This is a genomic window from Stenotrophomonas sp. PvP093 (assembly GCF_017876915.1).
Lineage (GTDB): Bacteria > Pseudomonadota > Gammaproteobacteria > Xanthomonadales > Xanthomonadaceae > Stenotrophomonas > Stenotrophomonas muris.
Map to the genome: position 1 here is coordinate 848,109 of NZ_JAGIOX010000004.1, position 56,152 is coordinate 904,260.

Sequence of the window (56,152 nt, forward strand, 5' to 3'; positions counted from 1 at the left end):
ATTCCGCAGGTGACGATGTTCGCCGCGCAGCTGCAGATGGAAGGCAAGGCCTGCAATTGAGATGATGCGTGCGCTGCGCCCACGCAGTCGTCCACGGGTGGTAGTGCCGGCCGCTGGCCGGCATCGGGCTGATCTCACTCCGCCAGCGTCGCCCCGCGCGCCACCAGCAGCTCGCGCAACGCCCTGCGATGGCAATGCGCTTCGTCCTCGCAGTAGCAGCCCACGCTGAGGTCGCTGTGCTGCGACATCGCGGCCAGCAGGTCCAGCGCGTGCGCGGCATTGGGCGCTTTCATCTCGGCCTTGTAGTGGCGGAAGAACGCAGTCCAGTCGGCGGCGGTCTTCGCCTCATGGGCCTGTTTCACCAGCTCCGCGCTGGGTGACAGAGTCGGGAACCAGACGTCGTACCAGTCCCGTTTCGCGAATTCGCTGCGGGGCACGCCGCGCGGTGGTCGCCGCACGGTGCCGATGCGCAGGCCCTCACCGGGTTGGCGCGGGCTGCCGAGACGAACAACACGCAGTGCCATGATGACCTCCAGGCGGGGCGTCCATCATCCTGCGATGCACGTGCGCCAGGCGTGAACCGCTGGGGAAACGAAAAGGCCCGGGCGCCTGCGCACCCGGGCCTTTTCCCATGCCGGCAGCGGTCAGTTGCCGCGGCAGTCCTTCAGCCACAACACCCGACCGATCTGGTCGTAGCTGTCGACCACGCCGGTCAGCGTGACTTTCTCGCGCGGGCGCAGGGCCAGCGCATACGCGGCCTGGTTGGCTGCGAACGAGCAGGAAATGGCCACACGCTCAAAATCGATGCTGCCATCGCTGGGCAGGTCGAAGCTGGTGTTGTAGGTGCCGCCACTGCGCAGCACGGTGGTGATGCGACCGGTGATGGCGTAGGTCTTGCCCTTGTAGCGCGGCTCGACCGCGGCCGGGTTGTCCTTGTTCTGGTTGCGTAGCTGGAAGCCGAAGCGGTCGGCGGCAATGGTCACCACCGAGGCCTGCGGAGTGGCCTTGGCCGCCTGTTCGCCCGCCTTGCCTGGCTTGATCTGGTTGAGCAGCTTGCACATTTCTTCGCGCACGCCGTCGGCCGGGGCGATGGCGCCCTTGTTGACCTTCACCACCATGCCGACGGTGCCCTGGCCGCCTTCGGAGGTGGCACTGATGATCATCGGAATCGGCTTGTGGGCCATGGATTCCGGCTCTTCGATCAGCATCGAGCCGCCTTCCACGTCCTCGCTGAGGACGTCCATGTTGGCGTTCTTGGCGATTACCCGCATCTGGCCGATGGCGCTGGCCACGGTCAGGTCAGGATGGGTGACCGATGAAGTGAAGGTAGTGCCGACGAAGGGATTGCCCTTCTTCTGGAAGTTGCTTTCGCAGGTCGCAGCGAAGGCCGGCGCGGCAGCACCGCACAGCAGCGCGGCGATCAGGATCGGGTGCTTCATGGTTACAGTCCTTGTGAAATGGCAGCACGGGCCCGGGCCTTGAGGGCCGGGCAGCGTCGAATCTGGCTTGCAGCGGCCCCTTTGCCCCGGGCCGGAGCCCGATTGTGGGGCGCTTCGGCGGCCGCCGCAATGCGCCCTGTGCGCCGCACAGGACGCAGGCACACTTCAGCCCTCGAAGGCCGGCAGCTTCTGCTTCACCGCCACGTTCTTCAGTGTCACGTACTTCGGCAGGCCGTCGGTGCCATAGGGAAGCGGCGCTTCGCCCTTGATCAGCGGCGACAGGTAGGCGCGCGCCTTGGCGGTGATGCCGAAGCCATCGCGGCGGATGAAGCCGGCCGGCATCTTCTTTTCGTGGTTGGCGATCTTCGACAGCGGGGCCGCTTCGATCTTCCAGCGATAGGGCGCATCGCTGCTGCGCACGATCACCGGCATCACGCCGTTCTGGCCCTTCAGTGCCAGCTGCACGGCGGCCTTGCCGACCGCCTGTGCCTGCTCCCAGTCGGTCCTGCTGGCCAGGTGGCGGGCCGAGCGCTGCAGGTAGTCGGGCAGCGCCCAGTGCACCTTCAGGCCCAGCTGATCCTTGACCCGGCCGGCCAGGTGCGCGGCCACGCCGCCCAGCTGCGCGTGCCCGAACGAGTCCTTGCCACCGCCGGCATCGGCAACGAAGCGGCCGTCGGCCGTGGCAATGCCCTCCGAGGCCACCACCACGCAATAGCCGACGCGCTCGACCACCGCCTTGACCCTGGCCAGGAATGCGGCCTCGTCGTAGGCGCGCTCGGGCAGCAGGATGATGTGCGGTGCTTCGTCATCACCGTTGCCGGCCAGGCCGGCGGCGGCGGCCAGCCAGCCGGCATGTCGGCCCATCGCCTCGTAGATGAAGACACGGGTCGAGGTCTCGGCCATCGCCGCGACGTCCAGCGCCGCTTCGCGCACCGAGACGGCGGTGTACTTGGCGGCGGAGCCGAAGCCGGGGCAGGTGTCGGTCACCGCCAGATCGTTGTCGATGGTCTTGGGCACGCCAATGCAGGTCAGGTCGTAGCCGGAGGCCTTGGCCAGCTGCGAGACCTTCAGCGCGGTATCGGCCGAGTCGTTGCCGCCGTTGTAGAGGAACCAGCGCACGTCGTGCGCGCGCAGCACCTCCAGCAGGCGGTCGTAGCGGGCGCGGTCGGCGTCCAGCGATTTCAGCTTGACCCGGCACGAGCCGAAGGCACCGCCCGGGGTATGGGCCAGCGCGCGGATGGCCGCGGCACTCTCCTTGCTGGTGTCGATCAGCTCCTCGCGCAGGGCGCCGAGGATGCCGTTGCGGGCGGCCAGGACCTTGATGCCCTTGGCCCGCGCCTGCTCGATCACCGCCGCCGCCGTGGCGTTGATGACGGCGGTGACACCGCCGGACTGGGCATAAAGGAGAGTACCGTTGCGCATGCTTCTACCTGCTCGGGGGAGGGGACATTGCAGGGACATTACCCGGATGCGGTAAAGTGGCGCTATTGCGGTGCAGCGATACCGGGCCGTCCGGGACGCGAACCTTCTTTGTTTTCAACACGTTGGAGTCAGGTCAATGCGATTGGTTCTGTTGGGACCGCCCGGTTCGGGCAAGGGGACACAGGCGACGCGCCTGAAGGAAAAGCTGGGCATCGCCCACATTTCGACCGGTGACATGCTGCGCGCGGAAATCGCCGCCGGCACCGAGCTGGGCAAGCAGGCCAAGACGGTGATGGATGCCGGCAACCTGGTGTCGGACGACATCCTGCTGGGCATGCTCGAGTCGCGCCTGACCCAGGCTGATGTCGCCAAGGGCTTCATCCTCGATGGCTACCCGCGCAACGTGGCCCAGGCCAATGCGATGGACGGCCTGCTGGCCAAGATCGGCCAGCCGCTGGACGCCGTGGTGCAGCTGGACGTGGCCACCGAGCTGCTGGTGGATCGCATCGCCGGTCGTGCCAAGGAGCAGGGCCGCGCCGATGACAATCCGGAAGCGGTGCGCCAGCGCCTGCAGGTCTACAACGAGCAGACCGCCCCGGTGGTCGATTTCTACGCCGGCCGTGGCACCCTGGCCCGCGTCGATGGCGTCGGTGAGCTGGACGAGATCGAAGCCCGCATCCTGGCGGCGATCAAGGCCTGATCCGGCCGGGCCGGCGCGAATTGCCGGCTCCCCGGGCGCAAAAAAACACAGGCCTGGTCCGCGAGGATCAGGCCTGTGTCGTTTGACAGGCGCCAGCGAAGGGCTTGCTCAGGGCCCCGCAGCATGAGCTCCCTTGGGGATGGCCTCTTGGGGAGTAGGACCGGTTCGGGTACTGCGGCTGGCAGTTCGAATTGTGTCCGGGTTCACAGAACATCGCTATCGGGAATTCCCTGATAGCTGATTGGAGTTTTCTCACATCCCGTGTAGGGGTTGTCTTACCCGATAGCGGACATTGGCCCTATACAGCCGTCATCGGTCACAATCCTCGGTCATGAGCAGCGTACATATCCTTGCAATTGCCGGCACCTTCATGGGCGGCGTGGCCGCCCTGGCGCGGGAACTCGGGCATTCCGTCAGCGGCAGCGACCAGGCCATCTACCCGCCGATGTCGACCCAGCTCGAACAGCTGGGCATCACCCTGGACCAGGGCTACCGTGCCGACAGCGTGCCGGCCGGCACCGACGAGGTAGTGATCGGCAACGCGCTGTCGCGCGGCAATGCCGCCGTGGAAGCCGTGCTCGATGCCGGCCAGCGCTATATATCCGGCGCGCAGTGGCTGTCCGAGCAGGTGCTGCCGGGCCGCGACACGCTGGCCGTGGCCGGTACCCATGGCAAGACCACCACCACCACCATCCTGACCTGGCTGCTGGAAAGTGCAGGGCGCTCGCCGGGCTTCCTGATCGGCGGTGTCGCCGAGGATTTCGGAGTCTCCGCGCGCCTGGGCCAGGGCCGCGAGTTCGTGGTCGAAGCCGATGAGTACGACACGGCCTTCTTCGACAAGCGCAGCAAGTTCGTGCACTACCGGCCGCTGGTGGCCATCCTCAACAATCTTGAATACGACCACGCCGACATCTTCCCGGACGTGGCGGCGATCCAGCGCCAGTTCCATCACCTGGTGCGCACGGTGCCGGCGCGTGGCCGCCTGATCGTCAACGGCGAGGATCAGCACCTGGCCGAAGTGCTGGCGATGGGCTGCTGGACCCCGGTCGAGCGGTTTGGTTTCGATCCGTCGTTGGAGTGGCATGCCGAGCTGCTGGCCGCCGATGGCAGCGCGTTCCGCGTGCACCATCGTGGGCAGGCGCTGGGCGACGTGCAGTGGTCGCTGCTGGGCCGCCACAACGTGCTCAACGGGCTGGCCGCGCTGGCCGCTGCGCATGCAGTGGGCGTGGCGCCGGCCACGGTGATCCCGGCGCTGGCGCGCTTCCGCAGCGTCAAGCGCCGCATGGAAGTGATCGGCAGCCATGGCGGCATCACCGTCTACGATGATTTCGCCCATCACCCCACCGCGATCGCCACCACGCTGGAAGGCCTGCGTGCCAGGGTCGGCGATGCGCGCATCGTGGTTGCGATGGAACCGCGCAGCAACTCGATGCGGTTGGGCGCACATGCGCAGGCACTGGCACCGTCGCTGGCGCTGGCTGATGAAGTGGTGTTCCTGCATCGCCCGGAACTGGCCTGGGATGCCGCTGCGGTGATCGCTGCGGTACGTGGTGACGCCCACGCGGTGCCGGATACCGACGCATTGCTGGCGCAGCTGCAGTCCAGCGTGCGCAGTGGCGACCACGTGGTGTTCATGTCCAACGGTGGCTTCGACGGCGCCCCGCGCCGCTTCCTCGCCGCGTTGCAGGCCCGATGAGCGTCGACAGCCCGCTGCCGCTGTTTCCGCTGCACACCACGCTGGTGCCGGGTGCGGCGGTGGGCCTGCGTGTTTTCGAGCGCCGCTATCTGGACCTGGTCCGCGACAGCGGCCGCAGTGGTGAGGGGTTCGGTGTCTGCCTGATCCTCGATGGCGAGGAAGTCGGTGCACCGGCGACGCCGGCGGCCTATGGTGTGCAGGTGCGCATCGAAGACTTCGATGTCGGTGCCGATGGCGTGCTGCAGCTTCGCCTGCGCGGCACCCGCCGTTTCCATGTGGAGCGTACCCGCGTGCGCGACAACGGCCTGGTGGTGGCCGACGTGCGCTGGTGCGAGGAAGACCCGGACGACGAACTGCGACCACAGCACGCGCTGCTGGCCACGGTGCTGGGGCACATCATCGAACAGGCCGGCGAGGCCTATGCGCCGTCCAACCCGGCGTTGCTGGACCAGGCCAGCTGGGTCGGCTGGCGGCTGGCCGAGCTGTTGCCGCTGAGCGAGCAGCAGCGCCTGCAGCTGCTGCAGATGGACGACCCGCACCAGCGATTGCAGCAGTTGCTGGGCTGGATGCCGTAGCAGCCTGCCTTGGGTGGGTGTGCACCTTGGTGCACACGCTGGGGCATGCGTGGAATGCCATCCACGCACGGCGTGGACCTACTGTAGAGCCGAGCCTTTGCTCGGCTTGATGGTTCCCGCGAAGAGCAGCCGAGCATGGGCTCGGCTCTACAGTGGGTGATCGCGCACCGGTGCCGGTCAGGGCGTTGTGGTCTTCAACCGCAGCACCGGCAACCCGGTTTCGCTGTGCACATCCTCGCGCTGCGGCAGGTCCTGCACGGCGTCCTTCACTGCGTTGAGCGCCGGGTCGACGCCACGCAGCGGGTGCCACATGCCGATCCACTCGAAATGACGCTCGTAGCGCAGGGTCTGCGCACTGCCCAGCCATAGCGGCGTATTGCCCGGTTGCAACTGCGCAGGGGCTGGCCACAGGCGCAGTACGTAGCGCTCATCGCGGCGTGTACCCGGGCGCACCATCAACAGCGCTTCCACGCGCGTGTCCAGCGTGGCTGGCAGCACCGGCAGTTCGTCGGCACCCGTGTTCTTGTCCAGCATCAGCAGCGCCTCCTGCCAGCCGGCCTGTTCCTGCCGCTTCCAGCCGCGTGCTTCCAGCTGCGCCTGCAGCGGGGCCAGCGGGCCCGCCACCTGCACGTCCAGCGGCCAGCGCTGGTCGTCGTCGAACTCGTTGCGGCGCGCCGGCAGTGTCGCCCAGTCGTGCTGCCACCAGGCCTGCATGTCCATCGCCTGCGCCGCCGGCAGGGTCGGCTCGAAGCGTTCCAGCTTCACCGGAATGTGGCGCGGCGCGTACCACATCGCCGCCACGGCGAAGACACCGTAGAACAGCCACGCCACCGGCTTCACCCAGAACGAGCGGTTGAAGCGGCGGCGGTAGGCGATGCCCAGCACCAGCAGCCAGAACGTACCGAACAGCATGCCGCCGATCACATCGCTCAGCCAGTGCGCGCCCAGGTACAGGCGCGAGAAGCCGATCAGGCTGACCACGATGCCCGACACCAGGTACGGCCAGACACGGGTGCGGCCAGGCATCTCGCGGGCGATCAGCACCGCGAAGAAGCCGAAGGTGATGGTGGCCATGGTCACCGACACCGACGGGAAGCCAAAGCCACTGCTGGCATCGACCGGTCGCACCACATCCACCGTTGCGCCGAGCAGCATGGTCAACGCCAGGCCGAAGGCAAGCGCGGCCAGCCAGTGCGCGGCTGCCATCCAGCGGCGGCGCCAGATCAGGTAGCCCATCGCTGCAGCGGTGGCCGGCAACAACACCTGCCAAGCGCCCAGCGATGCCAGCGCGGCCATCGGGTAATCGGCCAGCGGATTGCGCAGCGCCAGCATGGCCTGGTGCACCAGCAGGTCGATCGCCAGTGGCTCGCCATGGGCGACCACCACGGTCAGCAGCGCGAACCAGCCCCAGCCCAGCACCAGCAGCATCAGCGCCAGCATCGCCAGCGGCACCGACTCGCGGCGCTTCGGGTCCAGCACACCAACGGTGTAGCGGCCCAGCGTCGGGTGCCGGTTGGACCAGTCCAGCAGCCGCGCCAGCCAGTTGTCCATGCGCGCGGCCGACCAGCGGTAGCCGTACAGCACGATGGCCCAGACCAGGCCGAGGATCACTGCCAGCAGGCCGACCACCACCACCAGTCGCCCTGCGACGGCGGCCACCGCGTCGTAGGCCTCGCCGAGCACCCAGCCCGGTGCCAGGAACAGCACCGCCCACGAAATGCTGGCGATGCCACTGGCCTGCATGTAGCGGCTGGCCGGCATTTTCATCATGCCCGCGATGGCCGGCACGAACGGCCGGATCGCGCCCACGTAGCGTGCTACCAGGATGCTCTTGAAGGCATTGCGGCGGAACAGGTTTTCGCCGCGGTCGAGCAGCTGCGGGTAACGGCTGAAGGGCCACACGCCACGCAGGCGGTCACCCCAGCGGCGGCCGATCCAATAACTGATGCCATCACCGGCGAATGCGCCCAGTGCGGCTGCGGCCACCGCGTACGGCCCGGAGATCTGGCCCAGCCCGATGAACACGCCCACCGCGAACAGCAGCGGCAGGGCCGGCACGATGGCACCGAGAATGATCACCGCATCGCAGAAGGCGATGAGGAAGATAACGGCACCCGCCAGCACGGGGTGAGCGGCAATCCACGCGAGGGTGGCGTCGATCCATGAAGAGTCCATTGCCCGATTATAGGGGCGTGAAGGTGACTGGTTCCCAGCCGCTTGGTGACCGTTTGCAACGGGCGCCATCGCCTAGAATGGGCACATGCCGCATTCGCCAGACACGCCCTCGCACGCCCTGAAGGCCGACAGCTTCGGTCGCATCCTCCTTGTGGAAGGGCCGGCCGGCCCCTTTGTACGCCGTGATCTGGGCGCCACACCACTGTGGTTGCGGCTGCCAGCCTGGTGGCTGGCCCGCCGTGAAGCACGCGCACTGCGCCACATCCACGGCATGGCCGATGTGCCGCAGCTGCTGGCGTGGGATGGACGTCATCTCGACCGCAGCTTCATGGCCGGCGACGCCATGTACCAGCGTCCGCCTCGCGGTGACCTGGCCTGGTTCCGCGCCGCGCGTCGCCTGCTGCAGCAGCTGCATCGCAATGGCGTGGCCCACAACGATCTGGCCAAGGAAGCCAACTGGCTGGTCACCGACGATGGCCGCCCGGCGCTGATCGACTTCCAGCTGGCGGTGATCGGCAACCCGCGCTCGCGCTGGATGCGCCTGCTGGCCCGTGAGGACCTGCGCCACCTGCTCAAGCACAAGCGCATGTACTGCCGCGAGTCGCTCACCCCGGTGGAAAAGCGGGTGCTCAAGCGCACCTCCTGGGTGCGCGAGCTGTGGTTCGCCACCGGCAAGCCGGTCTACCGCTTCGTCACCCGCCGCATCCTGCATTGGGAAGACAACGAGGGGCAGGGGCCGAAGCCGTGAGCCGTACGCAGGTGGTGACCGGCCCGCCGAGTGCAGGCAGCATCCTGCGCCCACAGCTGGCTGGCGCCGACTTCGTGCACGCCTGCCAGGCGACGACCCGTCGTGATGGGCGCTCGGCCTTGCAGGCCTATCGCGACATGGCGGCGACCATTCCCGGCTGGTTCGATGGGCTGGTGGCACTGCGCAATCGCGGCATGCGCCTGCTCGGCATGAAGCACCTGGGCTCGTTGCGTGCGGTACAGGACATCGCGCAGCCGCGTCCGGGGCAACGGCTGGGCATCTTCACCCTGCAGTCGCTGGATGACGATGCCATCGTGCTGGAAGACGACGACCGCCACCTGCGTGTGCAGCTGGCCCTGCAGTGGCAGGGCGATGTGCTGGAAGTGGCGACGGTGGTGCATACGCACAACGCGTTCGGGCGTGTGTACATGCTGCCGGTCGCACCGGTGCATCGGCTGATCGTGCCGCATCTGCTGAGGAAGCAGGTGCAGGCGTACCGGTAGATCCACGCCATGCGTGGATGCATTAAGCAATTCAATGGTCGCGTGCAAGTGCCAGATGATTGCCGTTGACGACCCCTTCCATCTGTTCGCAGCGCTCGCCTAGAATCAGGAACGAGAGAGTCGCATGGAAGCAACGTCGCGCCGTCCTGGCGCGGCTACGCATGCGGACGCGAGGGGAAAATTGTGAAGCGAGTTGCTGCTTGGCAGTGCCGTGTTGCTACGGCACTGACGCTGTGCGTGGTCGCAGGTTCGGTCTCGGCAGTCGAGCCCTACCAGGAATACCGCAAGCTCATTGAGTCCGCCCAGAACCTGACGGCGCTGAAGGATGATCTTTTCGGCGAGAGCGTCAGCCTCTACAACGGCAAGACTGAATTTGCCGTCACCGACGTCAGCCTGCCAGGCAACAACGCCCTGCCGGTGCAGATGCGGCGCCGGTTCAGTGTCGAGATGGACCTGGTCGGGAGTGGCAGCTTCAACGCCAGTCTCGATGGTGTGGGCGGCTGGGAGGTCGACACGCCGTACATCACCGGCATGTTCCCCGGCGCGAGCGCCTGGCTGAACAATCGTTGCAGTGGCGACATGGTGCCTCAGTGGCCCATTTCCTTCCGGCTCAACGAAGTCTGGCAGGGCAACATGATCCATGTCCCGGGTGGTGGTGATCGCACCATGTTGGGGGCCTGGAACAACACGCCGATGCCGACAGACGGCGTTGCACGCAAGTGGAGCACCTCGCATCGCGATGCCATCGACTGTATTCCAATGAAGTCGGGTCTGGCTGGCGAGGGCTATCGGGTCAGGACCACCTCGGGCGAGTCGTACTTCTTCGATACCGCGTTCACGCGCTTTGGCGGCACGCTGGAGCGCTCGGGCGGCGAAGGAGACAGGACCAAGATCGCTCGCACGCGCATCTACCTCATGGCCAGCCGTGTAGAGGACCGGTCGGGCAACTGGGTACAGTACGAGTACAACGGCAACGGTCACCCGACCCGGATCTGGTCCAGCGATGGCCGCGAGATCACGCTGGCCTACAGCGGCACGCTTCTGGTGTCGGTGACTGCCGCGGGCCGTACCTGGAACTATGGGTACGGTCAGGTCGAAGGCCAGAACCGCCTCACCGCAGTTACCCAGCCCGATGGAAGCACTTGGTCCTACGCCTACTCCAGCGCGCTGCGCGCCTGGGAGAAGGTGAACTGGGACGGCAACAGCAACGAGACCTGTCAGGAGCAGCCGCCGGAGCGTGACGGTACGCTGGTCATGACCATCAAGCATCCGTCCGGTGCGATGGGTGAGTTCCAGTTTTCGAATGGTCGCCAGTACCGCAGTGGCGTCCATGCCAGCGAGTGCATCCGCCGGATCGCACAGTCGGCGTACTACTACGAAATCGTCACCCCGTTTTTCTACGACGTAGTCTCGCTGAGAGCCAAGAAGATCTGGGGACCGGGCCTGCCGAAGGTGCTGCAGTGGAGCTATGACTATGGCAGCGGCTACGAGCCGCTCTGGGGCGGCGTGGGCGGTGCAGCCATCTACCCCTGCACGACCTGCAAGAAGGAAAAGCAGGTCACGATCTCAAATCCCGACGGAACCCGCACGGCCTACCGCTATGGCTCGCAGTACGCGCTGAATGAAGGGCGGCTGCTGGGTAGCAGCGTCATTGACGCGGCCGGGAATGTGGTCAAGAGCAGCACCTCGGTCTACATGACCGAAGACGAAGTGAAATCACAGCCATTCGCCCCGCTTCACGGGATGATCTACAGTGGCGACGAGCCGAGCACAGCTCAGGTGCGGCCGGTCGTGGCCGAGGCCATCCAGCAGGATGGCGTGACCTACCAGACCAGCATATTGTTGTTCGATGATCTGGCTCGCCCGTTGCGTGTCAATAGCGCCAGTCCTTTGGGCAGCCGCACCGATGCCACTCAGTATGCGGACGACCGAAGCAGATGGATTCTGGGCGCGATCGCGAAGGTCACCAACGAGAATACCGGCGTGGTGGTCGAGCAGACGACGTTCGATGGCCTGATGCGGCCCACGGAAGTGCGTTCGTATGGGTTGTTGAAGCAGGTACTGGGCTACAACCCTGACGGAACCGTGGCCATGGTGGATGACGGTCGTGGCAATCGCACTACGCTTTCCGGCTGGAAGCGCGGCACGCCACAGCAGATCCAGTTTGCCGACGGCGCTGTGCAGTCGGCGGTGGTGGACGACAATGGCTGGGTCAGCAGCGTTACCGATGAGAACGGTGCAACCACCCAGTACGGCTATGACGCAATGGGACGCATGGCCACCATCGACTGGCCGGCGGGCGACAGTGTGGCTTGGGCACGTACGACACAGAGTTTCACCGCCATCAACGGCGACGAGTACGGTATCGGAGCGGGTCATTGGCGGCAGACCGTCGCAACCGGAAACGCGCGGCGCAACGTCTATTTCGATGCCTTCTGGCGTCCGCTGCTGACTGAGGAATATGACGAGTCCTCGCGTGGCGTGACCCAGCGCTACCAGAGGTTTGCCTACGACGAAGCGGGTCGGCAGGTGTTCGCCTCGCACCCTGGCGAGTCTGCTGTGCTGAGTACAGGTACATGGACCGGCTACGACGCGCTGGGGCGACAGACCTCGGTGTCCGTCGACAGCGAGGCCGGTCTGCTGACATCGCTGACCAGTTATCTGGCGGGTGGCGGCTTGAAAGTGGTCGACCCCAAGGGCAATACGACGCTGACCACTTTCCAGGCGTTCGGTGCGCCGTCGACGGAATCCCCGGTGTCGATCATTCACCCGGCGGGCGCGTTCACCGATATCGATCGCGACATCTTCGGCAAGCCGCGCTCGATCGTGCGCCGCAACCAGGACGGCAGCGCCCGGATTGCCCGCAATTATGTGTATGACGGTCATCAGCAGCTCTGCAAGAGTGTGGAGCCGGAGACCGGCGCAACGCTGATGGGTTACGACGCAGCGGGCAATCTTGCCTGGAGCGCAGCTGGCCTGGACCTTTCCAGCACCACGGCATGCGACGCTGATGCTGGACCGGTTGCGGCCCGCAGGATCGTTCGTGGCTACGATGCGCGCAATCGGCTGTCGACACTTGCGTTCCCGGATGGGAATGGCAACCAGGGCTGGACGTATACAAGGGACGGCAAGCCGGCCACGGTGACCACGGCAAACGATGCGGGGACGACGCAGGCGATCAACACCTATACCTACAACAAGCGTGGGTTGTTGACGGCCGAAACCTCCAGTGACAGTACCCTCGGCATCCAGTCGCTGGGATATGCCTACAACGCCAATGGCGCACTTTCAGGCCTGACCTATCCGAGTGGGCGCTTCGTTGACTATGCGCCCAACGCGCTGGGCCAGCCGACCAAGGCGGGAGGCTACGCCTCAGGGGTGACTTACTACGCCAATGGGGGCATGAAGCAATTCACCTATGGCAATGGCATCGTGCACACGATGGCGCAGAACCAGCGCCAGTTGCCTACCCGGGTGGTCGACAGTGCCGGAGCGCTGGACACGACCTATGAGTACGACGCCAATGGCAACGTCGCGCGTATCGTCGACAATCTGGACGGGCAGCGCACGCGCACCATGGCCTACGACGGACTGGATCGTCTGATTCAGGCCACCTCGCCTTCGTTTGGCGGAGATGGCGTGTACCGCTACACCTACGATGCTGTGGACAACCTGCGTTCGGCCGCGCTGACCGGTGTCAAGGATCACGTCTATTGGTACGACACCCATAACCGGCTTACCAACGTACAGAACAGTGGAGGCGCCACCACTCTGGGCTTGAGCTACGACGCACAGGGCAACCTCTCCAGCCGCAACGGCGTCGGCTACAGCTTCGACTTCGGCAATCGCCTGCGCAGTGTGGCCAGCGCGGAGCGATACCGATACGACGCACATGGCCGGCGCATCCTGTCGGCGGGCGCCAATGACGGTGCCACCATTCGATCGCTGTACGGCAACGACGGTGTGCTGCGCCGGCAGGAAAATGCCCGGGAGGGCCGCAATACCGAGTACATCCACCTCAATGGCAGCCTGGTGGCGCAGGCCATTCAGGTCGTCGCGCCGGTTACGCCGGTCCTGACCGCGCCCGCGTTCAGCAACAACGGTGCCTATGCACTGCAGTGGACGGCGGTGTCTTACGCCAGCCGTTATGAACTGCGAGAGCAGGCAGCTGGCGGAGCTTGGGCCACGATCTACAACGGCGCCGAACGTAGCTGGAACACGTCCGCGAAGGCGGAAGGAACGTTTGGCTACGCTGTCCGCGCTTGCCAACAGGACAGCTGCAGTGGCTGGTCGGCGACGGCCAGTGTCGTGGTGCAGCGTCCTCCTGCGGCAAAGGCTGCTGTAAGCGCGCCCGCAACGGCATTCAATGGCAGCTACAGCATTACTTGGACGGAAGCGGCGGGCGCGGCAACCTATCGCCTGCAGGAGCAGGTGGGAGCGGGCGCCTGGCAGACGGTGCAGGAGAGCGCGGCGCGCAGTCTCGCGGTCTCCGGCAAGCCGGCCGGGACGTATGGGTACCGGGTCTTTGGCTGTAACCCAGCGGGCTGTGGTCCTGAATCAGATGTTGCCCGGACCCAGGTGATCTATCCGCCTGCAGCGGCACCTTCGCTCAACGTGCCGGGGCAGAGTCTCGATGGCAACTATACGATTGCGTGGAGCAGCGTCGACGGCGCATTGCGCTATGCACTGGAGGAGAGCTTCAACAATGGTGCATGGGCACAGGTTGCCTCACTGGCCAGCACCAGTCAGGCATTCGGTGGCAAGGGGACCGGCAACTATGCCTACCGCGTCCGGGCCGGCAACGATGCGGGGTGGGGCGTGTACTCGGCGACGAGTGTTGTTTCAGTGATCCGGCCACCGGCACCGCCCAGCCTGAGTGCGCCCGCAGGAACCTCGTCGGGCAGTGTCACGTTGAATTGGACGGGCGTTGCCATGGCGGCCAGCTACCTGCTGGATGAGAGTGTCAATGGCGGAACCTGGACGGCGGTCCAGAACGACGGTTCGACCCAGTCGCAGCGCAATGGTCTGGTGTTCGGCAACTACGCCTATCGCGTAAGGGCATGCAACATCTCTGGCTGCAGTGACTTCTCCAACACGGTGGTCGTCGCTTCCAATCCGCCCCCGGGTACGCCGCAGTTCATTCATTCCATCAAGTCGCAATGGAAGGAAGGGCGCGCCACCAAAATCTCCTGCGAGGTGAAGTGGACCAGCATGCCGGGTGCAACCAACTACGAGATGATGGCCTACGGCGGAAGGCTCGAGTATTCCGGTCCGGAGAGCTCAATCGAAGCTCAGGGCGCGGTCTACTGCGCGGAAGTACAGATTGTGCGCGCCTGCAATGCCAGCGGTTGTTCAGCCTGGTCCAACCCGTATCCGCAGAGCGTTGTGGATTACGGCGACCTGACCAACCCTCGGTGACCTGAAAATGAAGATCAAGAAAATTCTGGTTGGTGTCGCTGTTCTGTTGGGACTGTTGCTGGGCACAGTGAGTGTTTCGGCGCAGGAGATCGTCCAGTATGTGCATACCGACGCGCTGGGTTCCCCGGTTGCCATCTCTGATGCCAACGGCGCGATCGTCGAGCGCACCGTTTATGAGCCCTATGGTGCGACCGTAGGTGATGCGAAGGGGGATCACCCGGGATTCACCGGGCATGTGTCGGACTCGGCGACGGGTCTGACGTACATGCAGCAGCGGTACTACGATCCGTTGGTCGGGATATTCCTATCGACAGATCCGGTCGACGTGGGCTTGGACAACGGAGCCCTATTTAATCGATACATGTATTCGGCACTGAACCCCTATACTTTCGTTGATCCAGATGGCCGCTGCACTGGCTCTAGAATCACGAATAGTGACGGTACTTGTAAGAGTACCGGTGGGAACACGACGGCCACTGGGCCGACATCATCTGACTCCGCGATTCCGAGGGCGCCATCCTCTGGCTCATCTCCGAGCGTGGCATCTGGCGGAGAATCAAACTCCAACTGGCAAGAGATAAAGTCGCGTCTTGGCTTGTCGGGAGATTTGACAAAGAATGGAAACATCTTTGACGTCGGTGCCCTTTTTCATGATATCGCGATACCCGCAATGTACTCGCGGGGCGGCGGAGGGCTGGCTTCTGTTCCTGCTGCAATTCCAATGCTTGCTCGATTCAATTTTGCGGTACGAGCAGAGCATGTATTTAGAAGCGCCGCAGGGCATGTGAATCCCACTACGGTTGCTTCACAAATGAGATTTGTTGGTCTTTTCCAGCGTGTCAGCTCAAACCCGGCGAACCTAAGGGTGGATGCGGTTGCCGCGCGGCTAATGACGCAAGATGCAGCCTCTGCCGGTGTCAGTACGTACACTCAGACGATGAGGGGAGGGGCGCAGGTTTGGGTTCATGTGCGGAATGGTGAGATAGTCAACGCAGGCGTTAATGCCGCCGGAAAGGTAAGATGATGATTGATTCTGATGAATTGACTGATGTGGCGAAAACTCTTGCCTGGTACAAGAGTAATTTCTTCGAGGGCTGTGAAGAGAGCTTTGTTGCGGATTTTATGGTTTTTTGTTGGCAGGCGGTTGATCCCGGTCGCGTTGCTTCGCTGGATTTAGATGATGAAACTGTAGATGCATGCGCCGACATGCTCTCTGAGTTGAAGCTCTTTGTTGATGAGAGATGCGGGGAATGGGGGGCGCCTGCTTTCTGGAGGCGCTATATCGATTGGGCGGACTACGCCGCAGATTTTCCGCTTGATGAGTGCAAGCGGTTTATGCGAGAGACTGTTGGTTATCTTGAGCCTTCATTTTTCGTATTTACGACCACCGGCGGCACTGAGATGAGGTCCGAAGCAATGACGATTTTTGCCGAATACTCGCAGTCCCGCAAGGCGCGGGCTGCCTATGTTCGATCGGTAATTGAAAGTCGGCTGACGACTGACTCCTTCTATCAGCGATCCCGTTGATTCTCTCTGTCGCGAGATGCGAGAAACTGCTGCTGCGGTCGTCGTTCGGCTTTGTGGTCAGGGCAAAGCCGATATGTATGCTTTGCGCGGTCGATGTCGCCGGGCATGGCCCGGTCCACAGAGCATCTCGGCGCTTAACGCTAACGCTTAATGCCTTACGGCGTCGCCGGCACCACCTGCTGGCCAATGAAGTTGCGCTTGGCGTCGAAGTCGTACGCGATCTGCAGCTGGCCCACATCCGGGCAGGCGTGGCAGTCGCGCAGCGGCGTGCGGTACAGCAGGCGGACGCCACCGTTCTCCAGCGGCGTGGCCCCGGCCGACTGCGCCGGTGCGAACGGCGTGGCCTGTGGGTGGTCCTTCAGCAGGGCCTGCACGGCGGGGTCGGCACGCAGGGTGTCGTCCAGCTGCACGGCATCCACATCGATGCGCTTGCCGGTGGCGTCGACCAGGCGGGTGCCCTCGTTGGTGTTGGCGCGGAACGGATACTCGACCGTCGCAATGCCCAGGCCTTCGTTCTCGTGCCAGGCCGTCACGTAGGCCAGCTCGCCCCCGGTGGACAGCTGTTCGGCGGCGGTGATCGCATCGGCGCTGGCGCCGCCGGCGCGCATCGCATCGCGCAGGCAATCACGCGTGGCGGCGTTCTCGCCCTGGCGGCAGGCGTTGAGGTCGCCATCCCACACCACGGCCTCGCTCCAGCGCAGCTTGCCGTCGGCGGCGGCCTTCTCCGCGCTGGGCGTGTCACCGGCAGGTGGCTCCTTGCCCGGTTCCGGCGAACGGCCCTGGCAGGCGGTCAGCAGGGCAAGCCCCAGGGCAGGCAGCAACAGGCGGGAACGGCGCATGGCGTGGACCTCGTGCGTTGTCTGGAGGCCCAAGTATCGTCAAGGCCGGGTGAACTCCACGTCGGCGCGGCATACTAGCGGCTCATTGCATACGCTGGAGTGTGGGACGTGGGCAGCCTGCAGGGCAAAACGCTTTTCATCACCGGTGCCTCGCGTGGCATCGGCCTGGCCATCGCACTGCGCGCTGCGCGCGACGGCGCCAACGTGGCCATCGCGGCCAAGTCGTCGGTGCCGAATCCGAAGCTGCCGGGCACCATCCATACCGCGGCCGAAGCGGTGACGGCGGCAGGCGGGCAGGGCCTGGCCCTGAAGTGCGACATCCGCGAGGAGGAGCAGGTACACGCCGCAGTTGCGGCCACGGTCGATACCTTCGGTGGCATCGACATCCTGGTCAACAATGCCAGCGCGATCTGGCTGCGTGGCACGCTGGATACGCCGATGAAGCGCTTCGACCTGATGCAGCAGGTCAATTCGCGCGGCAGCTTCCTGTGCGCGCAGGCCTGCCTGCCGTACCTGCTGCAGGCGCCGAACCCGCACATCCTCACTCTCGCGCCGCCGCCGAGCCTGGAACCGAAGTGGTGGGGCGCGCATACCGGCTACACGCTGGCGAAGATGGGCATGAGCTTCGTCACGCTCGGCCTGGCCGCGGAATTCGGCCCGCAGGGTGTGGCGGTGAACGCGCTGTGGCCGCGCACGGTGATCGCCACCGATGCGATCAACATGATTCCGGGCGTCGATGCGGCCGGCTGCCGCACGCCGCAGATCATGGCCGATGCTGCGCACGCGGTACTGGTGCGCGAGGCGGCGGGTTTCCACGGCCAGTTCCTGATCGACGATGACGTGCTGGCACAGGCGGGTATCACCGATCTGTCCGGCTATGCGGTGGATCCATCGCGTCCGTTGTTGCCGGATCTGTTCCTGGAGTGATCGCGCGTCGCCGGCAGAGGCCGAGGGCTGCGACCTTCGGCCTGCTGCGCTAGAATGCGCGGCTGTAATCGTTTTCAACAAGGACGTGAACCCATGTCACGCACTCTTTCCGTCGCGGCGCTGGCCGCTTCGCTGTCGATTGTCCTGGCTGCCTGCGGCGGCAAGGCACCCGCAACCACTGGCGACGCCGGCCCTTCCAGCACGCCCGACGCCAGCGCGGCGCCGTCCGACGCACAGCAGCAGTTGACCGCCAAGCTCAACGCCTACATCGGCTGCTTCAACACGCTTGATTCGAAGACCCACGGCAGCATCGAGTCCTATACGCGCTGGATCAAGGACGTCGAGGCCGGCCCGAGCGGGCGCGAGACCCAGGTGTACGGTCCGTTCGAGATCAGCGATTACGACATGAAGCAGTGCGATGGCCCCGTGACCGAGGCGATGGCTGCCAAGCCGGCGCTGGCTGAGCTCGATGCCGCTGCTGGCCATTACCAGCAGGCGCTGAAGGCACTGGTGCCGCTCAGCAAGGACGCGCACGACTATTACGATCGCCAGGACTACGAAGACGACCAGTTCGCCAAGGGAAAGCAGCTGCACGCGCCCTTGATGGCCGCCTTCAAGGAGTTCGTGACTGCCAGCGAAACGTTCAACGCCGAGCTGGAGCGCCAGAACGACGCCGCCCAGCGCGAGCAGCTCAAGGTATTGGAACAGGCCGAGGGACGCACGCGCGAGTACTACCGTCTGGCAATGATGCTGGAAGCCAAGGCCATCATGGATCTGATGAGTGAGGATGACTTCGATCAGGCCAAGGCGCGCGAGCGCCTGGATGCGTTCAACCGCATTTCCGACGAAGCGCATGCGAAGGTGGCTGATCAGGAGCCGGGCAAGCTGGACTGGAACAGCTTCGAGCGTGAAGCCGAGAACTTCCGTCGCGAAGGCAAGGAGCGGCTGCAGCGCGTCGGCGAGAAAAAGCCTTACAGCGATTTCGAACGACGCATGCTGGATTCGCCCTCGATGGCGCCGCGTGGCTCCGCCAACAAGCTGATGCAGGAATACAACTCGCTGGTTTTCCAGAGCAACCGCCAGTAGCGAAGCTCAACGTTATTTTTGTCGCGATCGAGCAGGATGATTGCGACATGACGCGCCCCGCAGCCCCGAATGCCAGCACCTTCCCGAGGTGCTGGAGCGCGCGCCCGCGCCATGCATGAAGATGCCTGCAGTTTTCACTGGTGCAAGGAACTGATTTGAACGCATCCACACGCCTGATTCCCGTTCTCCTGCTTGGCGCGCTGGCCGGCTGCAACAACCCGGCGGGGCTGGCGGTCGCCGACCCCGGGCTGGGGAAGGTGAACGCCTACATCGAGTGTTACAACGGCGTCGAACAGCCCATCCGCGAGGGTTTCCAGACCTATACGGGCTGGATGAAGGATCCCGAGGCCGGCCCGACCGGCAAGGAAGCGCAGCCGCGTTCACCCGGCAAGCTGTTGTCGCACCGGGTCGACTATTGCGGCCAGCCGCTGACCGATGCGCTGGCAAAGACCCCTGCCACGCCGCTGGATGCACCCGCGCGACAGTACCAGCGGGCATTCCAGGCACTGAACACCCTGATCGAGCGTGCCGATGGGTACTTCACCCGCGAGGGCTATCGTCGCGATGGTGGCGAAGGGATGCGCAGCCAGCATACCCCGCTGATGCAGGCCTATGCTGATTTCTTCAAGGCCAGCGAAGCGATGGATGCTGCGCTGGAAAAGAACGAGAACGATCGCCGCGCCGCCCAGCTGAAGCAGATCGAGGAAAGCGAAGGCCGCTCGCTGGCCTATTACCACCTGCGCCTTGTCGGCGATGGCAAGCAGCTGGCGATGGCGTTCCAGAGCGACGCACCGGACGTTGCGGCGTTGCGCGGCCAGCTGGCCGACTATCAGGCGCTGGTGACGGAAATCCAGAACAGTGGTGTCGGCAAGGACGACCCGATGTGGGGTCATGTGCAGCGTTCGGCCGACAAGCTGGTGCGTACCGCCGGTCGCGGTGTCGAGCGTCTGGAGCAGGGCAAGCCGATCACCGCCGATGCGTTGGCCGCCGAGCGCAAGGCGTCGGGCAGCTGGCTCACCACCGATCCTGAGGGCGCGCAGTCGACGATCCTGGATGCCTACAACGACCTGGTGACCACCAGCAACCGCATGCGTTGAGGAGGATCCACGCATGGCGTGGAGCTACCGAGGGTAGTGCCGGGTCACGCCCGGCACGCACCCTGCGGGTTTGGTAGTGCCGGCCGCTGGCCGGCATGTGCCTCAATGGCTGAAAGCATCCGGTAGTTCACCCCCGCACTTGCGGCAATGCCGTGCATCCGGCTCGTGGCCTTCCAGCCCGCAGTGCGGGCAGCCACGCGCATCGCGGCGCGCGGCCAGCTCGGCTTCACGCATGGTGCTGGCCAGCTCCGCGGTGTAGATGCCGGTGGGCACGGCGATGATGCTGTAGCCGATCAGGATCAGCACCGACGTGACGAAGCGGCCAAGCACGGTCTGCGGCACGATGTCGCCGAAGCCGACCGTGGCCATGGTCACCACCGCCCAGTACATGCTGGCCGGGATGTTGGTGAAGCCGTGTTCGGGGCCCTCGATCACGTACATCAGCGCGCCGGCGATGATGGTGATGGTGATCACCGTGAACAGGAACACCAGCACCTTGCGCCTGCTGCGCCACAGCGACGTCATCAGCACGCCGCTTTCCTCGATGTAGCGGGTCAGCTTGAGGATGCGGAACACGCGCAGGATGCGCAGCGCGCGTACCACCAGCAGGCTCTGCGCGCCAGGAATGAACATCGACAGGTAGGCGGGCAGGATCGACAGCAGGTCGATGATGCCCCAGATGCTCACCGCGTAACGCAGCGGGCGCTTGACCACGGCCAGCCGCAGCAGGTACTCGGCGGTGAAGATGATCGTGAAGGCCCATTCCAGGATGTACAGGCCGGTGGACCATTCGGCATGCAGGTGCTGCACGCTGTCGATCATCACCACCAGGATGCTGGCGACGATCGCCACTACCAGGATCAGGTCGAAATTGCGCGAGGGCCGCGAGTCGTGGCGGTAGATGATGTCGAACCACCGGCGGCGCCAGCCGGTCTCGGTGGCGGGGTTCAGCTGGGGGGCAGAAAACGGTCGCATGGGCGCATTGTGCCGCAGGGGTTCCGGCGCGAGAATGGGGATTCCTGAACCCTGCCGACTGCCATGACCGCCGCTACCGATCCGCTGATCTCCCTTTCGCACTATTACCTGCCGGTCTACAAGCCCCGTCAGGTGGTACTGGAGCGAGGCCAGGGCGCCCGCGTGTGGGACAGCCAGGGCCGTGAGTTCATCGACCTGGCCGCCGGCATCGCCGTGTGCGGGCTGGGCCACAACGATCCGGACCTGGTGGCCGCACTGGTCGAGCAGGCCGGCAAGCTCTGGCACACCAGCAACGTGTTCTACAGTGCGCCGCCGCTGCACCTGGCCGAGGAGCTGGTGAAGGCCAGCCGCTTCGCCGAGCGCGTGTTCCTGTGCAACTCCGGCGCCGAAGCCAACGAAGTGGCGATCAAGATGGTCCGCAAGTGGGCCTCCAGCCAGGGCCGCCCGGCCGACAAGCGGGTGATCATCACCTTCCGTGGCAGTTTCCACGGCCGCACCCTGGGCGCGGTGACCGCCACTGCCCAGCCGAAGTACCAGGAAGGCTACGAGCCGCTGCCCGGCGGCTTCCGCTACATCGATTTCAACGATGAAGTACAGCTGGAAACCGCGATGGCCGCCGGCGACGTGGCGGCGGTGATGCTGGAGCCGATCCAGGGCGAGGGCGGCGTGATGCCGGCCAAGTCCGGTTTCCTCAAGCGCGTGCGCGAACTGTGCGACCAGCACAATGCACTGCTGGTGCTGGACGAGATCCAGGCCGGCATGGGCCGCACCGGCACGCTGTTCGCGCACTGGCAGGACGACGTGGTGCCGGACATGGTCACCCTGGCCAAGGCACTGGGTGGCGGCTTCCCGATCGGCGCGATGCTGGCCGGCCCGAAGGTGGCCGAGACCATGCAGTTCGGCGCGCACGGCACCACCTTTGGTGGCAACCCGCTGGCTGCTGCGGTGGCCCGCGTGGCGCTGCGCAAGCTGGCCTCGGCGGAGATCGCCGCCAACGTCAGCCGCCAGTCCAAGGCGCTGCGCGATGGCTTCGCCCGCATCAACGACGAGTTCGGTGTGTTCAGCGACGTGCGTGGTCGTGGCCTGATGCTGGGCGCGGTGCTGAGCAAGGACTTCGCCGGCCAGGCCGGTGCGATCCTCGACCACGCCGCCGAGCACGGCCTGCTGACCCTGCAGGCCGGCCCGGACGTGCTGCGCTTCGTGCCGTCGCTGAACATCACCGACGAAGAAGTGGCCGAAGGCCTGAAGCGCCTGCGCGCGGCGATTGCCGCGTTCATCGCCGCGCGCTGAGGCCATCATGCCGGGGTCGGACCCCTCTCCTGCGGAGAGGGCTCTGACCCCGTTGCTGAGGAATGCCCGTAGAGCCGAGCCCATGCTCGGTTCATCGCGATGCCAGGCCACAGCAGCCGAGCATGGGCTCGGCTCTACAGTAGTTCACGCAATCCGGTAGCGCTTCAACACCTTGCCCAATCCCCGGCCATCGCGCACGGTTTCCGCGTGCAGGCCGGCAGCGCGCGCGCCACGCACATTGGCGAACAGGTCATCGACGAACAGCGTGCGCGAAGGTGCCACGCCCAGCGCTTCCAGCGTGCGCAGAAACACCGCCGGCGCCGGTTTGCGCAGGCCGAAATCCGCACTGCAGAACACGCGCGCCTGCAGGGCAGGAAACAGTTCCGGCAGCAGGGTGGGCAATGCCTGCTGCATCAGCGCGCCGTTGTTGGTCAGCACCGCGATTGGCAGTTGCAGGGCCTGCAGTCGTTGCAAGACGGCCGCCTGAGGATGGCTGGCGGCCCGTCGCGCCGCGGTCCATGCAGCCACATCGACAGTCGTGCCCAGAAGCTCTCCCAGCTGCGCCAGATAGGCCGGGCCATCCAGCGTGCCATTGTCATGCGCTGCTTCCAGACCGCTGTCGTACAGCACGGCCTGTACGGCGTGCGTCGGAACCTGCAGTGTCCGGGCCAGATGCAGCACGCGTTGCCCGCGCTGGTACTGCACCAGCACGCCATCCACATCCAGCAGCAACAGGTCGATCCGCATCGGCTGAGCATGCCATTGCGATGAGTGCGCGGGAAACCCTGGAGCTGGCATGCGACAGACGGTCGCAGACGGCGCCGCAGGGGGCTGCCTAGAATGGCGCTTGAATCCGCAGGAGATGCAATGATGAAGGCTTGGAGGGTGGCAGTGGGACTGGGTGCGCTGATGCTGGCGCCGTCGGCGATGGCGCGGGTGTGTGCGGTGAGCATCGACAGCACCGACCAGATGAGCTTCAGCAGCCGCGAGATCAAGGTTGCCGCTGATTGCACCGCCGTGGACCTGACCCTGCGCCATACCGGCAAGCTGGCGGTCACCGCGATGGGCCACAACTGGGTGCTGACCCGCAGCGCTGATTACCAGCCGGTGGCGATGGCGGGCATGCGCATGACCCTGGCTGACAGCTACCTGCCGAAGGCCGACAAGCGCGTGCTGGCGCACACCAAGGTGATCGGCGGCGGCGAGACCACGCGCGTGCGTTTCTCTACCCAGGGCCTGCAGAAAGGTGGCGACTACACCTTCTTCTGTTCGTTCCCCGGCCACTTCGCGATGATGAAGGGCAAGTTCCTCTTCGGTTAGAAAAAAAGGGGACGGAGGGGATTAAGTCGTTTGTGCACAAACGACTTAATCCCCTCCGTCCCCTTTTTGCGATCAGCCCTTGGTGGCCTTGAACGCCACGCGTGCAGCGGCGAGGGTGGCCTCGATCACCGCATCGTCGTGCGCGCTGGACAGGAAACCGGCTTCGTACGCCGACGGCGCCAGGAACACGCCCTGGTCCAGCATCGCATGGAAGAAGCGGTTGAACGCCGGGATGTCACAGGCAGTGGCCTGCGCATAGGTCTCCACCTTCTCGCTGGTGAAGAACAGCCCGAACATCGCGCCCACGCGGGTGGTGGTCACGGCCACGCCGGCTTCGGCGGCGGCCGCTTCCAGGCCGGCACACAGGCGCGCGGTGCGCTCGGCCAGGTCGGCGTGGAAGCCCGGCTGCTGGATCAGTTCCAGCATCGCCAGGCCGGCGGCCATCGCCACCGGGTTGCCGCTCAGCGTACCTGCCTGGTAGATCGGGCCGGCCGGGGCGATCTGCTGCATCAGCTCGCGGCGGCCACCGTAGGCCCCGACCGGCATGCCGCCGCCAATGATCTTGCCGAAGGTGGTCAGGTCCGGGGTGATGCCGTAGTGCGCCTGCGCACCGCCGAGGGCGACGCGGAAGCCGGTCATCACCTCGTCGAAGATCAGCAGTGCGCCATGCTTCGTGCACAGTTCGCGCAGGTGCTGCAGGTAGCCCTCGCGCGGCGGGATGCAGTTGGCGTTGCCGACCACCGGCTCGATGATCAGGCCGGCAATGTCGTCACCCTGCTGCGCGAACAGCGCAGTGGCCGCTTCGAAATCGTTGTAGGGCAGGGTCAGGGTCAGTTCGCTCAGCCCGGCCGGGACGCCCGGCGAGGTCGGCACGCCCAGGGTCAGCATGCCGCTGCCGGCCTTGACCAGGAACGAGTCGCCATGGCCGTGATAGCAGCCTTCGAACTTCACGATGCGGTTGCGGCCGGTCGCACCACGCGCCAGGCGGATCGCCGACAGCGTGGCCTCGGTGCCGGAGTTGACCATGCGCACCATCTCGCACGACGGCACCAGGCGGGTGATGGTCTCGGCCATGGTCACTTCGGCTGCGCACGGCGCGCCGAAGGACAGGCCGTTGTCGATCGCCTTCTTCACCGCCTGGCGCACGGCCGGGTGGTTGTGGCCGACGATCATCGGGCCCCAGGAACCGACGTAGTCGATGTAGCGGTTGCCGTCGACGTCGTACAGGTAGGCGCCGTCGGCGCGCTCGACGAAGAACGGTTCGCCACCGACCGATTTGAACGCGCGTACCGGCGAATTGACGCCGCCCGGCAGCAGTTGCTGGGCGCGGGAGAACAGGGCGTGGGACTGGTCGTGGTTCATGGGGCTTTCCTGGGCGTTACGCGAACTGGGCGAGGTAGGCGCGCTGGGTCGCGACCGGGTCTTCGGCGGCGAACACGCTGCTGACCACGGCGACCAGATCGGCGCCGGCGTCGATGATGGGACCGACATTGTCCGGCGTCAGGCCGCCGATCGCCACCCGCGGCACGCCCAGTGCGGCGCTTTGCCGCAGCAGGTCGGTATGCGCGCGGCTGCTGGTGACCTTGGTCGTGGTCGGGAAGAACGCGCCGAAGGCCACGTAGCTGGCGCCGGCGGCCACGGCCTTCTCTGCATTGGCAAGCTGGTCGTAGCAGGAGGCGCCGATGATGGCCTCGGCACCGAGCAGGGCGCGTGCGCTGGGGATGTCACCGTCGGTGCCGCCGAGGTGCACCCCCGCCGCGCCAACGGCTTTGGCCAGCGCCGGGTCGTCGTTGACGATCAGCGGCACGCCGTGTTCCGCGCACAGCGCCTGCAGGGCGGTGGCCTGCTCCCGCCGCAGCGCGTCACTGGCGGTCTTGTTGCGGTACTGCAGCCAGGTGGCGCCAGCGGCCAGCAGCGGCGCGGTACGGGCCAGCAGGCGTGCGGTATCGGGCTCGTCCGGGGTGATCAGGTAGACGCCGCGGGGCGCCGGGGAAGCAGAAGTCATCGATGGCTACCGGTGAGTGGACCGCGATGGGACAATGGCGGCCCGTGAATCCAGCCCTGATTATCCGATGAGCGATGCCACCCCCACCACCTTGCGCACCTGGATGTGCGTGGTCTGCGGCTTCCTGTACAACGAAGCGGAGGGCCTGCCGGAGGAGGGCATCGCGCCGGGGACGCGCTGGGAGGACATTCCGGAGACCTGGACCTGCCCGGACTGCGGGGTCACCAAGGCCGATTTCGAGATGGTCGAGGTCGATTGATGAGGGTAGGTGTGGACCGTTGGTCCACACCCCGGCACCCTCAATGCAGCCGCGGCATCGGTCCGCCGAGGTCGATCAGCTTCTCGCGCAGCCACTGCGCATCACTGGCTTCCGGGTTGCGCTTCAGGTACTGCCCCAGGTCGTGGCGGGCACCGGCCAGGTACTCCAGTTGCAGGTAGGCCAGGCCGCGGTCACGCAGCGCATCGTCCTGCTCCGGGGCGAGCTTCAGCAGGCGGTCGGCACTGCGCGCGGCGCGGTCCCATTCGCCGGCTTCGGCATACACGCCGTGCAGGTTGCGCAGCATGCGCATCAGGATCGCGCGCGCCGGCGCCGGGTCCAGAATCTGCGCCAGCACCTGGTCGTCGGGCATCTGCCCGCCCAGGTGTGACTTGGCGCGTTCGCGCAGTTCGTCCACGTCCAGCGGGCGACCACCATTGAACGGGTCCATCACCAGCACGCCGTCGTCCACCGGCAGGCGCACCAGAAAGTGGCCGGGGAAGGACACGCCGTCGAGCGGAATGCCCAGCCGCCGCGCGACTTCCATCTGCACCAGCGCCAGCGAGATCGGGTTGCCCAGCCGGCGCTCGAATACCTGGTTGAGGTAGCTGTTGCGCGGGTCGTAATACTCGTCGTGGTCGCCGCTGTAGCCCAGCTCGTCGAACAGGTGGCGGTTGATCGCCGCCATCTTCAATGGACTGTTGTCGATGCTCTCCACTTCCGAGCGGAGGTGGTCGACGTGGCTCTGGATCAGCGCATCGTAGGTCGACGGCTGCAGATCGGGGTATTCATCGCGCGCGATCAGCAGCGCGGTCGGCAACAGTGGCAGCGCCTCGTCTTCGAGGTCGGCCAGTGCATCCCAGTCGGGGAGTGTGATCCGGTCCTGCATGGCCACAGACTGGCGTCATTCGCAGGCCGTTTCAAGCGGTGCCGCGTGAAAAATGCAGGGGTCAGATCCCTTTCGCACGCGAAAGGGATCTGACCCCTGCAGGGTTGCCGGCCAGCGGCCGGCACTACTGCGGGTGCCGGGCGCAGCCCGGCCGTACCTTACTTTTCGATGCCCGGGCCGAATTTCAGCTCCGTGCCGTCCTTCAACTGCAGCTTCTCGGCCTGGCCGGCGTTGAGTTCCAGCACGTAGCGCGCCGGGCCACCGCTGGGGTAGGGCGGGCACATGTCGCCGGCCGAGCACGGCGGTACGTCGCGCTGCTGGCTGACCAGCCTGCGCTGGCTGTCGAAGTACAGGATGTCCAGCGCGATCCTGGTGTTCTTCATCCAGTACGCCTGCATTTCTTCGCGGTCGTGGATGAACAGCATGCCGTGGTCGGCCGCCATCTGGTCGCGGAACATCAGCCCGCGCGCGCGGGTTTCGTCATTGGTGGCCAGCTCCACCTGGTAGCGGGCGCCATCCAGCTCGACCCAATGGCGGGCCGCGTCGGTGGCACAGCCGGCCAGGGCCAGCAGCGGAAGCATCAGCAGCGAACGCAACAGCGACATCGTCAGGATCCTTCGGAAGGGTCAGAGCACGACCGGCGGCTCGCCGCCGACGATCACCACGTCGGCGCGACGGCGCGCGAACAGGCCCACGCAGACCACGCCCGGCAGTTGGTTGAGCTCGCGCTCCAGCTTTTCCGGATCGGTGATCTGCAGGTTGTGGATGTCCAGGATCTGGTTGCCATTGTCGGTGACCACGCCTTCGCGCCAGGTCGGCTGGCCGCCGGTCATGTCGCGGATCTGCCGGGCGACCAGGCTGCGCGCCATCGGGATCACTTCCACCGGCAGCGGGAACCTGCCCAGCACCGGCACCTGCTTGCTCGGGTCGACGATGCAGATGAAGCGCTCGCTGGCCTCGGCGATGATCTTCTCGCGGGTCAGTGCGGCGCCGCCGCCCTTGATCAGGCACTTGTTCGGATCGCACTCATCGGCGCCGTCCACGTACAGCGACAGGTTGCCGCTGTGGTTCAGCTCGATCACTTCGATGCCGTGCTGCTTCAGGCGCGCGGTGCTCTGCTCGGAGCTGGACACGGCGCCCTTGATGCGGTGCTGGATGCGGGCCAGGGCATCGATGAAATAGGCCACGGTGGAACCGGTGCCGACACCGACGATCATGCCGTCTTCGACGTATTCGATGGCTTTCTCGGCGGCCAGGCGCTTGGCTTCGGACATGGGAGAACTCTCAGGCAGGGAATCAGGATTTCTTTTCCAGCGACAGCAGCAGCTTCCACTGCGCGGCGGTCACCGGGAACACCGACAGGCGGTTGCCCTTGGCAACCAGCGGGAAGCCTTCGCCCAGTTCCTCGGCGTGCAGCTTGATCTCGTCCAGCGCGATCACCTGCTTCAGCTTGCGGTCGAAGGCCACGTCCACCAGCATCCAGCGCGGGTTCTCGCGCGTGCTCTTGGGGTCGTAGTAGTCGGATTTTGGATCGAACTGGGTGTCGTCCGGATAGGCGGTGCTGGCCACCGTGGCCAGGCCGACGATGCCCGGCACCTTGGTATTGGAGTGGTAGAACAGGATGCCGTCGCCCACCTGCATGCCATCGCGCATGAAGTTGCGCGCCTGGTAGTTGCGCACCCCGTTCCAGGGTTCGACCTTGACCTTGGCCAGGTCATCGATGGAGAAGGCGTCCGGTTCGGACTTCATCAGCCAGTAGCGCTTGCGGGCGGTCATGCGTTCACGGGGGCAGCGGAGGGGAACAGGGTGCCGTCTTCGGTGCAGATCGCATCCACCGGCACGTCCCACGACGCCACCGGCAAGGACTCGACCTGCTGCACCGCGAACGCAGCACCGACCAGCCAGGGCGGCGCCGGCCGGTCATGGCGGAAGGCGAAGCTGCGATCATACCAGCCGCCCCCCATGCCCAGCCGCCGGCACTGTGCGTCGAAGCCCACCAGCGGGGCCACCACCAGCGCCATCTGCGCCGGTTCCAGCGTATCGTCCAGCGCTACGTCCGGTTCGGGAATGCCGTAGCGGTTGCTGGTCAGCGCCTGTCCCGGCCGCCACGGCGCGAAGCGCAGCACGTCGCCGGCCAGCACCGGCAGGCAGTAGGTGAGCCCTTCGGGCAGTTGCAGCTGCCAGCGGTGCAGGGCGATTTCGCCATCCAGCGCCCAGTAGCCGGCCACGGCGCCTTCGCGTGGGGTGAACGGCAGGGCGAGCAGGGCATCGGCAAGGGATTCGGCGGCAGCAATGCGCTCACCGGCGGAAAGGTCGCGGCGGCGTTGCCGCAGGTCGTGGCGCAGGGCCTGGCGCGGGTCGGTCATGGCAGCGTGCGGCAAGGATCAGCCGCCATTGTGCCGGAAAGAACAAGGGCGACGCCCGAAGACGCCGCCCTTGCTGGAATATTGCATTCTCCGCAATGTCGATGCATGCGAAACGACCTTGAACCCGGGGGCTCAAGTGGGAACGCTGGAGAACCATCGGGCTTCCCGCTACAAGGCGGACCTGCACTCCCGGCGCTGTCGCGCTCCCGGTGTCGTTCTTAAGGGACAAGGCGAATGTTTGCACATGCCGTCGAGTACCGCAGAGAACGCGTGGCCATTATAGCCAGCGTGCAGGATCTGGATAGGCCGTTCGTCGGCAACAGTCCGTGCCAATTCAGATATGCGAAAAGGGGACGGAGGGGATTAAGACGTTTCCGGCACGGATGGGGCGAATGCGCCTTAATCCCCTCCGTCCCCTTTTTCTAGGGGGTGCCGTCGATCGCGCGGTCCAGGCGCCTGTTCAGGTCGGCCAGCGTCTGCTGCAGGGCCACGGCCTGGCGGGCGTTCTCGTCGCGCAGCAGCTGCAGTTCGTGGGCCAGGTTCAGTGCGGCCAGCACGGCGACGCGGTCGACGGCGGCCATGCGGTTGCTGCCGCGGATTTCGCGCATGCGCGCATCGAGCAGGCGCGCGGCGGCCATCAGGCTGTCGCGTTCATCGCCGCCGACACCCACCGTGTATTCACGATCGAGGATGCGGACACTGACCGGTTCGGCGCTCATGTGTGCTGCTCCAGGGATTTGAGCCGGCTGATCATTGCTTCCACCCGCGAGCGTGCCTGCTCGTTCTTGGCCAGCAGCGTGGAACGCTCGGCCACCAGCTGTTCCTGCTGGTGGCGCAGGCTGCGGTTCTCCTCGGCCAGGCGCTGGTTGCGTTCGAGCAACGCTTCCACGCGGGCGGCGAAGTCCTGCAGCTGGGCAAGGGGATCGGCGGGTTCCATGCGGGCACGATAGGCAAGCCGGGCAAGGGCGGTCAAGCGTTGTCGCAGCAAGGCCCGGCGGCCGCAGAGAGGACGCCGCCGGGTTGCTACACTACGGGGTCTCACGGGCGCGCGCGTGCGCGCCCCGGGTTTCCTTTCCGAACGAGCCGCACGATGACCGAACTTCCCTCCGTCGACGACGTTACCCGCGCCAGCCAGGAACTGGGCCTGGGCGCTACCGCTGCCGAGCTGCACGGTGCGCTGTGTGGCTGGCTGGCCGCCGGTGGCGCCCCCGGCAACGACTGGCCGGCACGGGTGCTGGCCGACGACAACCTGCCGCCGGTGGCTGCCGACAGCGTGCTGGGGCAGCTGCTGCAGGCGACCATCAAGCAGCTGGAAGACCGCGACTTCGCCTTCGAACTGCTGCTGACAGACGGCGACGATGTGTCCGCGCAGGCCGATGCCATGTTCAGCTGGACCCGCTCGTTCCTGGGTGGTTTCGGCCTGGGCAGCGGCGGCCGCCGCCCGACCTTGTCCGAAGAGGGTGAAGAAGCGCTGACCGACATGGCCAGCCTGGCACGCGCCTCCAGCGAGGATTTCGAAGCGGGTGGCGATGATGACGACGAAGCCCTGTCGGAGATCGAGGAGTTCATCCGCGTGGCGGTACTGCTGCTGCACGGTGACGTGGTGCTGGCCTCGCGCCATCGGCAGCGCCTGAACTGATGGACATCAAGCAGCGCACCGGCATCGCGGCCGGCGAATACAAGCGTCGCCGCCGCCAGCTGATGGACATGGCCGGCGAGGACGCGATCCTGGTGCTGCCGGCCGCGGCCGAGAAGGTGCGCAGCCTCGATACCCATTACCCGTTCCGCCAGGACTCGGACTTCCAGTACCTGAGCGGTTTCCCGGAGCCGGAGGCGGTATTGGTGCTGATCCCGGGCCGGCGCCACGGCGAGGCCATCCTGTTCTGCCGCGAACGTGATGCCGAGCGCGAAGCCTGGGACGGCAGCCGTGCCGGCCAGGAAGGCGCGGTGGCGCAGTACGGCATGGACGATGCGTACCCGATCGATGATCTGGACGACATCCTGCCGGGCCTGCTGGAAGGCCGTTCGCGCGTCTACTACCACTTCGGTCGCGACGCCGATTTCGACCTGAAGCTGATCGGCTGGGTCAACCGCGTGCGTTCGCAGGTGCGCCACGGCGCGCAGCCGCCGCATGAATTCCTTGAACTGGGCCATCTGCTGCACGAGCAGCGCCTGTTCAAGTCCGGTGCGGAAGTTGCATTGATGCACCACGCCGCGCAGATCAGCGTGCGTGCGCATCTGGCGGCGATGAAGGCTGCCAGGGCCGGCATCCACGAATACGAGCTGCAGGCCGAGCTGGAACGCGTGTTCCGCGCCAGCGATGCAGTGCCGGCGTATTGCAGCATCGTCGGTGCGGGCCGCAACGGTTGCATCCTGCATTACCGGGACAACAACGCGCGTTCGCGCGACGGCGAGCTGGTGCTGATCGACGCCGGTGCCGAGTACCGTGGCTACGCCAGCGACATCACCCGCACGTTCCCGGTGAATGGCCGCTTCAGCGCCGAGCAGCGTGCACTGCACGACCTGGTCGGCGATGCACAGGCCGCCGCGCTGGCCCAGGCCCGGCCGGGCGTGCCGTACGAGGCCGGTCACCTGGCCGCGGTGCAGACCCTGACCGAGGGCCTGCTGCGGCTGGGCCTGCTGAAGGGGACGCTGGAAAAGAACCTGTCCGAAGGCCTGTACCAGCGTTTCTACCGGCACAAGACCGGGCACTGGATCGGGCTGGACGTGCACGATGTGGGCGATTACCGCCTGGCGGGCGATTCGCGGCTGCTGGAGCCGGGCATGGCATTCACCATCGAGCCGGGGCTGTACATCGGCGTGGACGATACGACGGTGGAACCGCGCTGGCGCGGCATCGGCATCCGTACCGAGGATGATGTGCTGATCACCGACGACGGTCATCGCGTGCTGACCGAAGACCTGGCGCGCAGCGCCGACGAGATTGAAGCGGTGATGGCGGGGTAAGGGGTGTTCTGCAGGGCTTGCAGCCCTGCACCCGCAGAGGCAACAGCAACAGCAACAGCAACAGCAACAGCGCGCATTCCGTGGGATGGCGGGGCACTGTGGGTGTGCGGGGACGCCGTGAACCCATCCATGGGGGCTTGGTCGCGGCATCCATGCCGCTCACACCCCGCAAACCCACAGTACCCCGCCTTCGACAGGTTCACGCGGCTGTTGGCAACCGCGGTTATTGGCACGCGCGGCTGTTGGTAGGTGTCGACCTTGGTCGACACGGAGCGAGCGCAGCGAGCGACCCGCTTCTGCTTTTCTTTCTTCTTTTTCCGTGGTTGGACGCAGCAGGAAACTGTCAAAGGACGGGCGGGGTGGGTTTGCAGGACCGTTGGCGCCATGGATGACGCCATCGAGCCCCCATGGATGGGTTTACGGCGTGTCCTGCAAACCCACCCCGCCCGGCCAAGCGCGGCCTTTGATATCAGCGCCCAACCACGAGGGGCTCAGCCGTTCGCCGCCGCAAACGCCGGCCGCGTCAGGTTGTCCGCCTCGCCCTCGGTGCACAGCACTTCGTCTTCAATGCGGATGCCACCATACGGACGGAAGAAATCCACACGGTCCCAGTTGATCGCATCACCATGGCCGGCATCCTTCACTTCGTTCAACAGCATGTCGATGAAGTACAGGCCCGGTTCAATGGTCACCACCATGCCCGGTTCCAGTACGCGGGTCAGGCGCAGGTACGGGTGGCCCGCCGGGCGCTCGATGCGGCCGCCCTCGTCGCTGGCCGCGAAACCGGCCACGTCGTGGACCTGCAGGCCGATCAGGTGGCCGATGCCATGCGGGAAGAACGCGGCGCTGACGCCGGTCTCCAGCGCGGTCTGCGGCGAGACCTTGATCACGCCGAAGTCCTTCAGCACGCCCATCAGCGAAAGATGTGCGTCCACGTGCAGCTGCCTGTAGTCGAAGCCCGGGCGCACCGCTGCGCACATCTGCTGCTGGGCGGCGTCGACGGCAGCAATCATCGCAGCGAATTCGTCGTGGCCCTGCGCGGCGTAGGTACGGGTGATGTCGCTGGCGTAGCCGTGCGCGCTGGCGCCTGCATCGATCAGGAAGCTGCGCAGCGGCTGCGGCGCCTTGCGGCCCAGCTCGGTGTAATGCAGCACGGCGGCATGTTCATTGAGCGCCACGATGTTGCCGTAGGGCAGCTCGTTGGCATCCTGGCCCACTGCCTGGCAGTACGCCATGTGGATGCTGAATTCGTCGGCGCCGTTGCGGAACGCGGCTTCGGCGGCGCGGTGGCCGCGCACGCCCAGCACCTGCGCTTGGCGCATCAGCGCGATCTCATACGGCGTCTTGCTGCCACGGTGCCATTCCAGGTAGTTCACCACCGGTGCCGGGTTGTTCGGCACGTAGCTGCCCAGCGCGCTCTGCGGCTCGCCGAGGATCGCGCAGCGCGACGGCTCGGCCGGCAGCAGGGCCAGCGCCTCTTCGGGCTTGCGGATGATGTGGATGTCGAAGTGCTCCACCCACCAGCCACTCGGTGCGTCCGGTACCACGTGCCAGTAATCGAAGGGCTGGTGGAAAATCACCGCCGGGCGCTTGCCCGGGGTGAACACGATCCAGCTGTTGGGCACCCGGGTCAGCGGCAGCCAGGCCTTGAACTGCGGATTGACCGCGTACGGGTAGTCGCGATCGTCGAACACCTGGTAGTGCAGGGTGCCGCTGGGCACGACCAGATGGTCGAAGCCGCCGCGGGCCAACGCCTGTTCGGCACGTCGGCACAGCACGGCCAGGTGGTCGGGGTACAGGGCGCCGGGGTCTTGCTGGATCATTGCGGTGGCTCGACACGGAAAACGGCCCTAGATTCTGCCGCATACCGGGAAAAACCGCTGTGCTGGAACCGGCACTCAGGCCGTCGAAACCGGTGCCTCGTCGCTGTCTTCGCCTATCCACTGGCGCAGCAGCTGCCGATGTTCGCGTGACAGGGTGAGGAAGCGGAAACCGGTCCAGCTCTGGCCGGGCACATGCGCCGGCTCGCTCCACAGCAGGTGCACGCCCACGTCGATGGCCTCGTGGCGGCCGTCACCGATCGGCAACGGGAAGCGGAACTGGTACAGCGCGTCCTCGCGCAGCGGGGTGCTGGCCAGCATCAACATGCCAGTCTCGGAGACATTGCCGAGCCGGCCCACCACGCATTCGCGCATCTGGTCGGTGACCGGTACCAGGTCCGAGACCTGGCGACGCGGCGCGCGGCGGGTGTCCTGCGGCGGTTGCACGTTCAAACGGACGCCTCCCTGTAACGGCCGCCGGCCAGCGCACGCAGCGCACCGAGGCTGGCCTGCCATGCGCGATCGACCAGCCGCCCCTTGTCTTCGGTGACCAGCTGCGCACGTCCAGCGCTGAGCTGCCGGGCCAGCGTATCAAGGTCGGTATCGGCGATCTTCTGCCCGCGCGGATTGACGAACAGGGCGTGGCCGGTCAGCAGGCTGTACCAGGACAGGCGCTGGCGGCGCAGGGTGCCGTCACCGTTGTCGATGTCGAACCAGCTGCCAAAGGGCAGGGTCACGAGCTGCTGGTAGGCCGCCTCTTCGGCGCTGCTGCGCGGCGTGCGCGGGGCGTCGGCGCTGCCGCTGGCAGCATGTTCGCCCAGTCGTGCACGTGCCTTCAGGCGCGCACTGAGCTCGGTGCGCGAGGTGCTTTCATCCTCGCCTCCTGGCGTGGCCAGGCGGCGCGCAACGGCGGCGGCTTCCTCGGCGTGATAGCCGACCTGCACGAGCGCCGATTCCACCTCGTTGGCCAGCACTGCATCGGTGCCACCGTTGGCATCGACGGCCTGCGCGGTCACCGCGGCGATGCGCTCGGTCTGTAGCAGGCGTTCCTGCCACTGCGGCGAATCTTCGCCATGGCGCAGGCGGGTGAGGGTGAGTGCATCGGCCCAGGCCTGGCGCAGCAGGGTCTGCACGAAGCGCGGCGGCGCCTGTGTGTCGCAGCACTGGTCGATCTGCGCATTGGCCTGGCGACGCGCCAGTTCCAGCCGTTCCTTGCCACGCGCGGCCTCGACGTGGCGGCGCTCGGCCAGTTCGGCGCGATGGGCCGCCGCGCGCTGATGCTGCTGTACGTCTTCGTTGGCAGCGGCGAAGGCCTCGGGCGAGCGTGCATCCTGGCCGAGCAGACCCTGCACGCTCTGCGCCATGCGCTGCAGCAGCTGGGGGTCCACGTCATCGTCGCCCAGCCAGTTGGCGCCGACTTCGGCAATCTGGTTGAGCAGTTCGCGTGCAGGGTGTTCATCGCGCACGAAGAAGCCGGGGTCGGCCATCGCCGCACGCGCCAGCGGTACCTGCAGGCGCGCCAGCAGGGCGGCCGGCACCGGGTCGGGGCGCTGCTGTTGCTGCACCTGCTGCATCAGCAGGCGCAGCAAGTCGAGGTTGTCGCGGTCGTGGCTGCCCAGCTGGGCCTGCGCGCCGTGCTCGCTGCGCAGCTGGGCAACCACCGCAGCCTGCAGGTCGGCGACGCCGGTGGCCGCGCTGGACTGGGCCTGCAGCCGCGCGAGGACCGCATCGACGGCCGCACTGGGCACGGCAGCGGTGTCCGCAGGAGGGGCAGTGGCATGGCGGGCCTGCTGCAGCAATTCATGCAGCGCACTGCCGGTGGACGTGGTCACGCCAGCGGTGGCTGCGCCCGGCGTACCCGCGGCGTTGAATGCGTCCTGCACCAGGTTCGACCAGGAACCGGCCGGAGCGGAGCCGTTCCAGCCGGTCAACGGCGCGGCGGAACGCTTGGCAGGCTGGGTTGTGCGGCCGCCGCCCACCGACTGGGTGATGATCCGCCGGGTGCTCGACGAGCGTGCCAGGTACGGGGTGTAGACCAGGCCCGGCAGCACGCCATGCTGGGCCAGCAGCGCATTGGCGCGGTCCAGCACATCGCCCAGGCGTTCCAGCACCTGCCGCTCGAAGCTGCGGTACAGCGCAAGCTGCACCTCCACGCCAAGGGCGTCCTGTTCGGCGATCCGGCGCACCATCGCGCACAGGGCCTGCGGTGCCAGTGGCAGGGTGTCGGCCTCGAACGCCGGCGCCGCCGCGAGCACGCCCAGGCGCTGTCCCAGCAGGTTCAACGTATTGGTTGAACGCAGGGTCTCGCGCCGGATCATTTCGGTCAGCAGCAGGTCGCGATCCACCTCGTGCTCATCGACCAGCGACAGGCCGAGCGCGCCCGGTAGCGGCGGCGGCGAAGCAGGGGCCGCAGCGGCGATGGACGGCTCGCGCAGGCCCGCCAGCGCTTCGGCCACGGCATCGAGCATGCGGTCGGCGAAATGGCCGGCGAAGGCGTGCAGCTGGCCACGCTGGGCCATCAGGTCCGCCTGCTGCATCGGATTGCGTGCGCGGTCGGCGTCGTGCAGCAGCGTCTGCTCCAGCGCTTCGACGGTCAGAATCAGGGGCGCGGCCAGCGTTTGCCGGCACAGGCCGATCAACGCACCCAGCAGTTCACGCACCCGCGATGGCAGGTCGCTGGCGGCCAGGCGTGCTTTGTCGGCAGAGGTGATGGAAAAGACAGCTGACATCGGCGAGCGGTACCCGGATTCCCGCGGATCGATCCTGTGAATCTACCGTGTCGGCCGCAGTCGGCGCTACTTTAGGCTGAACGTGTCTCACGTTCATCGGGCAGGGCCGACGGATGAACGGTAGTGCCTGCCGCTGGCCGGCAGCGCTGTCTTTACCAGAGTGCCGGCCAGCGGCCGGCACTGCCCGGTATGGCGGAAGGCTTATTCCTCCAGGAACAGGCTCACCACATCGTTGGTGAACCGGCGGCCCAGCTCGGTCGGCTGCACATGACCCCCCGCCACCTCCAGCCAGCCGCGCTGGACGGCCTCGGCCAACGGAGCGTCCAGCACGCCGCGCGGCAGCCCGGTGCGCGACTCGAAATCGCGAAGGCCGAACCCTTCGTGCAGGCGCAGCAGGTTGAGCATGTACTCGAACGGCAGGCGCTCGGCTGCGATCACATCGTCACCCCCGAAAGAGGCCGGCGTGCCAGCGCTGTCCAAGTAGGCCTGCGGATGCTTCAGCTTCCAGCGGCGCAGCACGTGTTCTTCGGCGCCCGAGCTGATCTTGCCGTGCGCACCGGCACCGATGCCCAGGTAATCGCCGAAACGCCAGTAGTTCAGGTTGTGCGCGCTTTGCCGGCCGGGGCGCGCATAGGCGCTGACCTCGTACTGGCCGAAACCAGCCTGCGCCAGCAATGCCTGGCAGTGTTCCTGCATGTCCCAGGCGTTGTCTTCATCGGGAATGCCCTGCGGCGGCCGCGCGAAGAACACCGTGTTCGGTTCCAGGGTCAGCTGGTAGTGCGAGATGTGCGCCGGTTGCAGTGCAAATGCACGCTCCAGGTCGGCCTCGGCGCCGGCCAGGGTCTGTTCCGGCAGCGCATACATCAGGTCGATGTTGAAATTGTCGTAGCCCGCGTCCTGCGCCATCTTCACCGCGCGCTCGGCTTCGCCACTGTCGTGGATGCGGCCCAGGCGCTTGAGCATGGCGTCGTCGAAACTCTGGATGCCGAAGCTGAGGCGGTTCACGCCGGCCGCGCGGTAGCGGTCGAAACGGCCATGCTCGGCGGTGCCCGGGTTGGTTTCCAGGGTGATTTCGGCGTTGGGGGCAAAGCGCAGGCGCGCGCTGGCCTGCTGCAGGAAGCGGTCGATCGCTTCCGGCGGGAACAGGCTGGGCGTGCCGCCACCGAAGAACACGCTGTGCACCACCCGGCCCCAGACCAGCGGCAGGTCCTGGTCCAGGTCGCGCAGCAGTGCATCGATGTAGGCCTCGAACGGCAACTCGCCCTTGGCCTGGTGCGAATTGAAATCGCAGTACGGGCATTTGCGCACGCACCACGGCAGGTGCACGTACAGCGACAGCGGTGGCGGCACCAGCCGCGGTGCGCTGTCGTGGTCAGCGGAGCAGGCTTCGCCGGGCAGGTGGTTGCAGTGGTCGTGGGCGTGCGGCATGGGCTTCATCGGTAGTGCCGGCCGTTGGCCGGCTTCCCTGGTTCGATCAGGTCGGGCGTCAGTACAGCGTCGCCAGCTGTTGCTTGAGCTGCTGCAGGGCAACGGCACGGTGGCTGATGGCGTTCTTCAGCGCCGGCTCCATTTCCGCGGCGGTCAGGCCGTGGGTGGTGTCCAGGAACACCGGGTTGTAGCCGAAACCATTCGTGCCACGCAGCTCACGGATGATCTGCCCTTCCCAGCGGCCTTCGCAGATCAGCGGCTGCGGGTCGGTGGCGTGGCGCAGCAGCACGATCACCGCATAGAAGCGGGCACTGCGCTGGCCATCGGGAACACCGGCCATCGCGTCCAGCAGCTTGGCGTTGTTGGCAGCGGCGTTGGTCGGGTGGCCGGCATAGCGCGCGCTGTACAGGCCCGGTGCACCACCCAGGGCATCGACGATCAGGCCGGAATCATCGGCCAGCGCCGGCAGGCCGGTCGCTTCGCAGGCGGCGCGTGCCTTCAGCAGCGCGTTCTCGACGAAGGTCAGGCCGGTCTCCTCCACGTCGCCCAGGCCCAGCTCGGCGGCCGAGGTGATCTGCAGCGGCAGGTCGGCGAGGATCTCCTGCATCTCCACCAGCTTGCCGGCATTGTGGCTGGCCAATACCAGTTTCTTCATTGACGGGGCTCCAACAGGTCCCAGGTGTTGCCATACAGGTCGCGGAATACCGCGACCGTTGCATAGGGTTCTTCGCGCGGTGCTTCCAGGAACTCGACGCCGGCGGCCAGCATCGCCGCGTGGTCGCGGTGGAAGTCATCGGTGTTGAGGAAGAAGGCAACGCGGCCACCGGTCTGGTTGCCGATGCGGCTGCGCTGTTCCTCGTCGCTGGCACGGGCCAGCAGCAGGGCGGCGGCGCTGCCGTCGGTCGGGCCGACCACCACCCAGCGCTTGTGCCCCTGGTCGATGTCTTCGAGCAATGCGAAGCCGAGCTTGCCGGTGTACCAGGCAATGGCTTCGTCATAGTCGGCAACCACCAGGGTGGTCAGGGCGATGCGCCGGTTCATGCCGACAGCGCCGCCTGCTGCGCGGCCAGCAGCTCGGCCACGCCCTTCTCGGCCAGGCCCAGCAGCGCGTCCAGTTCATCGCGACGGAAGGCATGGCCTTCGGCGGTGCCCTGCAGCTCGATGAAGCCGCCACCGTCGTTCATCACCACGTTCATGTCGGTGTCGCAGTCGCTGTCTTCGGCGTAGTCCAGGTCCAGCACCGGGGTGCCGCGGTACACGCCCACCGACACTGCTGCAACTGCGCCCAGGACCGGGTTGCGCTTGATGTCGCCACGCTTCATCAGCACGCTCACCGCATCGACCAGGGCCACATAGGCGCCGGTGATGGCGGCGGTGCGGGTGCCACCGTCGGCCTGCAGCACGTCGCAGTCGAGGGTGATGGTGCGTTCGCCCAGCGCATTGCGGTCCACGCAGGCACGCAGGCTGCGGCCGATCAGGCGCTGGATCTCCAGCGTGCGACCGCCCTGCTTGCCACGGGCCGCTTCGCGGTCGCTGCGGGTATGGGTGGCGCGCGGCAGCATGCCGTACTCGGCGGTGACCCAGCCTTCGCCCTTGCCGCGCAGGAAGCCCGGCACGCGGTTCTCGACGCTGGCGGTGCACAGCACGCGGGTTTCACCGAAGCACACCAGCACCGAACCTTCGGCGTGGCGGGTGAAGCCGCGTTGGATGACGACCGGGCGGAGCTGGTCGGGCTGGCGGCCGCTGGGGCGGGAATCGGACATGGTGCGGGTTCCGTAATGGCGAGGGAGTACGCCGCCACGCCCGCGGCCTTCACGGGGCGGGCAAGGGGGCTCTGGTGAGGGCGCTAGGGTACCATTCCCCCTTTGCACGCACCGGACACATTCCATGATTCGAAGCATGACCGCCTATGCCGGCGGCGAGCGGGTCACCCCGTGGGGCACGCTGGGCTGCGAGCTGCGCTCGGTCAACCACCGCTTCCTGGAGGTCGGCACCCGCCTGCCCGAGGAACTGCGGGCGCTCGAACCGCAGCTGCGCGAGCGTATCGCCGCGCGCCTGAGCCGCGGCAAGCTGGATCTGGTGATGCGCCTGCGCGCGCCGGAGGCGGCTGCCAACCTGCAGGTGGACGAGGCCCTGCTGGGCCAGCTGGGCCGCCTGGCCCACCGCCTGACCTCCGATTTCCCGAACCTGCAGGTCAGCTTCACCGATCTGCTGCAGCTGCCGGGCGTGACCCGCGGCGAGGCCACGGATGCCGCCGCCCTGCAGGTCGAGGCGCTGGCCCTGCTGGACCAGGTGCTGGACGGCTTCGTCGAAGCGCGTGAGCGCGAAGGCGGCAAGCTGGCTGCGGCCATCAGCGAACGCGTGGACGGCATCGAACGCATCGCCACCGAAGTGCGCACCTTGATTCCGGCCATTCGCGACGGCCAGCGCGCCAAGCTGGCCGCCCGTCTGGCTGACCTGCCGCACCCGGTCGACCCGGACCGTGCGGAGCAGGAGCTGGTCCTGTGGCTGCAGAAGCTGGACGTGGATGAAGAGCTGGACCGGCTCGGCAGCCATATCGTCGAGATCCGCCGCGTGCTCAAGCAGCGCGAGCCGGTCGGCCGCCGCCTGGACTTCCTGCTGCAGGAGTTCAACCGCGAAGCCAATACGCTGGGCTCGAAGTCGGTGGACAGCCGCACGTCCAATGCCGCGGTGGAGCTGAAGGTGCTGATCGACCAGATCCGCGAGCAGGTGCAGAACATCGAATGATGTTGCGTGCAGCGATACAGCAGGGGCGCCTTCGGGCGCCCTTGTCGTTCCAGCGCATCAGCGCACGCTGACGCCCGGCGCCCCTTCACCCAATCGCCCGACCACGGCCGCCTGGCCGAACCCTGCGTCGTGGAAGCAGGCCAGCACCGCATTCACTGCCTCCGGGGCGCAGGACACCAACAGCCCGCCACTGGTCTGCGGATCGGTCAGCAGTGGCTGCCAGTGGCCGGCCAAGCGTTCGGCGAAGCGCACTTCGGCGCCGTACGAGGCCCAGTTGCGGTTGGAGGCGCCGGTCACGCAGCCGCGCTGCAGCAGCTCCAGCGCCTGCGGCAGCAGCGGCACCTGTGCACTGTCCACTTCGGCAGCGACGCCGCTGGCGCGGCACACTTCCAGCAGGTGGCCGAGCAGGCCGAAGCCGGTGACGTCGGTCATCGCGTGCACGCCGTCCAGCGCGGCCAGCGGCACGCCCACGCTGTTCAGGCGGGTGGTCGACGCGATCATCTGCCGGTAGCCCTTTGCATCCAGCACTTCTTTCTTCAGCGCCGACGAGTACACGCCCACGCCCAACGGCTTGCCCAGCACCAGCACATCGCCGGCGCGGGCATCGGCATTGCGCTTGAGCCGTTGCGGGTCGAGCACGCCGATCGCGGCCAGGCCGTAGATCGGTTCCACCGAGTCAATGCTGTGACCACCGGCCACCACGATGCCGGCATCGGCGCAGGCACGCTCGCCGCCCTGCAGGATGCCGCGGATGGTGTCCTGCGGTAGCGTGTTGATCGGCATGCCGACGATGGCCAGTGCGAACAGCGGGCGCGCGCCCATCGCATACAGGTCCGACAGCGCGTTGGTGGCCGCGATGCGGCCGAAGTCGAACGGGTCGTCGACGATCGGCATGAAGAAGTCGGTGGTGGCGACGATTGCCTGCCGGTCATCGAGGCGGTACACCGCGGCGTCGTCGCTGGTCTCGCGGCCCACCAGCAGTTCGGCCGGTGCGGGAAGTGCTGGAACGCCGCGCAGCAGTTCGCTCAGCACGCCCGGCGCGATCTTGCAGCCGCAGCCGCCGCCATGCGCGAGAGAGGTCAGTCGTTGCGGGGCATCGGCCGTGGATGGGGCGGGTGACTGCGCGTGCGTGGCCATGCCGACATCTCCTGCGGAAACACGAATGGCGGAAGGCAGCAGGAGTCGAACCTACCAGGGAACGATCGACGCCCCCTACTGGGTTTGAAGCCCAGCCACATGCCCGGATGCGCATGCCTTCCGAAAGTACGGCGGTACCGGTGGGCTCAGTCGCGGGCTGCGTTCCACTGCAGGTCGCCGCGCGGCCGATGCTGGTCACCGACGCGTCGAGTGTAGCCAACGCGATTGAAGAACTCCAAGATCTGGATGCTGCGTTTGCGGCCCAGGCCGATGGCATCGCGGAAGGCCGCCGCATCCACCGCGCCGCTGGCCTGTGACAGCTGCGCGACCATCGCGGCGAGTTCCGCAATGCGCGCGGGTGCATAGAACAGGTCCGGCACCACCTGGAACAGTTCGCCACGTGCGGCGGCGCGGCGCAGGACGGCGCGGACATCGTCTTCGGTCAGTCCGAAGTCGGCGGCCAGAGTACGCACCCACGGCGGATCGAAGCCACCGGCGTGCAGTTGCGGCAGCACGCGTTCCAGCAGCAGGCGCTCGCGTTCCGGTGGCGCATGGTCATGGCCGGGCAGGCGCCACCAGGCGCCCACGCGTTGCACGCTGCCGTCGTCCAGCAGGTCCTGCAGCAGCGCATTCCAGAGCCCCGTCGCAAGCGCGGGCAGGGTGCTGCGTTGCAGGCGCCCGCTGTCGACACCGGGTTCGTCCGGGCGTCGCTCATGCCAGCTACGCAGCGATGTGATCACCTGCTCGTGCAGCACCTGCCAGTGCGAGGCAAGGATGACCACCGTGTCCTCGCGGGTGATGATGCGCTGTGCGTCTGGAGGAAGATCGATCCGGTCGGCCGCGCGCCGGCAGTAGCGTTGCAGCGCGGCCATGGCAATGCCGAAGGGCGCCTGCTGCAACAGCGGGCCGATTCCCGCACCTGTGGCCAGCTGCTCCAGTGCGCCCAGCCAGGCGAGCCGTGCCGGGCTGCGCCGGCGCCGCTGTGGCGGGTCCGGGTCGAGCACGACGCCACCGCCCAGCGTGTGGGTCGCGGCGGAATCGCGGGCGATGAAGCGTTCACCACACATCGCACAGACCGGTGCATCGAACACCAGCTGCACCAACTGCCCATCACCTTGGTCACGGTCCTCCAGCAGCACCACATGGGCCTGCCGGTGCATCGTGCCCCAGTGGATGTGCAGGGGTGCCCAGTCGCGCAGTGGTGCTGCCCGTGCGGACAAGCGCAGGCGCACATCGACGCGGGTGGTGGCCAGCAGCGCGCGCGGGTCGGCAATCCAGTCGCCACGATGAATCTCGTCGCGGGCGATGACGGCCAGGTTCAACGCGCAGCGCTGTCCGGCCATGGCGTGGTCACTGGCCTGGTTCTGCGCGTGGATGCTGCGTATGCGCACTTCAGTGGCGGCCGGCATCAGCTGCAGATGCTCGCCCACCGCGGTGACACCGCCATGTACCGCGCCGGTCGCCAATGTGCCGTGGCCGGCCAGCGAGAACACGCGGTCCACCGGCATGCGGAACAGCTCGCTGCGCAGCGCGGCCTGGCGCGCGTTGGCATCGCCGGCGGCCCATGCGTGCAGGTGGGCGCGCAAGGCGTTGATGCCTGCGTCATCGGGGGACGTGCTGTTGCAGGCGAACACGGGGGAACCCTGCAGCGGCGTTCCGGCCAGCAAAGCGGCAATCTCGATCTCGACCCGGGCGATGCGCGCGGCGTCCACGCGGTCGATCTTGGTCAGCGCCACCGCGCCGCGATCCACGCCCAGCAGCTGCAGGATCGCCAGATGCTCGCGGGTCTGCGGCATCACGCCGTCGTCGGCGGCGACGACCAGCAGGGCGACATCGATACCGGTGGCGCCGGCCACCATCGTGTGGACGAAGCGCTCATGACCCGGCACATCGACGAAACCCAGCATCGCGGCGGGGCCTGTGCCGTTCGCGCTTTCCACCGGGACATAGGCATAGCCCAGTTCAATGGAGATGCCGCGCGTGCGTTCTTCCTGCAGGCGATCGGTTTCGATGCCGGTCAGTGCCCGCACCAGGCGCGTCTTGCCATGGTCGATATGCCCGGCGGTGCCGACGATCATGGTTGCAGCGTGCTCCATTGGGCGAGGAAGTCCGCTTCGTCGGCCGGTTCCAGGCAACGCAGGTCCAGCCACAATGCGTCCTCGCCGATGCGGCCCAGCACCGGTCGCGGCAGCTGGCGCAGGCGCTTGGCCAGGCGGTCCAGGCCGCCACGTTGCGCAGTGGTGATGCGCAGGCCGGCACTGCCGAGCTGCGCCTGTGGCTGCGCACCACTGCCGATCTGGCTGTGCATCCGTGCCTGTTCAAGCATGTAGCCGGTCGGCAGCGCCGAGCGCAGCGGTGGCAGCAGGCGCTGGGCCTGCGCATCCATGTCCTGCTGCGTGCGCGAGAGCGTACGCAGTGTCGGCAGCCGTTGCGCCAGCAGCTCCGGCTCGCGGTACAGCGCCAGTACCGCCTCCAGCGCGGCCAGGCCCATCTTGTCCATGCGCAGCGCACGCTTGAGCGGGTTGCGGTTGATCCGCGCGATCAGGTCGGCGCGGCCGGCGATGATGCCGGCCTGCGGCCCACCCAGCAGCTTGTCGCCACTGAACGAGACCAGGTCGGCACCGGCCGCCAGTGTTTCCTGCACGGTCGGCTCGTGTGGCAGGCCGAAGGCCGCCAGGTCGCACAGGCTGCCGCTGCCCAGGTCCACCACCAACGGCAGGCCATGGTCGTGCGCGATCGCTGCCATCGCCGCGGTGTCGACCTTGGCGGTGAAGCCGGTGATCGCGTAGTTGCTGGCGTGCACCTCCATCAGCAGTGCGGTGCGCGGGCCGATGGCATGGGCGAAGTCGGCCGGGTGGGTGCGGTTGGTGGTGCCCACTTCCAGCAGCCGCGCGCCGGCACTGCGCATCACATCGGGAATGCGGAAGGCACCGCCGATTTCCACCAGTTCGCCGCGCGACACCACCACCTCGCGGCGGTTGGCCAGGCTGTTGAGCAGCAGCAGGACCGCCGCCGCATTGTTGTTGACCACGGTGGCGGCTTCGGCGCCGGTCAGCTCGCAGACCAGCGCCTGCACCCGTGCATCGCGGTCGCCGCGGCGGCCGCGGGTGATGTCGAATTCCAGGTCAACCGGTGCGGCCATCGCGCGGGTGACGGCCTGCACCGCGGACTCGGGCAGCAGGGCGCGACCCAGGTTGGTATGCAGCACGGTGCCGGTCAGGTTGAACATCGGCTGCAGGTTCAGCCGTGCATCGGCGATGAGTGCGGCGTCGAGCGCCGCGACCAGTGCCGGGCCTTCAATGGCCTGATGCAACTGCTCGGCCGAGAGCTGCGTGGCACTGATGCGCTCACGCAGCGCCTGCAGATGTACGCGCAGCAACTGGGTGATGCGGCTGCGGCCGTGGCCCTCGATCAGTGTTGCCAAGGCAGGCAGGCGCAGCAACCGGTCCAGCGAGGGCAGCGCGGAAGCCGATGCCGGGGTGGGGGGCGTGGCTGTCATCGCCTCACTCGCCGTCGGATTGCCACAGCAGCGGATTCTGGCTGGCGCGTGCATAGCCTTCCTCGCCCAGCAGCAGGTCCAGCGCCAGCGTGCCAAGGTCATCAGCCACCGGTTCCAGCGACGGATCTTTTTCCAGATACAGGATCTTGCGGTAGCTGTGGCAGTGGTCGCAGGTTTCTGCACGTACCGCGCTCTCGCGCACCGCCTGGCCGGTATCGCCGTCGGCATCAGCCAGGGCGCGATAGGCGATGTCCTTGCCAGCGGCGCCACACTGGCTGCACTGCACGCGCACGTAGTGCCACTGGCAGGCGCACAACGAGCACGACAGGTAGCGGTAGGAGGCATAGGGCGGGCGGGCCTGCACCATGCTGGTCACCGGCAGGGTGCCGCACAGCGGGCACAGCCCTGGCGCATCGGCCAGCGGCTTCAGGTCGCTGGGGCGGAAGCTGGCCGCCAGTACTGCCCAATACACCTGCAACGCATTCATCACCAGCAGCGCAGCGACCGCGTCGACCGGGGGCGCGTCAGCGCGTTCCAGCACGGCGTGGGCCTGCGCATCCAGCCAGGTGTCGTCGGCGGCGGCGACGCGCAGCAATTCCTGCCGTGTTTCCGCCGGTAGCCCCGCTTCGTCGGCGCAGTGCCGGCACAGCGTGCGCAGCCAGTCGCGCCAGCGCCCGTCCAGATGAAGTGTGTTGGCGGGCCGCAACGGCATGCCGGCACTGGCGGCCGCGCTGGACTGCTGCGCGCGCGCGTGGTCCTGCAGCGCCTCGCGTTGCTGGGGTGTCAATTCCTCCAGCAGCGCCTGCTGTGCATCGGCCAATGCCGCCAGCAGCTGCAGGTAACCGCCGATGGCGCTGTGCGCGGCCAGGCTGCGCAGGCGCGCCGCGCGTGTGGCGAACAGCGACCCGGTATCAGGCAGGATGATGCGCGGCACGTCGCGCGAGGCGAGCGTCTCGATCTCACCGGGTTCAAGGATGCGTTGCGCCATGCAGGGCCAGCCAGAAGAACCAGCCTCCATCCTCGCCGTTGTCAGCGCTGGCGTCCAGCGCACTGTAGGCCATTTGAAATGGGGTCAGATCCGTTTTCCATAGGAAAACGGATCTGACCCCATCGGTTGCTGCCGTGTTCATCGTGTCGACCAAGGTCGACACCTACCAAAAGCACCGGGGAACTGTCGAAGGCGCCTCTGCAGGTGCAGGGCCGCAGGCCCTGCCGTTACCCCTCTTCCCGACGTCCGCGCAGGATGTCCCGGAACCACTGCCGGTGGTGCTTGTACGCCCACCCATAGGTCACCTTGCCCTGGGTCATCGCCCGCACCGAGCCCTTGATCCAGAGCGCCGCATAGATGTGCACCACGATCGCGCACACCAGCACCCAACCGAACAACGCATGGGCCAGCACCGAGAAGCGGATCAGCCCGATCGGGAAGAGATGGCTGAAGTATTGCCGCCAGATCACGAAGCCGGTCAGCAGCAGTGCCGACAGGCAACCAATGATCGCCCAGAACAGGAGCTTCTGGCCGGCATTGAAGCGGCCCACCGGCGGCAGCCTCTCATCCTCGTTGCGCAGCACATCGCGCATGCCGCGCATCCATGCGCGATCGTCGGCCGTCGGCAGATTGTCGCGCCACATGCGGAACGCCAGAAACGCAAAGCCGACCACCATGGCCAGCCCGATGAATGGATGCAGGATGCGCGTCCACGGGCCGCCACCGAACAGCTGGGTCAGCGGGAACAGCGCGGGATGGAACAGTGCCAGCCCGGACAGCGCCGTCAGCACGAAGCAGATCGCCACGATCCAGTGATTGATGCGGGTCGGCGCGCGGTAGCGGATGATCTGCCGCGGGTGCGGGGCGTACTTCATGGCCGCTGCTCCTCTTCGATCTTCTTCGCCTCGTGTTCGGCTTCCTCTTCTTCCTCGTCATTGACCGTGTTGCGGCCGATGCCGATGTAATGCAGGAAGCCGGCGAAGGCGGTGGCGGCGATCGCCAGCACGCCCAGCGGCTTGGCCACGCCCTTCCAGACTTCCACCATCGGGCTGATCCGCGGGTCCTTGGGCAGGTCGGCGTACAGCTCCGGCTTGTCCACATGCTGCAGCACGTACATCACGTGGGTGCCACCCACGCCCTGCGGGTCGTACAGGCCGGCGTTCCCGTAGCCGCGCGATTTCAGGTCTTCCACGCGGCCGGCCGCGTGCTCGGTCATCGCCTGCTTGCTGCCGAAGGTGATCGCCCCGGTCGGGCAGGTCTTCACGCAGGCCGGTTCCTGGCCCACCGCCACCCGGTCCGAACACAGCGTGCACTTGTAGGCCTTGTGGTCCTTCTTGGAAATGCGCGGCACGTCGAACGGGCAACCGGTCACGCAGTAGCCGCAGCCGATGCAGTTCTCTTCCTGGAAGTCGACGATGCCGTTGGCGTACTGGATGATCGCGCCCGGCGACGGGCAGGCCTTCAGGCAACCCGGGTCGCTGCAGTGCATGCAGCCCTCCTTGCGGATCAGCCACTCCAGCTTGCCCTTCTCGTCCTCGTACTCGCGGAACTTCATCACCGTCCACGACTGGTCGCTCAGGTCGGGCGGGTTGTCATAGCTGCCAACGCAGCTGCCGACCTCGTCGCGCAGGTCGTTCCATTCCATGCAGGCGACCTGGCAGGCCTTGCAGCCGATGCATTTGCTCACATCGATCAGCTTGGCGACCTGGCCTGTGTGCGCACCGCGCGCTTCCGGCGAGGGCGTGGTGGTGGCCGAGCGGCGGATGATGTCCAGCGATTGCAGTGACATGGCGTGTCTCCTACACCTTCTCGACCTTGACCAGGATGCACTTCGATTCGGGCGTCTGCGAGTTGCCGTCACCGATGGCGTTGGTCAGCGTATTGGCGATGTATCCAGGCTTGGCCGCACCGAGGAAGCCCCAGTGGATCGGCACGCCCACCTGGTGCACGGTCCGGCCATCGATCTGCAGGGCCTTGATGCGCTTGGTCACCATCGCCACCGCTTCGATGTGTCCACGCTTGGAACTGACCCGCACGCGGCTGCCGTTGGTGATGCCCAGCTCGTCGGCCAAGGCCGCGCCGATCTCGACGAACTGCTCGGGCTGGATGATGGCGTTCAACTTGCCGTGCTTGGTCCAGAAGTGGAAGTGCTCGGTCAGGCGGTAGGTGGTGGCCACATGCGGGAACTCGTCCGGCGAACCGATCTGTGCGCGATCGCTGGCGAATACGCGGGCGGCCGGGTTGTTCAGCGTCAGTGCCTGGCCGGGGCTGAGCGGATTGCTGCGCAGTGGCGTGTCGAATGGCTCGTAGTGCTCCGGGAACGGCCCTTCGGCCATGCCGGCCTTGGCGAAGAAGCGGGCGATGCCTTCCGGGTTCATGATGAACGGGCCCATCCCGCCGGCGGGATCTTCGTCGGCCTTGAAGTCCGGTACGTCCACGCTGCCCCAGTTCTTGCCGTTCCAGGCCAGCAGCGTGCGGCGCGGGTCGAACGGCTGGCCGGCCACGTCGCACGACGCGCGGTTGTACATCACGCGGCGATTGGCCGGCCACGCCCAGGCCCAGCCCAGCGTGTTGCCGATGCCGGTGGGGTCGCTGTTGTCACGCCGCGCCATCATGTTGCCGGTCGGGCCCCAGGCACCGATGTAGATCCAGCAGCCGGAGGAGGTGCTGCCATCGTCGCGCAGGTCGCCGAATGCGGCCAGCTGCTCGCCGGCCTTGCGCACCAGCTTGGTCGGATCCTTCGGATCGAACACGTCGGCCAGCGCCTTGCCGTTGTATTCCATCGCCAGCTCTTCCGGCGTCGGCAGCTCCGGGTTGGAATACTTCCAGGCCAGGTCGCGCACCGGCTCCCACCACGCACCGCCGTCCTTCTCGTACATCGCCTTGATGCGATGGAACAGCTCGGACATGATCTCGATGTCGCTGCGCGCTTCACCCGGCGGATTGGCGCCCTTCCAGTGCCACTGCAGCCAGCGCGAGGAGTTCACCACCGCGCCGTTCTCCTCGGCGAAGGACGTGGTGGGCAGGCGGAATACTTCGGTCTGGATCGTGCTCGGGTCGACGTCGTTCAACGCGCCGTGGTTCTGCCAGAAGGCGATGGTCTCGGTTTCCAGCGGGTCCATGCTGACCATGAACTTCAGCTTGGAGAACGCGCTGATCAGCTTGCCCTTGTTAGGCGCCGAGGCCAGCGGGTTGAAACCCTGGCAGATGTAGCCGTGGATCTTGCCCTCGTTCATCAGCTCGTACGCCTGCAGCATGTCGTACGGCTTGTCGAGCTTTGGCAGGTAATCGAAGCACCAGTTGTTGTCGGCGGTGGCGGCATCGCCCCACCACGATTTCATCAGGCTGACGTGGAACTTCGGATAGTTCTGCCAGAACGACATCTGGTTGGCGCGCAGCGGCTTCTGCGTGCGCTTGGCGATGTAGGCGTCGTAGTCCTGCTCGTCCTGCCTCGGCAGCGTCAGGTAGCCGGGCAGCAGGTCGGACATCAGGCCGATGTCGGTCAGGCCCTGGATGTTGGAATGCCCGCGCAGCGCGTTCATGCCGCCACCGGCCACGCCGATGTTGCCCAGCAGCAGCTGCACCATGGTGCCGGCACGCACGTTCTGTGCGCCGATCGAGTGCTGCGTCCATCCCAGCGCGTACAGGATGGTCATCGCCTTGTCCTTGCCGGCGGTGGACGCGATCATGTCCCAGATCTGGCGGATGCTGTCGGCCGGCGTGCCGCAGATGCGCTCGACCATCTCCACGGTGTAGCGCGCGTAGTGTTGTTTCAGCAGGTTGTAGACGCAGCGCGGGTCCTTCAGCGTCGGGTCGCTGCGTACGTAGCCGTCGTCACCGTAGGCGTAGTCCCAGCTGGAACGGTCGTAGCTGCGCTTCTCTTCGTTGTAACCCGAATACAGGCCGTCCTTGAAGGCGAATTCGTCCTTCACCAGGAACGGCATGTCGGTGTAGTTCAGCACGTACTCGTGCTGGATGCGGTCCTCGGTCAGCAGGTAGTTGATCAGGCCGCCCAGGAACACGATATCGGTACCGGTGCGGATCGGCGCGTACACGTCGGCCACCGCGGCCGAGCGGTTGAAGCGCGGATCGACCACGATCAGCCGGGCCTTGTTGTGTGCCTTGGCCTCGGTCACCCATTTGAATCCGCACGGGTGTGCCTCGGCGGCATTGCCACCCATGATCAGGATCAGGTCGGCATTCTTGATGTCGACCCAGTGGTTCGTCATCGCACCACGGCCTAGCGTCGGGGCAAGACCTGCCACCGTCGGGCCGTGTCAGACACGTGCCTGGTTGTCGAATGCCAGCATGCCAAGGGAGCGGACGACCTTGTGGGTCAGCACCGCGGTTTCATTGCTGGTGGCCGAGGCCGCCAGCATGCCGGTGGTCAGCCAGCGGTTGACTGTCTGCCCGGCTTCGTTCTTCTGCACGAAGTTGGCATCGCGGTCTTCCTTCATCAGCCGCGCGATGCGGTCCAGCGCATCGTCCCAGCTCAGCCGCTTCCACTCGTTGGAGCCCGGCGCCCGGTACTCGGGGTAGAGCAGGCGCGACTTGCTGTGGATGATGTCGGCCAGGCCGGCGCCCTTCGGGCACAGCGTGCCGCGGTTGACCGGATGGTCCGGGTCACCCTCGATATGGAAGATGCTCGGCTCGGCGTTCTTGGCGCCGTCGCCGAGGCTGTACATCAGGATGCCGCAGGCCACCGAACAGTAGGTACAGGTGTTGCGGGTCTCGGTCGCGCGGGTCAGCTTGTACTGCCTGACCTCCGCGAGCGCGATGCCGGGCGCGAAGCCCATCAATGCCAGGCTGGAGCCGACCAGGGTTGTCCCGGTCACTTTCAGGAACTGGCGGCGGCTCATCGATGGCATGCCGTTCTCCTGGGATGGCGAGGAGGCACGGGCCTCCGGGCTGTCGTTGGGTACGGCCCGGTTATAGCACAGGCCCCCGCACGCCCATGTGGCACAAGGCCCGGCGCCGGCGGGGCGGGCGCGCAACGGGGCCGCTCTGGTAAAGTTGCGTGCCCGCCCCCCGGGGAAGCGTCTGCCGGGCCTGGTTCCAGGATGTTCCGCGCAGCCCCCGCCGTCCTGGCGCGATCCTCCGCGCCGGATCTGGAACACCGAGGAAAAATTTTGCGAAATCAACCAGTTGGGTTCCGCGCATGAGCGCCCCGTCGAAGCCGTCGGACGCCGTTGCGCGCGGCACGCTGTACATCGTTGCCGCCCCGTCCGGCGCCGGCAAGAGCAGCATCGTCAATGCCACCCTGGCGCGTGACCCGCAGATCGCGCTGTCGATCTCCTTCACCTCGCGCGCGATGCGCCCGGGGGAAGTGAACGGCCAGCACTACCATTTCGTCTCTGCGGAAAGGTTCGAGGAAATGATCGCCGCCGGCGACTTCTTCGAGCATGCGTGGGTGCACGGCGACTGGAAGGGCACGGCCCGGCAGTCGGTGGAGCCGCAGCTGGCCGCCGGCCAGGACGTGCTGCTGGAAATCGACTGGCAGGGCGCGCAGCAGGTGCGCCAGCTGGTGCCGGGCACGGTCACCGTGTTCATCCTGCCGCCGTCCAGGCAGGCCCTGCAGGATCGCATGCGCAAGCGCGGCCAGGACAGCGAGGCGGTCATCGCCCAGCGCCTGGGCGCGGCGCGCGATGAAATGCTGCACTTCAACGAGTTCGACTACGTCATCGTCAACGAGGTGTTCGACACCGCCGTGGACGAGTTGTGCGCCATCTTCACCGCCAGCCGCCTGCGCCGGGAGGCCCAGAAGGTCCGCCACGCCGGCCTGATCCAGGCCCTGCTGACTCCCGATCCGGGCGCAACTGACTGATTCCAAAAGAATCGGGTAGGGGTTGGCTTGATTTTGTCCAGCCCCTGCCAGTACACTCCGTCCCCTTTCCCTCATTCGACTGAGCGGCCGACCGGTCGCCGGGAGCCCGTATGGCCCGCATCACCGTAGAAGATTGCCTGGAAGTCGTTAACAACCGTTTCGAACTGGTCATGATGGCATCCAAGCGTGCCCGCCAGCTCGCCAACGGCGTGCAGGCCACGCTGGACAACAGCGAGACCGAGGACAAGCCGACCGTGCTGGCGCTGCGCGAAATCGCCGCCCGCAAGATCGACAACGCGCTGATCGACGAAGTCGAGAAGGCCGAGCGTGAGCGCGCCGAGCGCGAAGCGCTGGAGTGGGCTGCCGCCGAAGTGGTCGCTGACGAAGACATGTCCAAGAACGACGATTGATCGCATCGATCAACGTAATCGTTGGATACACCGAACAGCCCGCCCCGTGCGGGCTGTTTCGCATTCAGGATTTGCCGTAAACGTCGCGCTGGAATAGGCTGCGGGCATGAACCCAGGCCCCACTGCCAAGGTCGCCGCAGCCCCCACTGCCGCCGTACCCGACTACGTCCTCCAGCTTGAACGCGCCGCCCATTACCTGCCGCCGGAACAGCTGCCGCTGTTGCGCCGTGCCTGGGAAGTCGGAGCCTCCGCGCACGCTGGGCAGACGCGCAAGTCGGGTGAGCCCTATATCACCCACCCGGTGGCGGTGGCCCAGGTGCTGGCCGAGCTCGGCCTGGACGTGGAAGCGCTGATCGCCGCGATCCTGCACGACACCATCGAAGACACGCCGCTGACCCGCGAGGCGCTGGCCGCCGAGTTCGGCGAAGCCGTGGCCGAACTGGTCGACGGCGTTACCAAGCTGGACAAGCTGAAGTTCCGCGACCGCCAGGAGGCGGCCGCCGAGAGCTTCCGCAAGATGCTGCTGGCGATGTCGCGCGACCTGCGCGTGATCATGATCAAGCTGGCCGACCGCCTGCACAACATGCGTACGCTGGGTGCGCAGAGCCGCGAAGCGCGCGGCCGCATCGCCCGCGAGACGCTGGAGATCTACGCGCCCATCGCCCAGCGCCTGGGCATGAGCCTGGTCAAGAGCGAGCTGCAGAACCTCGGTTTCAAGGCGCTGTACCCGTGGCGCCACGCCATCATCGAGAAGCACATCCGCAGCCAGCCGGTGGTGCGTCGCGAGGCGATGGCGCAGGTGGAAGTGCAGCTGTCGCAGCGCCTGGCCAAGGAGGGGATCGAGCATCGGCTGATCAGCCGCATCAAGACCCCGTGGAGCATCTACAACAAGATGCGCGACGAGAACAAATCCTTCGACCAGGTGATGGATGTGTTCGGCTTCCGCCTGGTCGTGCGCAGCGTGCCCAGCTGCTACCACGCGCTGGGTTCGGTGCATGCCACCTTCAAGCCGCTGGATGGCCGTTTCCGCGACTTCATCGCCATTCCCAAGGCCAACGGTTACCAGTCGCTGCACACGGTGCTGTTCGGGCCGTATGGCTCGCCGATCGAAGTGCAGATCCGTACCGAGGAAATGGACCTGATCGCCGAACGCGGCGTGGCCGCGCACTGGACCTACAAGTTCGGCGGCGATTCGCCCAACAGCGCACAGAGCCGTGCCCACGCGTGGATCGTCGAGCTGATCGACTCGCAGCGTGCCGCCGGTTCCTCGCTGGAGTTCCTGGACAACGTCAAGGTCGACCTGTTCCCGGACGAGGTCTACCTGTTCACCCCGAAGGGCAAGATCCTGGCCCTGCCGCGCAATTCCACCGCGCTCGATTTCGCCTACGCCGTGCATACCGACGTCGGCAACATGGCGGTGGCCTCGCGCGTGGACAAGAAACTGGTGCCGTTGCGCACCAAGCTGGTGTCGGGGCAGTCGGTGGAGATCATCACCGCACGCTCGGCCACGCCGAAACCGCAGTGGCTGGAATTCGTGGTTACCAGCAAGGCGCGCACCGCCATCCGCCACCAGCTCAAGCAGCTGGAGCACGAGGATGCCGTGCAGCTGGGCCACCGCATGCTCGACCGTGCGCTGGAAGCGATGGATTCGTCGCTGGAGCGGCTGCCGAAGGGGCGCCTGGATGCGTTCCTGGCCGAACACCGCTTCCCGCGCCTGGAAGCCCTGCTGGCCGAGGTCGCACTGGGCAACTGGATGCCGACCCAGGCCGCGCAGGCGCTGATGGCCTACGCCGAACTGCGTGGCGGCCCGCATTCGCGCCACCACTCGCAGGAAAAGATCCTGATCAACGGCAGCGAGCGTGGCGTGGTCACCTTCGCCGGCTGCTGCCAGCCGATTCCCGGCGACGAGATCATGGGCTACCACACCGCCGGCAAGGGCATCGTGGTGCACCGCATGGACTGCCCGAACCTGGCCGAGCTGCGCAAGTCGCCCGAGCGCTGGGTGCCGATCGGCTGGGACACCACCGTCTCCGGCGACTACGACACCTCGCTGGTGGTGGAAGTGGAGAACGGCACCGGCGTGCTGGCACAGCTGGCCGCTGCCATCGCGCAGAGCCACTCCAACATCGAGCGCGTGGACTACCTGGATCGCGATTTCAACGCCGCCGTGCTGGCGTTCAACATCCAGGTGCGCGACCGCAACCACCTGGCCGAAGTGATGCGCCGCCTGCGCCGCCTGTCGGTCGTGCAGTCGGTACGCCGCCAGTAGGTCCACGCCATGCGTGGATGACGTTCCGCGCACACGACATACGGGGTCGGATCCGTTTCCCGCCGGGAAACGGATCCGACCCCCAGCCGATGCCGCGCCCACCCGGTACAATCACCGCTCTGTTTTCCCCCAAAGCACCGGAGCGACCCATGTCCCGCCAGATCATCAACACCGAAAAGGCCCCCGCCGCCATCGGCCCGTACTCGCAGGCCGTGCGCGCCGGCAACACCGTGTACTTCTCCGGCCAGATCCCGCTTGACCCGGCCACCGGCGACATCGTCGGCGCTGGCGACGTCGAAGCGCAGGCCCGTCGCGCCTTCGACAACCTCAAGGCCGTGGCCGAAGCCGCCGGCGGCTCGCTGGACAAGGTCGTGCGTCTGGGCCTGTACCTGACCGACCTGGGCGAGTTCGCCAAGGTCAACGCGGTCATGCAGGACTACTTCCAGGCCCCGTACCCGGCCCGTTCCACCATCGAAGTGTCCGGCCTGCCGAAGGGCGCCAGCTTCGAGGTCGATGCGGTGATGGTCATCGACTGACCACCACGTGGCACGCAAGGCGGCGGTCACCCCGGTCCTGTCACCGTCCGGCGAAGCATCCTTGGCGATGCTCGCCGGCGTCGGTCCGGCCGTGGCCGCCAAACTGCAGGCGCGTGGCCTGGCCACCCTGCAGGATCTCTGGCTTCACCTGCCCCTGCGCTATGAAGACCGGACCCGGCTGACCCGCATCGAAGACCTGCGCAACGGCGTGCCGGCGCAGGTGGAAGGGCGGGTGGTCGCGGTCGAGCGCGGCATGCGCTACCGACCGATGCTGAAGGTCGCGGTGGAGGACGAAGGGCAGGGCACCCTGGTGCTGCGCTTCTTCCATTTCCGCCAGCAGCAGGTCGGCCAGTTCGCGGTCGGCAACCGGCTGCGCTGCTTCGGCACGCCCAAGCCCGGCCACCTCGGCCTGGAAATCGTCCATCCCAGCTACCAGGTGCTGGGCCGCAACGATGATCCCGAACTCGGCGACCGCCTCGACCCGGTGTATCCCACCGTCGAAGGCGTGGGCCCGATGACGATGCGCAAGCTGATCGGCCAGGCC

The 56,152-nt window shown here is 66.6% G+C and carries 54 protein-coding genes, 1 tRNA gene and 1 other RNA gene (2 of these 56 only partly in view); 23 read left to right on the top strand and 33 right to left on the bottom strand.

What is annotated here, in order from left to right; all coding sequences use genetic code 11:
• Window positions 1–60, top strand: the 3' end of a protein-coding gene (locus J3A72_RS06535; protein ID WP_075076020.1) for a hypothetical protein. Its footprint begins 444 nt before the window's first position; only the last 60 of its 504 coding nucleotides appear in the window; its start codon lies off the left edge, out of view; the stop codon is at window positions 58–60.
• Between the two features lie 74 nt (window positions 61–134).
• Here the strand turns inward: J3A72_RS06535 and J3A72_RS06540 are convergent, their stop codons facing one another.
• The 3 genes from J3A72_RS06540 to J3A72_RS06550 form a co-directional block, all read right to left on the bottom strand.
• Complete coding sequence (locus tag J3A72_RS06540) at window positions 135–524, bottom strand: DUF488 family protein (protein WP_140222838.1); 390 nt, start codon at window positions 522–524, stop codon at window positions 135–137.
• A gap of 120 nt (window positions 525–644) precedes the next feature.
• Window positions 645–1,439 carry a hypothetical protein gene (locus J3A72_RS06545; protein ID WP_046432358.1) on the bottom strand — a complete coding sequence of 265 codons (795 nt, stop codon included), beginning with the start codon at window positions 1,437–1,439 and terminating at the stop codon, window positions 645–647.
• Window positions 1,440–1,604: 165 nt separating this feature from the next.
• Window positions 1,605–2,861 carry a 6-phosphofructokinase gene (locus J3A72_RS06550; protein WP_057495204.1) on the bottom strand — a complete coding sequence of 419 codons (1,257 nt, stop codon included), beginning with the start codon at window positions 2,859–2,861 and terminating at the stop codon, window positions 1,605–1,607.
• A 136-nt stretch (window positions 2,862–2,997) separates the two neighbouring features.
• On the opposite strand from J3A72_RS06550, the gene J3A72_RS06555 reads away from it, so the two are divergent.
• From J3A72_RS06555 to J3A72_RS06565, 3 genes are all read left to right on the top strand, one after another.
• Window positions 2,998–3,561 (top strand): adenylate kinase, encoded by a 564-nt coding sequence (locus J3A72_RS06555; RefSeq protein WP_032956019.1) that lies wholly within the window; start codon window positions 2,998–3,000, stop codon window positions 3,559–3,561.
• A gap of 331 nt (window positions 3,562–3,892) precedes the next feature.
• Window positions 3,893–5,257: a UDP-N-acetylmuramate:L-alanyl-gamma-D-glutamyl-meso-diaminopimelate ligase gene (gene mpl, locus J3A72_RS06560; RefSeq protein WP_049440504.1), complete on the top strand. Its 1,365-nt coding sequence runs from the start codon at window positions 3,893–3,895 to the stop codon at window positions 5,255–5,257.
• Entirely contained in the window at window positions 5,254–5,832 is a 579-nt protein-coding gene (locus tag J3A72_RS06565; RefSeq protein WP_032956024.1) for an LON peptidase substrate-binding domain-containing protein, read from the top strand. Before mpl ends, J3A72_RS06565 begins: the two co-directional genes overlap by 4 nt.
• A gap of 177 nt (window positions 5,833–6,009) precedes the next feature.
• Here J3A72_RS06565 and J3A72_RS06570 read toward each other — a convergent pair whose 3' ends face one another.
• On the bottom strand, window positions 6,010–8,007 hold the full coding sequence (locus tag J3A72_RS06570) for a bifunctional DedA family/phosphatase PAP2 family protein (RefSeq protein ID WP_032956026.1): 1,998 nt from the start codon (window positions 8,005–8,007) through the stop codon (window positions 6,010–6,012).
• A gap of 85 nt (window positions 8,008–8,092) precedes the next feature.
• On the opposite strand from J3A72_RS06570, the gene J3A72_RS06575 reads away from it, so the two are divergent.
• From J3A72_RS06575 to J3A72_RS06595, 5 genes are all read left to right on the top strand, one after another.
• Window positions 8,093–8,755, top strand: a complete 663-nt coding sequence (locus J3A72_RS06575) for a serine/threonine-protein kinase (RefSeq protein WP_032956028.1) — start codon at window positions 8,093–8,095, stop codon at window positions 8,753–8,755.
• Window positions 8,752–9,258, top strand: coding sequence for a DUF2867 domain-containing protein (locus J3A72_RS06580; protein WP_075076018.1), 507 nt, complete (start codon window positions 8,752–8,754; stop codon window positions 9,256–9,258). The genes J3A72_RS06575 and J3A72_RS06580 overlap by 4 nt, the downstream gene beginning before the upstream one ends.
• A gap of 237 nt (window positions 9,259–9,495) precedes the next feature.
• Window positions 9,496–14,676, top strand: a complete 5,181-nt coding sequence (locus J3A72_RS23215; RefSeq protein WP_049420881.1) for an RHS repeat domain-containing protein — start codon at window positions 9,496–9,498, stop codon at window positions 14,674–14,676.
• A gap of 7 nt (window positions 14,677–14,683) precedes the next feature.
• Entirely contained in the window at window positions 14,684–15,700 is a 1,017-nt protein-coding gene (locus tag J3A72_RS06590; RefSeq protein WP_075076017.1) for an RHS repeat-associated core domain-containing protein, read from the top strand.
• Complete coding sequence (locus J3A72_RS06595; protein WP_041863781.1) at window positions 15,697–16,203, top strand: hypothetical protein; 507 nt, start codon at window positions 15,697–15,699, stop codon at window positions 16,201–16,203. Before J3A72_RS06590 ends, J3A72_RS06595 begins: the two co-directional genes overlap by 4 nt.
• Before the next feature lie 155 nt (window positions 16,204–16,358).
• On the opposite strand, the gene J3A72_RS06600 is transcribed toward J3A72_RS06595, so the two are convergent.
• Window positions 16,359–17,042 carry a hypothetical protein gene (locus tag J3A72_RS06600; RefSeq protein WP_032956036.1) on the bottom strand — a complete coding sequence of 228 codons (684 nt, stop codon included), beginning with the start codon at window positions 17,040–17,042 and terminating at the stop codon, window positions 16,359–16,361.
• Between the two features lie 108 nt (window positions 17,043–17,150).
• Here J3A72_RS06600 and J3A72_RS06605 point away from each other — a divergent pair, with 108 nt between their 5' ends.
• The 3 genes from J3A72_RS06605 (at window position 17,151) to J3A72_RS06615 (ending at window position 20,152) form a co-directional block, all read left to right on the top strand.
• A complete protein-coding gene (locus J3A72_RS06605) occupies window positions 17,151–17,969 on the top strand; it encodes an NAD(P)-dependent oxidoreductase (RefSeq protein WP_014648303.1) in 819 nt (272 codons plus the stop codon).
• A 93-nt stretch (window positions 17,970–18,062) separates the two neighbouring features.
• Entirely contained in the window at window positions 18,063–19,055 is a 993-nt protein-coding gene (locus tag J3A72_RS06610; protein WP_014648302.1) for a YiiG family protein, read from the top strand.
• A gap of 155 nt (window positions 19,056–19,210) precedes the next feature.
• Complete coding sequence (locus J3A72_RS06615; protein ID WP_075076016.1) at window positions 19,211–20,152, top strand: YiiG family protein; 942 nt, start codon at window positions 19,211–19,213, stop codon at window positions 20,150–20,152.
• A 102-nt stretch (window positions 20,153–20,254) separates the two neighbouring features.
• Here J3A72_RS06615 and J3A72_RS06620 read toward each other — a convergent pair whose 3' ends face one another.
• Entirely contained in the window at window positions 20,255–21,127 is an 873-nt protein-coding gene (locus J3A72_RS06620; protein WP_014648300.1) for an ion transporter, read from the bottom strand.
• A 63-nt stretch (window positions 21,128–21,190) separates the two neighbouring features.
• Between J3A72_RS06620 and J3A72_RS06625 the strand changes: the two genes are divergently transcribed.
• Window positions 21,191–22,417 (top strand): acetylornithine transaminase, encoded by a 1,227-nt coding sequence (locus J3A72_RS06625; RefSeq protein WP_014648299.1) that lies wholly within the window; start codon window positions 21,191–21,193, stop codon window positions 22,415–22,417.
• Between the two features lie 144 nt (window positions 22,418–22,561).
• Here the strand turns inward: J3A72_RS06625 and J3A72_RS06630 are convergent, their stop codons facing one another.
• Window positions 22,562–23,164, bottom strand: a complete 603-nt coding sequence (locus J3A72_RS06630) for an HAD-IA family hydrolase (RefSeq protein ID WP_075076015.1) — start codon at window positions 23,162–23,164, stop codon at window positions 22,562–22,564.
• A 123-nt stretch (window positions 23,165–23,287) separates the two neighbouring features.
• Here J3A72_RS06630 and azu point away from each other — a divergent pair, with 123 nt between their 5' ends.
• A complete protein-coding gene (azu, locus tag J3A72_RS06635) occupies window positions 23,288–23,737 on the top strand; it encodes an azurin (protein WP_032956045.1) in 450 nt (149 codons plus the stop codon).
• A 72-nt stretch (window positions 23,738–23,809) separates the two neighbouring features.
• Here the strand turns inward: azu and hemL are convergent, their stop codons facing one another.
• Window positions 23,810–25,099 (bottom strand): glutamate-1-semialdehyde 2,1-aminomutase, encoded by a 1,290-nt coding sequence (gene hemL / locus J3A72_RS06640; protein ID WP_049407023.1) that lies wholly within the window; start codon window positions 25,097–25,099, stop codon window positions 23,810–23,812.
• Between the two features lie 16 nt (window positions 25,100–25,115).
• Window positions 25,116–25,742, bottom strand: coding sequence for a thiamine phosphate synthase (gene thiE, locus J3A72_RS06645; protein WP_046432341.1), 627 nt, complete (start codon window positions 25,740–25,742; stop codon window positions 25,116–25,118).
• A 34-nt stretch (window positions 25,743–25,776) separates the two neighbouring features.
• Here thiE and J3A72_RS06650 point away from each other — a divergent pair, with 34 nt between their 5' ends.
• Window positions 25,777–26,001, top strand: a complete 225-nt coding sequence (locus J3A72_RS06650) for a rubredoxin (protein ID WP_075076014.1) — start codon at window positions 25,777–25,779, stop codon at window positions 25,999–26,001.
• Window positions 26,002–26,041: 40 nt separating this feature from the next.
• Here J3A72_RS06650 and J3A72_RS06655 read toward each other — a convergent pair whose 3' ends face one another.
• The 8 genes from J3A72_RS06655 to J3A72_RS06690 form a co-directional block, all read right to left on the bottom strand.
• Window positions 26,042–26,887, bottom strand: a complete 846-nt coding sequence (locus tag J3A72_RS06655) for a SirB1 family protein (protein ID WP_024957828.1) — start codon at window positions 26,885–26,887, stop codon at window positions 26,042–26,044.
• Window positions 26,888–27,045: 158 nt separating this feature from the next.
• Window positions 27,046–27,492, bottom strand: a complete 447-nt coding sequence (locus J3A72_RS06660) for a DUF192 domain-containing protein (protein ID WP_014648292.1) — start codon at window positions 27,490–27,492, stop codon at window positions 27,046–27,048.
• A gap of 21 nt (window positions 27,493–27,513) precedes the next feature.
• Entirely contained in the window at window positions 27,514–28,161 is a 648-nt protein-coding gene (gene rpiA / locus J3A72_RS06665) for a ribose-5-phosphate isomerase RpiA (protein ID WP_014648291.1), read from the bottom strand.
• A 22-nt stretch (window positions 28,162–28,183) separates the two neighbouring features.
• A complete protein-coding gene (locus J3A72_RS06670; RefSeq protein ID WP_014648290.1) occupies window positions 28,184–28,663 on the bottom strand; it encodes an EVE domain-containing protein in 480 nt (159 codons plus the stop codon).
• Window positions 28,660–29,253: a 5-formyltetrahydrofolate cyclo-ligase gene (locus J3A72_RS06675; protein WP_075076013.1), complete on the bottom strand. Its 594-nt coding sequence runs from the start codon at window positions 29,251–29,253 to the stop codon at window positions 28,660–28,662. The genes J3A72_RS06670 and J3A72_RS06675 overlap by 4 nt, the downstream gene beginning before the upstream one ends.
• A gap of 83 nt (window positions 29,254–29,336) precedes the next feature.
• Window positions 29,337–29,522, bottom strand: a non-coding RNA gene (ssrS, locus tag J3A72_RS06680) — 6S RNA.
• Window positions 29,523–29,675: 153 nt separating this feature from the next.
• Window positions 29,676–29,972: a cell division protein ZapA gene (locus tag J3A72_RS06685; RefSeq protein WP_005410899.1), complete on the bottom strand. Its 297-nt coding sequence runs from the start codon at window positions 29,970–29,972 to the stop codon at window positions 29,676–29,678.
• Window positions 29,969–30,190, bottom strand: coding sequence for a TIGR02449 family protein (locus J3A72_RS06690; RefSeq protein ID WP_005410898.1), 222 nt, complete (start codon window positions 30,188–30,190; stop codon window positions 29,969–29,971). The genes J3A72_RS06685 and J3A72_RS06690 overlap by 4 nt, the downstream gene beginning before the upstream one ends.
• Window positions 30,191–30,343: 153 nt before the next feature.
• Between J3A72_RS06690 and J3A72_RS06695 the strand changes: the two genes are divergently transcribed.
• A complete protein-coding gene (locus J3A72_RS06695; RefSeq protein ID WP_014648288.1) occupies window positions 30,344–30,892 on the top strand; it encodes a YecA family protein in 549 nt (182 codons plus the stop codon).
• A gap of 5 nt (window positions 30,893–30,897) precedes the next feature.
• Window positions 30,898–32,220, top strand: a complete 1,323-nt coding sequence (locus J3A72_RS06700) for an aminopeptidase P N-terminal domain-containing protein (protein WP_140222839.1) — start codon at window positions 30,898–30,900, stop codon at window positions 32,218–32,220.
• Between the two features lie 491 nt (window positions 32,221–32,711).
• Here the strand turns inward: J3A72_RS06700 and pepQ are convergent, their stop codons facing one another.
• From pepQ to rph, 7 genes are all read right to left on the bottom strand, one after another.
• Complete coding sequence (gene pepQ, locus J3A72_RS06705) at window positions 32,712–34,043, bottom strand: Xaa-Pro dipeptidase (RefSeq protein ID WP_075076011.1); 1,332 nt, start codon at window positions 34,041–34,043, stop codon at window positions 32,712–32,714.
• A 75-nt stretch (window positions 34,044–34,118) separates the two neighbouring features.
• Window positions 34,119–34,493, bottom strand: coding sequence for a PilZ domain-containing protein (locus tag J3A72_RS06710; RefSeq protein ID WP_014648285.1), 375 nt, complete (start codon window positions 34,491–34,493; stop codon window positions 34,119–34,121).
• Window positions 34,490–36,769, bottom strand: a complete 2,280-nt coding sequence (locus J3A72_RS06715) for a DUF1631 family protein (protein ID WP_075076010.1) — start codon at window positions 36,767–36,769, stop codon at window positions 34,490–34,492. The genes J3A72_RS06710 and J3A72_RS06715 overlap by 4 nt, the downstream gene beginning before the upstream one ends.
• Before the next feature lie 201 nt (window positions 36,770–36,970).
• Complete coding sequence (gene hemW, locus J3A72_RS06720) at window positions 36,971–38,197, bottom strand: radical SAM family heme chaperone HemW (RefSeq protein ID WP_049408050.1); 1,227 nt, start codon at window positions 38,195–38,197, stop codon at window positions 36,971–36,973.
• A gap of 58 nt (window positions 38,198–38,255) precedes the next feature.
• Window positions 38,256–38,852, bottom strand: coding sequence for an RdgB/HAM1 family non-canonical purine NTP pyrophosphatase (rdgB, locus tag J3A72_RS06725; protein WP_032956061.1), 597 nt, complete (start codon window positions 38,850–38,852; stop codon window positions 38,256–38,258).
• Window positions 38,849–39,238, bottom strand: a complete 390-nt coding sequence (locus tag J3A72_RS06730; RefSeq protein ID WP_032956062.1) for a VOC family protein — start codon at window positions 39,236–39,238, stop codon at window positions 38,849–38,851. The genes rdgB and J3A72_RS06730 overlap by 4 nt, the downstream gene beginning before the upstream one ends.
• On the bottom strand, window positions 39,235–39,960 hold the full coding sequence (gene rph / locus J3A72_RS06735; RefSeq protein WP_046432330.1) for a ribonuclease PH: 726 nt from the start codon (window positions 39,958–39,960) through the stop codon (window positions 39,235–39,237). Before rph ends, J3A72_RS06730 begins: the two co-directional genes overlap by 4 nt.
• 124 nt (window positions 39,961–40,084) lie before the next feature.
• On the opposite strand from rph, the gene J3A72_RS06740 reads away from it, so the two are divergent.
• Complete coding sequence (locus J3A72_RS06740; protein ID WP_209571987.1) at window positions 40,085–40,945, top strand: YicC/YloC family endoribonuclease; 861 nt, start codon at window positions 40,085–40,087, stop codon at window positions 40,943–40,945.
• Window positions 40,946–41,002: 57 nt separating this feature from the next.
• Here the strand turns inward: J3A72_RS06740 and selD are convergent, their stop codons facing one another.
• The 9 genes from selD to fdnG form a co-directional block, all read right to left on the bottom strand.
• Window positions 41,003–42,082 (bottom strand): selenide, water dikinase SelD, encoded by a 1,080-nt coding sequence (gene selD / locus J3A72_RS06745; protein WP_075076009.1) that lies wholly within the window; start codon window positions 42,080–42,082, stop codon window positions 41,003–41,005.
• Window positions 42,083–42,108: 26 nt separating this feature from the next.
• Window positions 42,109–42,204: transfer RNA gene (locus J3A72_RS06750), tRNA-Sec, on the bottom strand.
• Window positions 42,205–42,228: 24 nt separating this feature from the next.
• Window positions 42,229–44,160 carry a selenocysteine-specific translation elongation factor gene (gene selB / locus J3A72_RS06755; RefSeq protein ID WP_075076030.1) on the bottom strand — a complete coding sequence of 644 codons (1,932 nt, stop codon included), beginning with the start codon at window positions 44,158–44,160 and terminating at the stop codon, window positions 42,229–42,231.
• A complete protein-coding gene (selA, locus tag J3A72_RS06760) occupies window positions 44,157–45,581 on the bottom strand; it encodes an L-seryl-tRNA(Sec) selenium transferase (RefSeq protein ID WP_075076008.1) in 1,425 nt (474 codons plus the stop codon). Before selA ends, selB begins: the two co-directional genes overlap by 4 nt.
• Window positions 45,582–45,585: 4 nt before the next feature.
• On the bottom strand, window positions 45,586–46,569 hold the full coding sequence (fdhE, locus tag J3A72_RS06765) for a formate dehydrogenase accessory protein FdhE (RefSeq protein ID WP_032956068.1): 984 nt from the start codon (window positions 46,567–46,569) through the stop codon (window positions 45,586–45,588).
• Window positions 46,550–46,723, bottom strand: coding sequence for a hypothetical protein (locus tag J3A72_RS06770; RefSeq protein ID WP_164077175.1), 174 nt, complete (start codon window positions 46,721–46,723; stop codon window positions 46,550–46,552). Before J3A72_RS06770 ends, fdhE begins: the two co-directional genes overlap by 20 nt.
• A 73-nt stretch (window positions 46,724–46,796) precedes the next feature.
• Window positions 46,797–47,444, bottom strand: coding sequence for a formate dehydrogenase subunit gamma (locus tag J3A72_RS06775; RefSeq protein WP_014648274.1), 648 nt, complete (start codon window positions 47,442–47,444; stop codon window positions 46,797–46,799).
• The gene (fdxH, locus tag J3A72_RS06780; protein ID WP_014648273.1) at window positions 47,441–48,358 is read right to left on the bottom strand and encodes a formate dehydrogenase subunit beta; all 918 of its coding nucleotides are present in this window, start codon (window positions 48,356–48,358) and stop codon (window positions 47,441–47,443) included. Before fdxH ends, J3A72_RS06775 begins: the two co-directional genes overlap by 4 nt.
• A gap of 10 nt (window positions 48,359–48,368) precedes the next feature.
• Window positions 48,369–51,437 carry a formate dehydrogenase-N subunit alpha gene (gene fdnG / locus J3A72_RS06785; protein ID WP_140222837.1) on the bottom strand — a complete coding sequence of 1,023 codons (3,069 nt, stop codon included), beginning with the start codon at window positions 51,435–51,437 and terminating at the stop codon, window positions 48,369–48,371.
• A 290-nt stretch (window positions 51,438–51,727) separates the two neighbouring features.
• Here fdnG and gmk point away from each other — a divergent pair, with 290 nt between their 5' ends.
• The 5 genes from gmk to recG all read left to right on the top strand — a co-directional run.
• Window positions 51,728–52,393 (top strand): guanylate kinase, encoded by a 666-nt coding sequence (gmk, locus tag J3A72_RS06790; RefSeq protein ID WP_014648271.1) that lies wholly within the window; start codon window positions 51,728–51,730, stop codon window positions 52,391–52,393.
• Window positions 52,394–52,503: 110 nt separating this feature from the next.
• Window positions 52,504–52,803, top strand: a complete 300-nt coding sequence (gene rpoZ, locus J3A72_RS06795) for a DNA-directed RNA polymerase subunit omega (RefSeq protein ID WP_005410877.1) — start codon at window positions 52,504–52,506, stop codon at window positions 52,801–52,803.
• A 106-nt stretch (window positions 52,804–52,909) separates the two neighbouring features.
• Window positions 52,910–55,072, top strand: coding sequence for a bifunctional (p)ppGpp synthetase/guanosine-3',5'-bis(diphosphate) 3'-pyrophosphohydrolase (locus J3A72_RS06800; protein ID WP_005418955.1), 2,163 nt, complete (start codon window positions 52,910–52,912; stop codon window positions 55,070–55,072).
• Between the two features lie 149 nt (window positions 55,073–55,221).
• Entirely contained in the window at window positions 55,222–55,608 is a 387-nt protein-coding gene (locus J3A72_RS06805; protein ID WP_005418954.1) for a RidA family protein, read from the top strand.
• Window positions 55,609–55,615: 7 nt separating this feature from the next.
• A protein-coding gene (gene recG, locus J3A72_RS06810; RefSeq protein WP_046432316.1) for an ATP-dependent DNA helicase RecG crosses the window boundary here: on the top strand, window positions 55,616–56,152 show its start. The gene runs 1,575 nt beyond the window's last position; the window shows 537 of its 2,112 coding nt (coding positions 1–537); the start codon lies at window positions 55,616–55,618; its stop codon lies off the right edge, out of view.

Excerpts from the sequence above, each read along its gene's own strand:
- J3A72_RS06540 (WP_140222838.1), bottom strand. The coding sequence starts at position 524 with ATGGCACTGCGTGTTGTTCGTCTCGGCAGCCCGCGCCAACCCGGTGAG.
- J3A72_RS06545 (WP_046432358.1), bottom strand. The coding sequence starts at position 1,439 with ATGAAGCACCCGATCCTGATCGCCGCGCTGCTGTGCGGTGCTGCCGCG.
- J3A72_RS06550 (WP_057495204.1), bottom strand. The coding sequence starts at position 2,861 with ATGCGCAACGGTACTCTCCTTTATGCCCAGTCCGGCGGTGTCACCGCC.
- J3A72_RS06555 (WP_032956019.1), top strand. The coding sequence starts at position 2,998 with ATGCGATTGGTTCTGTTGGGACCGCCCGGTTCGGGCAAGGGGACACAG.
- mpl (WP_049440504.1), top strand. The coding sequence starts at position 3,893 with ATGAGCAGCGTACATATCCTTGCAATTGCCGGCACCTTCATGGGCGGC.
- J3A72_RS06565 (WP_032956024.1), top strand. The coding sequence starts at position 5,254 with ATGAGCGTCGACAGCCCGCTGCCGCTGTTTCCGCTGCACACCACGCTG.
- J3A72_RS06570 (WP_032956026.1), bottom strand. The coding sequence starts at position 8,007 with ATGGACTCTTCATGGATCGACGCCACCCTCGCGTGGATTGCCGCTCAC.
- J3A72_RS06575 (WP_032956028.1), top strand. The coding sequence starts at position 8,093 with ATGCCGCATTCGCCAGACACGCCCTCGCACGCCCTGAAGGCCGACAGC.
- J3A72_RS06590 (WP_075076017.1), top strand. The coding sequence starts at position 14,684 with ATGAAGATCAAGAAAATTCTGGTTGGTGTCGCTGTTCTGTTGGGACTG.
- J3A72_RS06595 (WP_041863781.1), top strand. The coding sequence starts at position 15,697 with ATGATGATTGATTCTGATGAATTGACTGATGTGGCGAAAACTCTTGCC.
- J3A72_RS06600 (WP_032956036.1), bottom strand. The coding sequence starts at position 17,042 with ATGCGCCGTTCCCGCCTGTTGCTGCCTGCCCTGGGGCTTGCCCTGCTG.
- J3A72_RS06610 (WP_014648302.1), top strand. The coding sequence starts at position 18,063 with ATGTCACGCACTCTTTCCGTCGCGGCGCTGGCCGCTTCGCTGTCGATT.
- J3A72_RS06620 (WP_014648300.1), bottom strand. The coding sequence starts at position 21,127 with ATGCGACCGTTTTCTGCCCCCCAGCTGAACCCCGCCACCGAGACCGGC.
- J3A72_RS06625 (WP_014648299.1), top strand. The coding sequence starts at position 21,191 with ATGACCGCCGCTACCGATCCGCTGATCTCCCTTTCGCACTATTACCTG.
- J3A72_RS06630 (WP_075076015.1), bottom strand. The coding sequence starts at position 23,164 with ATGCGGATCGACCTGTTGCTGCTGGATGTGGATGGCGTGCTGGTGCAG.
- azu (WP_032956045.1), top strand. The coding sequence starts at position 23,288 with ATGAAGGCTTGGAGGGTGGCAGTGGGACTGGGTGCGCTGATGCTGGCG.
- hemL (WP_049407023.1), bottom strand. The coding sequence starts at position 25,099 with ATGAACCACGACCAGTCCCACGCCCTGTTCTCCCGCGCCCAGCAACTG.
- thiE (WP_046432341.1), bottom strand. The coding sequence starts at position 25,742 with ATGACTTCTGCTTCCCCGGCGCCCCGCGGCGTCTACCTGATCACCCCG.
- J3A72_RS06650 (WP_075076014.1), top strand. The coding sequence starts at position 25,777 with ATGGCGGCCCGTGAATCCAGCCCTGATTATCCGATGAGCGATGCCACC.
- J3A72_RS06655 (WP_024957828.1), bottom strand. The coding sequence starts at position 26,887 with ATGCAGGACCGGATCACACTCCCCGACTGGGATGCACTGGCCGACCTC.
- J3A72_RS06660 (WP_014648292.1), bottom strand. The coding sequence starts at position 27,492 with ATGTCGCTGTTGCGTTCGCTGCTGATGCTTCCGCTGCTGGCCCTGGCC.
- rpiA (WP_014648291.1), bottom strand. The coding sequence starts at position 28,161 with ATGTCCGAAGCCAAGCGCCTGGCCGCCGAGAAAGCCATCGAATACGTC.
- J3A72_RS06670 (WP_014648290.1), bottom strand. The coding sequence starts at position 28,663 with ATGACCGCCCGCAAGCGCTACTGGCTGATGAAGTCCGAACCGGACGCC.
- J3A72_RS06675 (WP_075076013.1), bottom strand. The coding sequence starts at position 29,253 with ATGACCGACCCGCGCCAGGCCCTGCGCCACGACCTGCGGCAACGCCGC.
- J3A72_RS06685 (WP_005410899.1), bottom strand. The coding sequence starts at position 29,972 with ATGAGCGCCGAACCGGTCAGTGTCCGCATCCTCGATCGTGAATACACG.
- J3A72_RS06690 (WP_005410898.1), bottom strand. The coding sequence starts at position 30,190 with ATGGAACCCGCCGATCCCCTTGCCCAGCTGCAGGACTTCGCCGCCCGC.
- J3A72_RS06695 (WP_014648288.1), top strand. The coding sequence starts at position 30,344 with ATGACCGAACTTCCCTCCGTCGACGACGTTACCCGCGCCAGCCAGGAA.
- pepQ (WP_075076011.1), bottom strand. The coding sequence starts at position 34,043 with ATGATCCAGCAAGACCCCGGCGCCCTGTACCCCGACCACCTGGCCGTG.
- J3A72_RS06715 (WP_075076010.1), bottom strand. The coding sequence starts at position 36,769 with ATGTCAGCTGTCTTTTCCATCACCTCTGCCGACAAAGCACGCCTGGCC.
- hemW (WP_049408050.1), bottom strand. The coding sequence starts at position 38,197 with ATGCCGCACGCCCACGACCACTGCAACCACCTGCCCGGCGAAGCCTGC.
- rdgB (WP_032956061.1), bottom strand. The coding sequence starts at position 38,852 with ATGAAGAAACTGGTATTGGCCAGCCACAATGCCGGCAAGCTGGTGGAG.
- J3A72_RS06730 (WP_032956062.1), bottom strand. The coding sequence starts at position 39,238 with ATGAACCGGCGCATCGCCCTGACCACCCTGGTGGTTGCCGACTATGAC.
- rph (WP_046432330.1), bottom strand. The coding sequence starts at position 39,960 with ATGTCCGATTCCCGCCCCAGCGGCCGCCAGCCCGACCAGCTCCGCCCG.
- J3A72_RS06740 (WP_209571987.1), top strand. The coding sequence starts at position 40,085 with ATGATTCGAAGCATGACCGCCTATGCCGGCGGCGAGCGGGTCACCCCG.
- selD (WP_075076009.1), bottom strand. The coding sequence starts at position 42,082 with ATGGCCACGCACGCGCAGTCACCCGCCCCATCCACGGCCGATGCCCCG.
- selB (WP_075076030.1), bottom strand. The coding sequence starts at position 44,160 with ATGATCGTCGGCACCGCCGGGCATATCGACCATGGCAAGACGCGCCTG.
- selA (WP_075076008.1), bottom strand. The coding sequence starts at position 45,581 with ATGACAGCCACGCCCCCCACCCCGGCATCGGCTTCCGCGCTGCCCTCG.
- fdhE (WP_032956068.1), bottom strand. The coding sequence starts at position 46,569 with ATGGCGCAACGCATCCTTGAACCCGGTGAGATCGAGACGCTCGCCTCG.
- J3A72_RS06775 (WP_014648274.1), bottom strand. The coding sequence starts at position 47,444 with ATGAAGTACGCCCCGCACCCGCGGCAGATCATCCGCTACCGCGCGCCG.
- fdxH (WP_014648273.1), bottom strand. The coding sequence starts at position 48,358 with ATGTCACTGCAATCGCTGGACATCATCCGCCGCTCGGCCACCACCACG.
- gmk (WP_014648271.1), top strand. The coding sequence starts at position 51,728 with ATGAGCGCCCCGTCGAAGCCGTCGGACGCCGTTGCGCGCGGCACGCTG.
- rpoZ (WP_005410877.1), top strand. The coding sequence starts at position 52,504 with ATGGCCCGCATCACCGTAGAAGATTGCCTGGAAGTCGTTAACAACCGT.
- J3A72_RS06800 (WP_005418955.1), top strand. The coding sequence starts at position 52,910 with ATGAACCCAGGCCCCACTGCCAAGGTCGCCGCAGCCCCCACTGCCGCC.
- J3A72_RS06805 (WP_005418954.1), top strand. The coding sequence starts at position 55,222 with ATGTCCCGCCAGATCATCAACACCGAAAAGGCCCCCGCCGCCATCGGC.